This window comes from Chryseobacterium lathyri (assembly GCF_003290185.1).
Taxonomy (GTDB): domain Bacteria; phylum Bacteroidota; class Bacteroidia; order Flavobacteriales; family Weeksellaceae; genus Chryseobacterium; species Chryseobacterium lathyri.
Window position 1 is genome coordinate 346,029 of record NZ_QNFY01000001.1, and the last position, 57,122, is coordinate 403,150.

Consider the following 57,122-nt stretch of genomic DNA (forward strand, 5'->3'; position numbering starts at 1 on the left):
TTTCCATCTCTGTCAAACGACTTACAGCATTTCGGACGGCTCGCTCCAAAATAAAGATCACCGTATACATCGTCTTCTATCAGAGGAATCCCGTTTTCAGAAAGAATTCTCACAATCTCTTTTTTATTTTCATCCGGCATACAGCTTCCCAGCGGTGAATTGAAATTGGGAATTAATAAGCACAGATCTATCTGTGGAATCACTTTTCTCAGGGCTTCTATTTCAATACCTGTTGTCGGGTGGGTAGGAAGTTCTAGTACATTTAAACCCAATCCGTGTGCCAGCTGTAAAATACCCGGATAGCAAGGGCTTTCAATGGCTATTGTATCGCCAGGTTTGCCTAAGGCCATCAGGCAGAAAGATAGTGCATTCATCCCACCGTTTGTGGTAACCAAATCGTTTTCGCTGAGATTTCCGCCCCATTGAAGTGAACGCACTGCAATCATTCTCCGCAACTTTAAATTTCCCTGAAGTTCCTCATATTCCGTTCCGCCATCTTTTAATTCACGGGTTGCATTAATGATCTCCTTCTTTAATTTGGCCTGTGGCAGAAGGTCTCCCGAAGGAATTCCGATAGAAAAAAATGTCAGCCCTTTTTTACCCATATTTTCGTAAACCTTGCTGATCAGTTCGTCCGGTTCGTCATTATTGGCAATCAGAGAAGGCCGGCTTACTTCGGGAAGAGGAAGCTTCACAGACATTAGTCTGCTTACAAAATAACCTGATTGAGGCTTGGACTCAATTAAAGACTGTGACTCAAGCTCAAGGAAAACACGTTTTGCCGTATTCATGCTTACCTGATGTTCCTGGCACATCATTCTTACTGAAGGTAACCTGTCTCCGGCCTTCAGGACGCCATTTCTGATCTGGGAAGCAATTCCCTCAGCAATTTCTGTATAGATAAATTCTTTGCTCATTTTTCACAACTGTACTCATGCAAATATACAAAACTGAGACTGTGTTTATTCATTTCAGTGCTTTAATTTTGAATTATCAAAAAAATATAGAAAATGATGACAGATAAAATTTCTAAAGATGAAAATATAAGCGGGTTGATTAACGGCTTTATAGGTGTGTTGTTATTCAGTGGATCTATGCCTGCTACCAAATTGGCCGTAATGGAAATGAGCCCGATTTTTGTTACCATAGCCCGTGCAGCTATTGCAGGAATTCTGGCGCTTTCCGTTCTGATGATTTATAAAGAACAACGGCCTGAAAAGAATCAGATATTTCCCCTTTTGCTGGTTTCTATCGGTTGTGTAGTTGGCTTTCCACTTCTTTCCGCATTGGCACTTCAATACCTTACTTCGGCACATTCCATTGTATTCTTAGGAATGCTTCCTTTGGCAACTGCTGTATTCGGAGTTTTTCGTGGAGGGGAAAGACCACATCCTATATTTTGGTTTTTTTCTGTTATCGGAAGCCTTTTGGTAATAGGATATGCTGTTTCGCAGGGAATATCCGCCTCACCTGTTGGCGACATCCTTATGCTTCTTGCGGTTATCCTTTGCGGTATGGGATATGCCGAGGGGGCAAAACTTTCAAAAACATTAGGAGGATGGCAGGTAATTTCCTGGGCTCTGGTATTAGCTTTGCCGGTGATGATTCCTCTATTTTTCATTTATTTTCCAGATCATATCGAGACCGTAAGTTTCCAGGGATGGTTTGGGATGGCTTATATTTCCCTTTTCAGTATGTTCATTGGATTTATATTCTGGTACAAAGGTCTGGCGCAGGGTGGTATTGCTACGGTAGGACAGTTACAGCTTTTGCAGCCTTTTTTCGGATTGGCACTCGCAGCTTATTTTCTTCATGAGCAGGTAAGCATAGGTATGGTGGGAGTAACCATTGGGGTTATTTTATGTGTTGCAGGAACCAAAAAGTTTGCGAAATAATCAAAATAAAGCATTATGATCCAAGTCATAAAAGGACATTTAGTAATGAATTATCTTTGGAACACATTACAAAATATATCTATTATGAAATTTACCATCGCATTAATGCTATTAGGCTTGACTGTATTGAGCTGCAAAAAGGAAACAAAAGTAGACACTTCTACCACAACAACAGACAGTGTAATTATTGATAGGGCACCAGCAGACACTGCTGTTGTTACTACTCCTGTGCCTTCCGATACTTTGCATACTGCAAATCCTGCAGCTACCAAAAAAACAGATACAGCTAAGGTTATCAAAAAATAATTTTTATCATTCATAGATTTTAAAGCCCGTTTTATTTAAAGCGGGTTTTAATGTCTTTTACAGCAACTGTCGGGATTACAGCTTATATTGAAAACTTATATTTATTAATATGATGATTTAATCTCTAAGAATTCAATAATATATTTTGTTTTTGCTAATTTATTTAACTTATTTTAACAGTTTACAAATTAATAAGGTTCAATATTTGTATTTGGTTTGATTGAATCTGATTTCATAAATTTTTTACTAAAACCATTAGGATAGCAGATAGAGAGCAGAAAATAAATTTTCAAATATTTTAATCTGAAAAATTTATTTTAAACGTGGTTTCAATAATAAATTTCACTATTTTTTATTGAAAATAAAATAAAAAAACTATGAAGACAATAAGCTGCATGAATATAGCCGAAGAAGTGCTATACTCATATGGAGGAGAAACCAAACAATACAAAAAAGGTGAGATTATATACAGAGAGGGAGACCATTCTCTTTATTACTTACAGATTACAGAAGGAAAAGTGAAGCTGAACAATTATGATGAAGAAGGAAAAGAATTCATACACAACATTCTCGGAAAAAATCAGAGCTTTGGGGATTCAATGCTCTTTTTGGATAAGTTTTATCCTATGAATGCCATTTGTATCAGTCCTTTGGAAATTATAAGAGTTCCGAAAGACCAGTTTCTCCAATTAATAAAGACAGACCCAAAGCTTTCTTTGGAAATGAATGCATGTCTTTCCCATAGGCTTTATTTTAAAGCAATCATGATGCAGAATATGGCCTCTCTGAATCCTACTTCAAGGCTTACTGGGCTTCTTAATTATCTTAAAAGCTATCATGATGACAGCTGTGGAAGCTGCTTTCATGTACAGCTTACAAGACAGCAGATCGCCAATCTGGTAGGTTTACGCGTAGAAACAGTGATCAGAGCTTTAAAAAAAATGGAAAAAGAGGGAAGCATTACCATAGAAAACAGGAAAATTATTTATTAATGCAGGGCTTAATATGACTGAGGTCATAAAAAAGTGAATTATTCAGGCGTACATTTGAAATATAAGTTTCAATACAATTCTTAACCAGGTAAGGGCAGTTTAAAGCTTCAGGCTTTTCAGATGATTAAAAATTCCGGTCATTGCTCTACAGCATGAAGCAGCAGATTGCCATATGCCATTCATATTGATTTTATAAAACTCAGTAACAATACTGAAAATAGCAGCAGTTCAGAGAAATTGATGTTGAAACTTCTCCCGAAAGTATATAACCACAATTACTCAAATATGGATTGTCATAAAATAGTAAAAACATTAAAGCATAAGGATTTCATTAAAGTTTCTAACAGAGGAAATTGGTTTGAAGATGGTGCAGCTATCTATGCCAAAGAAATAAAGAATAATATTTTTTTATTATTTGTGATCCTGAAAGACATAGAAATTGAGAATATACAGGCTCTGATTGCACATTTCGACTGTTTCGGCAGTATAGGGCTGAAAGAACCGGAGCAGATCATGTTCTATCTTTCAATCAAAGACAAGGAGGACCTTCATTATTTTGAGAAATATTTAAAAATTTCCGATAACTAATAACCGCTACGAATATGATATTTGAAAACGACACTTTAATACATTCCGGATTATATGATAAAAACAATATGATAGAGAATGAATCTCTTTTCCCAAGTGCTATCAATTCTTACGGAGTTACCGCTTTTCTGATCAAATCATTAGAAAAGATAAAAAATAATGCAAAATGTGACATTCTGAAAAATGTAATTGACACTTATATTAAAGAATATATTCTAAATATCAGCGAGTATCATGGTAAAACTACGTTACCTCCGGAAAACTTGAATACAGAAATAAATATTGAAAATTCACACTTTACGCTCTATGCCAAAACAGCATACTATAAAGTATTAAAAGAAGAAGAATACCTCAATAAACTGCTAAGCACTTTGGAAAAAGACAGGGCAGAAAAAGAATGATCCATAAAAGATTTTTAGTTTGATTTTAACCTTCACACCACATTAAAAGATAAATTGATATGAAAAAGGATACCCAAAACAACAAGAAGTTAGACCAGTTGGAAGCACACAGCACTTCTAATGAAAACGAAAAACTAACAACCAACCAGGGGCTGAAAATCAACAATAATCAGGATTCGTTAAAATCCGGAGACAGAGGTCCTACCTTGCTGGAAGACTTCATTCTTAGAGAAAAAATAACCCATTTCGATCACGAAAGAATCCCGGAAAGAATTGTTCATGCAAGAGGCTCCGGAGCACATGGTGTTTTTAAACTCAAAAAAAGTCTTAGCGCCTATACTAAAGCGAAATTTTTATCAGAAGTAGGGAAAGAAACTCCTGTTTTTGTAAGATTTTCAACTGTAGCCGGAAGTAAGGGAAGTACTGATCTCGCGAGAGATGTAAGAGGTTTTGCCATTAAATTTTATACAGAAGAAGGAAATTATGACCTTGTCGCGAATAATATGCCAGTCTTTTTTATTCAGGATGCAATTAAATTTCCTGACCTGGTTCATGCTGTAAAACCAGAACCGGATAATGAGATTCCGCAGGCTGCTTCTGCACATGATACATTTTGGGACTTTATTTCGCTGATGCCGGAAAGCATGCACATGATTATGTGGCTCATGAGCGACAGAGCCATCCCGAGAAGTTTGAGAATGATGGAAGGCTTTGGAGTTCATTCCTTCAAGTTTATTAATGACGAAGGAAAAGCTCATTTCGTTAAATTCCATTTTAAACCTAAACTGGGAGTACACTCTGTAGCCTGGGACGAAGCTCAGAGAATCTCCGGAGTAGATCCTGATTTCCATAAAAGAGATTTATGGGAAGCCATTGAAAACGGAGCTTATCCGGAATGGGATTTTGGTGTTCAGCTGATCCCGGAAGAGAACGAACATCAATTTGATTTCGACCTTCTGGATCCTACAAAACTGGTTCCCGAAGAAGAAGTTCCCGTAGAGATCGTCGGAACTTTAACCCTCAATAAAAATCCTGACAATTTCTTTGCAGAAACAGAGCAGGTAGCATTCCATCCAGGACATTTAGTTCCCGGAATAGATTTCAGTAATGATCCTTTGCTTCAGGGAAGGTTATTTTCATACACCGATACCCAGTTATCGAGATTAGGATCACCTAATTTTCATGAAATACCGATCAACAGATCTATCAATACAGTTCATAACAACCAGCGTGACGGGCATATGAGACAGCAGATTGCCAAAGGAAAAGTAAGTTATGAACCCAATTCCATCGGAGGCGGATGTCCTTTCCAGGCCATGATGTCAGAAGGCGGATTTACTTCCCATCAGGAAAGAGTTTCGGGTGAAAAGGTCAGAAGAAGAAGTCAGAGCTTTGTAGACCATTACTCACAGGCAAAATTATTCTATAACAGCCAGTCGGCTCCTGAACAGACCCATCTTCAGAACGCCCTTGTTTTTGAACTCTCGAAGGTAACAATACCCGAGATCAGGGAAAGAATGGTTGGTCAGCTGGCCTTTATCGACAATACCCTCGCTAAAAAAGTTGCAGAAAAATTAGGAGTTGCAGTCAAAAAATTAAAGCAGCCTAACCAAAGCATTCCTGCAGATGCTGATCCTGCTGAACTTCAAAGTAAAGAAAGAGAACCTAAAACCAAAGTATCTGAAGCATTGAGCATGAAAAATACCGTTAAGGATACTATTAAAAGCAGAAAAATAGGCTTTATTGCAGCCAATGGTGCAAATGGCTCTGTTCTTAATACTTTAAAAACAAAACTCGAAAAAGAAGGAGCCAAAGTAGAGCTTATAGCACCAAGCTTAGCACCTATCAAAACTACAGATGGATCATTAGTTCCGAAACATTCCCTTACAAGTATTGCCAGCGTATGTTTTGATGCTTTGTATATCAGCGCTGGAGAAAAATCAGCACAGGAGCTCATGGGGCCGGAAAACAAGCACCTTTCCCTGCGTTTCATTAATGAAGCTTATAAACACTGCAAGGCCATTTATTTCGGGGCGGGTACAGAAATCCTTTATGACAACAGCAATATTGCCATGAAACAGCATGAAGATCCTGCTATAGTTATTGGGAAAGATGACGGTTCCGATAAGCAGTTTATTAAAGCCGTTGCTGCACACAGAGTTTGGGAACTAGAGCAGGAAAGAAACAGATAGATCATCACACACCTTCACACCACTAAATATTTAAAATTATGGAATTTCAAAAAAGTCTTTTAGAATATATAAGCCAGTCCCTCATGACTGCGGATGAAACAATTTCAATTGCAGAAAGCGTTACATCAGGATGTCTTCAGCTGGCTTTTTCACAGATGCCGAATGCCTCCCTGTTTTATAAAGGAGGCATGACAGCCTATACGCTCCCTCAGAAAGTAAAACTGCTGAATGTAGACAGGCAGGAAGCTGAAGAATGCGACTGTGTATCAGAAAATATTGCACGAACTATGGCTCTTAATGTAGCCAAAATATTTGAATCCGACTGGTCAATTGCAACCACAGGATACTGTACGCCCATCAGAAACTCATCCTATAAGATATTTGCTTACTTTGCTTTTTCTTATAAAGGGGAGATCATTCTTACCAAAAAGCTGGAGCTGCATCCTAAAACCCAGGCTCTGAATGCACAGTTATATTATACAGAATTTATTTTAGGATGCTTTAAAAGTGAAATTAACCAACTTCTAATTTTAAAGTAATTTCAGATGGGGGAATTAAAAGATAAATCCGTTCTTATTACAGGTGCAGATAGTGGAATAGGCAAGGCAACAGCGTTACTTTTTGCTAAGGAAGGGGCCAATATTGCCATCATTTATTATAAAGACGATAACGATGCCCAAAAAACAAAAGAACAGATTGAACAGCTGGGCAGAAAATGCATCATTTTTAGTGGGGATATCAATGATTACGATTTTTGTGAAGATACCACAAAGAAAGTAGTTTCCGCATTTGGAGGCATTGATATCCTCATCAATAATGCAGGCGTACAATTTCCGGCAGAAAACATAGAAGATCTTGAAGAAAAAAATATCAGGAAAACTTTTGATTCCAATATTATAGGAATGATCCTGCTGACAAAAGTTGTTTTTCCTTACCTGAAAGAGGGTAGCAGTGTCATTAATACGACTTCTGCAGCGGCTTATCAGGGGCATCCCGAGCTTCTGGACTATGCCGCAACCAAAGGTGCTATTGTATCTTTTACACGTTCTCTGGCACTTCAGGCCAAACCAAACGGAATCCGCATTAATGCAGTTGCACCAGGCCCGGTTGCAACACCACTTACTCAAAAAACCTTTGGAGAGGAAAAAGAAGACCCTAACAAACCTCCTTTCGAAAGAAATGCTACTCCGGAAGAAGTTGCAGCCAGCTTTTTATTCCTTGCAGGTAATGGTGCCGCCCAGATCACGGGACAGGTTATTCACCCGAACGGTGGTCTGATTGTTAACGGATAAAATTCTGCAGCAATATCCAGCTTTGGGATTATAATTTTGATCTTAAATCTTTAACCTGCTGATTATGTCTAAAAAAAGTTTCTTTTACCGTAACAGTTTAAGTATTGTTTTGCTTTCATTAATGCTTTTGAGCCTTGTAGGACAGTTTTTCATGGGCTGGAAAACACTGAATAAGGACCTTGCAGAAGAAGGCAGCTCAATGCTCAGCCTGGGAGCCTATGTCCGGAGCGGACATTTTATACAGGCTACCTTCGAAAACTGGGAAAGTGAATTTCTTCAGATGATGCTGTATGTTGTACTTACGGTCTCGCTAAGGCAGAAAGGTTCCAGTGAATCGAAATCCCTGGAAGAAAAAGAAGATGTAGACAGGGAACCAAAAGTCCATGCCAATGCTCCGTGGCCGGTAAAAAAAGGCGGACTATGGCTGAGTATTTATAAGCATTCCTTATCCTTAGCTTTTGCTATTTTATTTATTCTCAGCTTCGCAATGCATTTCTATGGAAGTATGAAGGAATTCAATGAAGAACAGGTCATAAAAAAAGAACCCACCGTTACTGCAGTACAGTATATATCAGGGTCCAGGTTCTGGTTTGAGTCTTTTCAGAACTGGCAGAGTGAATTTCTGGCTGTTGCCTCTTTAGTCATTCTTTCTATATGGCTCCGTGAAAAAGGATCACCGGAATCCAAACCGGTAGATATGGCTCATGATGAAACTCCTTAACTTAGTTTTTTTACTTTGGGTTTAGCTTTCATGATAGAATAATAAGAAGATGTAAAGGCAGACAGGCTTTGGTAACCCACTTTATAAGCAATCTGGCTTAAAGTATACTGCCCCGTATCAATCAGTTCTATGCTTTTTAATATTCTGACGAGCTGCAGGTATTTCTGAAGGGTAATTCCTGTTTCATTCTTAAAAATCCTCTGTAAACTCCTTACGGACATCTGTGCTTTTTCTGCCAGTTCATCAGTGTTCAGGCTGTATTTAAAATTTGAATTAATAGAGGTACAGACCGGAATAAGACGGACATCCGACGGAACCGGGATCTCAAGATAGCTGTTTTCTCTGCAGAAATTGGGAAGACTTTTTAGAATGGCTTTAAAAAACAAATCCTGTTCCTCATCTTCTTCAATCAGCTGATTCCATTTTGAGGCATATAAAAGCATTTCCTTCAAAACAGCAGGAACAGCAAAGACGCAAACATTTTGATAGAAATCATCATCAAAAACCGTTTTAAACAGAAAAACCATTAAATTGACCGTTTTTGCTTCTGAAGTTATTCTGTGTGCTTTTCCTGAAGGAATCCAGATCACATGATGCTGAGGCACAAGATAGATCTTCTGGTCTATGTGGAAATACTGATATCCTTCTTCCACAAACGTAAGCTGGGAGCGCTGGTGAGCATGCTCATGATCATCATGTTTCCAGCCTTTTTCACACCAGACATAAGCTTCTTTTTCAATGGTGTCTACAAATCGGCTGTCGGTCTGTTCTGTTAAACCGCATTTTACGATGTCGTTCTGCATAGAATTTTTGGCAAATTTAATAAAAACGACAATACTAATTTTGTATTGTAATTATTATTCCATCAAAAAATGAAAAAACTAAGTACGGTTTTTGTATTAATTCTATTATTAAAAATCACCACAGTCATGGCACAAGACAGTAAAGCTAAAGTATTGGTTCTTATTCACTCGGACAACGGTGGAACCTATGAACTGGCCAAAGAAATAGCATCCGGTATTGAAAGCAGTAAAAATGCATTTGCAGTTATCAAGCAGGTTAAAGAATCTTCCAATCCTAAACTGAAGAACATTCCTGTAGCGTCAGTAGATGAACTGCCTTCCTATGATGGAATTGCTTTCGGATCCCCGGTTTATTTTGGGAATATCAGTACCGGAATGAGTGAGTTTTTATCCAAAACTGTTCAATTATGGACCAGTCATGCACTGGAAGGGATGCCTGCAACGGTTTTTATGTCTGCCGGAAGCGGGGCAGGAAAAGAACTTGCGCTTCAGGCTTTCTGGAATAGTCTTGCTGTTCACGGAATGGTTCTGGTTTCCAACGGAATCAGAGGAACAGATAATATCAACAAAGCTATTCCACAGGGAAATACCGTGTTAGGTGTAACAAGCATAGCATCACTGAAAGATGTTGAAAGACCTACAAAAGATGAGCGTGGACTGGCAGAGCTGCAGGGAAGGAATTTTGCCAAAACAGCTTTAGCCCTTAAAGGAACATTCTCTAAAAAACTGGCAGCAGTAACAATTCCAGAAAAATCCCAGGATATCAATGATGTTTTGAAGCAGAAAAATATCATTCTTCCTCAGGTTCCGCAGCCTGCCGGTAATTACAAGCCGTTTGTACGCGCTGGCAATCTTGTATTCATCAATCAGGTTGCTTTGAAAGAAGGTAAAATCTTAAATCCCGGCAAATTGGGCGTTGACGTTACCGAACAGCAGGTAAAAGAAGCTGCAAAAGCTACCATGCTCAATGTTATAGCTGTTTTGAAAGAAGCAGTAGGCAGCGATCTCAATAAGGTGAAACAATGTGTACAGCTGACAGGAATTTTCAATACAAAAGATGATTATACAAAACATGCAGACCTGATGAATGTAGCTTCGGATCTTACCGTAGAAATTTTTGGAGAAAAAGGAAAACATGCCAGAGCCACTTTGGGAGCTTCCTCTATTCCCGTGAATTCTTCTGTGGAGATACAAGCTGTTTTTGAGGTAGAATAAATTGCTTTTATCATTAAAAAACTACTGGCAGCCGGAATTTTGGGCTGCCAGAGTTTTTAGCACTGGATATTAGTACAGTAAAATACTGAAACCAAGGCCGTTTTTGTTCTTTTAAATAACGGCATTGCCTTCTACACCGTCGGAATTATTTGTTTTAATTCCGGTAATAGCAGCGGTTACAAAACTGAACAGACTGACAAGTTTCCCGGCTTTTGTATCCCAATAATAAGTTTCTTTAGGCTCTACGCGGATAATGGTAACGTCCGGATCATCTTTTCCGTCAAACCAGGCTTTAGCCATAGGTGACCATTTTTCTTCAATCGTAGCTTTGTCTTTATAAACGGATGCTTCACCATACACAGAAAGGTATTGGGAATCGCTGTTGTTCATAAAGAACAGCTGCACCCTTCGGTCTTCCTTTATTTCAAAGTTTTTATTGCTTGAAGCACTGCTGATAAACCATAAATTTCCGCTATCATCTGTTTCCTGAAGGGTCATGGGACGGGAATTCACCGGTATGGTTTCAAGTTCGGTACAGAACATGCATGTTCTTGCGTTTTCCGACAGTTCTTTGATCTTTTTAATAGCTTCCAGGTGGGTTAAATTCTGTGTTGACATAATATTATAATTTTAGTGATTGGTATTGAACTAAATTGATTTCCTCAGGAGCTGGAATCAATAATATTTATTTCATTAAATATTCAAATACCTGACCAAACACCACTTTTTTGTGGTAGTAACAGTTAAAAAAATTCTTTAAAAACATAAATCAAAGATGTTTTATTCTATGTAGCTTTGCATCATGCAGATCCAGCCATCCAAGCATTTATCATCATATATCCGGCATTATATCTTTTTAGAAAATGCAGGAAATGAGTGTAAACGGCTAAGGTTATTTACAGATGGCAGTACCGGGCTGATTATATCCGGCAGCCGGAATTTTTATGCAGCTGGTTCAAATGATCAGGTTCCTTCTTCATTTTTTTACGGACAGCCTGCAGGATATAAAGATTTTACAGCAGCAGGTTCATTTTCCATGATTGCAGTCGTTTTTCAGCCATATTTTTTTAATGTTCTTCTTAATCTTTCTGCAAAAGAGGTGAAAAACCAAATCATTTCAGCTGAAGATGCTTTAAAAAATGAATTGTTGTCTTTTCAGGAAGACCTTCTGTCCGGAACAGATCCCAGGTTTATCATTATTAAGCTTAATCATTTTTTTAGCAGATTCATGTCCGGAAAAATGAATTCCGATGATGAGCTGATCAGGGTTGTACAACAGTTTATGCTTAAAAACAAAGGTTCGGTATCTTCAAAAGAGCTGGAGTTGTTCACAGGGTATTCTGAGCGGCATCTTGAAAGGAAATTCGAAAATTATATGGGCATTACCCCGAAGAAATACGGAAATATCATCCGGCTTCATCATTTCATCAATCTTTTGAAGGAAAATGCAGGAAGTGAAAGTACGGCCTGTCTTTCTTATGATTCAGGCTACAGCGACCAGTCCCATCTGATTAAAGATTTTAAAAGCAATACAGGACTTACTCCCAATCAATATTTAAAAACAGAAAAGCTGGCAGTCAATTTTATCCAGTTACGCTGAAATGTCGGTTTTTTACAATCTCCTGATTATCCTGAATGATAGCTTTGCAGAAAAAAGATGGACAATCTCAAAATTTCTACTGCACAATTTGAAAATAAAAGCGGTGACAAAGCATATAATCTTTCAGTAATAGAAAAGCTATCGGCTGAAGCAGCGGCTAAGGGCTCACAGGTCATTGCCTTTCACGAATGTTCGGTTACCGGATACACTTTTGCCAGAAACCTTTCCAAAGAACAGCTTCTGGATATTGCAGAATTTATACCTGCAGGCGAAAGCATAACAAAATTACAGCAGATCGCTGCAGAGCATAACATCACAATATTGGCAGGGCTCTTCGAAAAAGATGAAAATGATCATATCTTCAAAGCTTATGTTTGCGTTGATAGAACAGGACTGAAAGCCAAATACAGAAAGCTTCATCCTTTTATTAATCCCCATCTTACACCCGGAAATGAATATTGTGTTTTTGATATTCACGGTTGGAAATGCGGCATCCTTATCTGCTATGATAATAATATCATCGAAAATGTAAGAGCTACAAAACTTTTGGGGGCAGATCTTATTTTCATGCCGCATGTTACCATGTGTACACCTTCTACCAGGCCGGGAGCAGGCTTCGTAGATCCGGAATTATGGAAGAACAGGGAATCTGATCCTACCTCGCTCCGCCTTGAATTTGATGGAATGAAAGGAAGAGACTGGCTGATGAAATGGCTGCCTGCAAGAGCTTATGATAACGGAATTTATGTAGTCTTCTCAAATCCTATTGGCATGGATGATGATCAGCTTAAAAATGGCTGCTCGATGATCATTGATCCTTTTGGGGATATTATTGCGGAATGCCGTTCGTTCGATGACAGTTCTGAAACCGTTACCATTTTCCCGGAAAAGCTGCATCAGGCCGGCGGAAGCAGATATATCAAGGCAAGAAGACCTGAGCTGTACAGGGATATCATTGGGATGCCCCATCATCCGGAGCAGAAAGTGGTGTGGATGAAGGATAATGCTATTTAATCTGACTTAAGGGGCTGGAAGTTGGAAGATATTTTGTCAAAGCTTTAAATTTTAACAAAGGCACTCCTCGAAATTACCTCAGGATAGTCTATTCAATAAAAAATTTAATGAAATAGAATCATAGCTGTTTTTAATCTCAATAACTTCCATCTTCCAGCTCCCAACTCCTTACTTTATCAATCCTTGAAGATCACTCCAGGCACCACCGTTATGCACATGCCTAAAACCTCTTTCCTTTAAGATCTTTTCAGCCTTTATACTCCGTAAGCCATGGGAACAGACTGTGATATAAGTTTTATCCCGGTTAAGTTCAGTATACCTTTCCCTGATAGTTCCCAAAGAAATATTAACAGAACCTTCAATATGACCCGTATTAAATTCTTTCTCTGTCCTCACGTCCAGAATAATGGCTCCTTTTTGGATTAATATATCAAGGCCTTTATCTAACGTCTGGTATCTGTACACCCTGTAAACGATATAGACCGTAAGAATAATTCCGCAAAAAATCAGCCCATTTTTCATAATTTGCTTAGGATTTTATAGTCAATATAAAAGGTTCCGAAAGGAATAAAGCACGCCAGAATTACTTTCCAGGTAGTCTCCCGGAATTTCCACTGCTGTTCTACACCAACGCTTAACGTATTAAACAGAAAAAGCAGGAACAGGCTTCCGTGAACTGGTCCCATTAGTTTCACAAAAGAAGGGTTTCCGAGCCAGTATTTCACAGGTACAGCAATGAATACGAGGATCAGCAGGGATATTCCTTCCAGAATGGCCAGAACTCGCAGGCGTCCGGTTTTTGTTTTTAATAAATGTATCATAATTATCTGAAATAAGGTCTGTTGGCAATAGGGGATAACGGCCACGGAATGGCAATAAATATAACTACCAGTGCAATTGTGAACCAGATGAGCATGGTTTTAAATTTTTCTCTGTCCGTAGGTTTCCGTTTGGCTAAAGCGGAACCGACGGTAATCAGAACAATAGCCGTAATCATAAGCAGGATGTGAATCATCCCGAAGAAAAGCAGGTCTAAGGATGCTTTGGCCTCACTGAAATTTTTCCAAAAGTATTTTACAATTGGACTTTTCGTATAGAGGATGATCCCGAAAATCAATTGAACATGAGCAATTGTAGCTGTCCAGTGCCTGACCAGATCTTCTTTTTTTGTAAATGTTTTATGATAAAAATAGCCCTTAAAGGAAATCCATATGGCATAAATAAGACTTAATAAAACCACCCAACGGAAGAGGGAATGTAGAAATTTAAGAGTCTGGTACATTTTGAATTTTTTATAACATGCCAAAGGTATACAAAAACATACTAATTAGTATGTTTTTTGATAAAAAATTATTGAAAGGATTTGAAATAAGTCTTAAGTCCTTTTAAATAAATAAGATACACTGATTTTGAATTTTCCAGTTTTCCTAAATTTCTTATTCCCCAATAGCCGGACATTACAAAAACAGCAATTTCTTTTGCATCGGTATCTGCTTTTACGGACCCATTTTTCTTACCTGTTTCAATACATTCTATGATTGCATTTTCCCAATGAGCAGAAAGTGTGTTCAATGCTTTTGTAAATTCTATATTCCATGGGGCCATTTCCTGTGTGAAATTAGATGCCGGGCAGCCGTATTCAACCTTTAAGAAATCGTTTTCCATTAAAATTCCGTACATCAGTTTGTAAATGCTTTCCAAAGGATGGTCACTGTTTTTCAGGGGTTCAATGAAAGTGCTTTTGAAATTACTGATCAGAAGTTCGTTAATAATAGCCAGTCCCATTTCATCTTTTGTTTTAAAATGGTAATAGAACGCCCCTTTTGTTACCTGGGTCGTTGCAATGATCTCATCAACGCTTGTGGTCTGATACCCTTTTACATAGATCAGTTCAAAGGCTTTCTGAAGAATATTCAATCGGGTGGCTTCTGATTTTTTCATTGGGATAAGCTGTCTTTACTGCAAAGGAACGGAAATTTTAAAAACCAAATCTATTATTATTATGATAATAAACTAGAATTTAAATAATTTTTATAATACAATTATTCATCGGAAATTTGCATAGTCAATTCAACAAAATTACAACGCAATGAATAATCAGAAAGAAATACAGATGAATATCAATTCTGCTGTGAAGAGCAAAGGACTTCCGGCAGCATTATGGGCATTAACCATAAGTGCATTTGGAATAGGAACTACAGAATTTGTAATTGTAGGGCTTCTTCCTACAGTGGCCGGAGATCTGGGAATCAGCATTCCATCAGCCGGGCTTCTGGTAAGCCTGTATGCTATCGGGGTAGCTATAGGAGCTCCGATACTGACGGCACTGACAGGGAAAATACCGCGCAAATCACTTTTAATCTCAATCATGATCCTTTTTGTTATAGGAAACGGACTGGCATCTATCGCCCCGGGATTTATTACTCTGGTCATGGCCAGAATCTTAACCGGGTTTGCACATGGCGTTTACTTTTCCATTGGTTCCACTATTGCAGCATCGCTGGTTCCGGAAGAAAAAAGGGCAACGGCTATTTCAATTATGTTTGCGGGACTTACCCTGGCTATTGTAACGGGAGTTCCCCTAGGGACTTTTATAGGGCAGCATTTCGGCTGGAGGGCTACTTTTATTGGTGTTTCTCTCCTTGGAATCATAGGGTTGCTGGCAAGCATGCTTTTGGTTCCCAAAAACCTTAAAAGTGATCAGACGGCTTCTTTAAAAAGCCTTCCCAAAGTATTCGGAAACAAACGTATGATCTTTGCATTTTTAATGACAGCAATGGGGTATGGAGGAACATTTGTTGTTTTCACGTATTTATCACCCATTCTACAGCAGATCACAGGATTCCAGGAGTCTACGGTTACTTTTATCCTGCTTATTTATGGAATTGCCATTGCTCTGGGAAATCTTTTAGGCGGAAAAACAGCGAATAAAAATCCTTTACAAGCACTTCTGTGGATGTTTGCAGCTCAGGGACTGGTATTATTTGCCTTTTATTTCACAGCTGGCGATCAGGTTTTAAGCATTATTACCTTATTTCTTCTGGGAGGCTTGTCTTTTGCCAGTGTGCCGGGACTTCAGCTTTTAGTAGTACAGATTGCAGAAAAAGAACTTCCGGGAACTGAAGATGTAGCATCAGGGATCAATATTGCCGCGTTCAATATAGGAATAGCAATAGGGTCGTATACCGGAGGAATTGTTGTAACATCTTCATTAGGCCTGGCAAGTACACCATGGATCGGAGCTTTATTCCTGTTGGCGACAGTAATTATTACGGTCTACAGTATCCGTTTAAGCAGAAATCAGAAATAATTCAGCTGTTTTATATATTTTCAGAGACTGTCCGGCATTGGGCAGTCTTTTTTTGATTAGTTTTTAAAAGTGTGTTATTTTTTGTCTGCGATTTTCATTCAAAACTGTACATTTGAGGTATTATTATCATTTTGAAAGATTTAAAGAAATATATTGATAGTATAAATCCAATTTCAGAGATTGGCTGGGATGCACTGTATTCTATATTTTCGGAAAAAGTACTTTTAAAAGGAGATTATTTTATAGAAGAAGGGCATATAGCCAACCAAATTGGTTTTTTGCAGGAAGGAATTATCAGAGCCTTCTATAGAACCGGTGAGGGAATTGATTACAATAAACATTTCTTTGTTTCCCCTTGCTTTATTGGTGGATATGCTTCCTTGATTACCGGAACAGTTAATCAAATTAATCAACAGGCTTTATCAAACTGTAAAATTTTAACTGCCAGTTTTTCAGACTTTACAGCTCTTTACAAGAAGCATCCTGACATAGAGCGAACGGCAAGAAAATTAGCTGAAATCTTTTTTGTACAGAAAGAACAAAGAGAAATTGAGATCGTATTACTGGATGCTGATAAACGTTATTTACTTTTTCAAAAGCAGTTTCCTCAATTGGAACAACAGATTCCACAGTATCATATAGCTTCATATTTGGGAATTACTCCCACACAATTGAGCAGAATCAGGAGAAAACTTACAGGTAGATAATTTCTTTACCTATGTAAATGGATTTCATCCGGGTAATATTGAAATTTGTAATTCAATATTAAATAATCCTTTAAAATGAAAACATTATTCTTTACATTACTAACCATCCTTATCGTTGGTACTTCCAATGCACAAACAAAGAATTCCATGAACAATACAAAACCTTACACTATTTTAGTATTGATGAATGCAACATCAAAATGGCTTTCGTTATCAAGAGATGAAAGAAGTATATTCTTTGAAAGTAACATAACTCCAATATTTAAAAAAGTTGGAAAAACTACAAAAGTTAAGCTGTATGACTCAGAATACTTCCATTCAAAAACTTCCGATTTTATGATGATTACCACCACCAATTTGGAAGACTATAAGTTATTAATGGAACTTTTAAGAGACAGTAAAATTTATGGCGAACCTTATTTTGATATTATCGACATCATTGTAGGACAGGAAAATCTATTTGAAGACTTCAACGAAAAATTTAAAAAAGAAAATTAATAGGAACCCAGCAATCCGCAAGAAATTTTGATTAAAATCTGCTTAGCAATAAAGCAGATTTTTTTTGTATTGATAGACTGAAATTATATTTCATGAATCTCAGAATCTGTAAAAACATAGAATTTTCCGCCTTTAGGAATATTTTTGGTATCCAGACCTGTAAATTCACTGAACGCAGGAAGCAACAGCTGATCTTTTGTCTGCACAAAACACGGCAACCTGATATTTTTTACCGCTGAATTCAGGACAACACCGGGATGAATATGCCCTGTGATCTGGAATTCAGAAAGGGTTTTATCAAAATCATGCACGAAAGTAAAGCCATCAATGGTAAGAGATTCGGATTTAAAATTCAAACACAATTTTTTTTCCAATTCCAATGACAAGCGATCATGATTCCCTTTAATAAGACAGAACTGAAGATCCGGATACTGGTTTCTCCAGCTGCAGAACTCATCTACATCAGAATTATCCCCTGCATGAAGCAGATCCCCAACTACGATAAATTTTTCCGGCTGAAAATATTCAATAAGAACAGAGAGCCTTTCCAAATCACTTTTCATGATATGATTGGCCAGAGCAATTCCGTTTTTCCGGAAATGAGCGGTTTTCCCAATATGAAGATCGGATAAAATTAAGGCTTTCTCTTTTTTCCAAAAGGCTGCACGCTGGTTGGTTAAGGTGAAAACTTCGCTGTTGAGGGTGATATTTTTAGTGGCAATATTCAATTTTTGTAGTATAGCTTTTTTATTTTATCTGTTTTAACTACCCCGTCTTTTTGCTTTGCAAAAATCCACCCCTTTAGGGAAGGGGAATGGGATCTAGGCAGGTCGGGCGGAACATTACTTCCAGTCTGAAAGCGGGAACTGAAATTCTCAACCTCTTTTCCTTGCCTGTTCCACCATCCTTTTGATCCTCGAATCCAGGCTTTCACTTGAAAGGGTCTGTCTGAGACTGTCTACTTTAATAGGGAAGCTCAGGGGTGTAAAGGTATGGGAATATTTTAAAATGATTTTTGATTTTTCTATTCTTTTAAATGCTTCCACCAGACGCGGTTCCTGAAGCTGCATATTGAAAACTTCGGTATAGGCCTGTCTGACAAGGAAATGATTGGGATCATAATCTTCAAGCACTTTAAAAATCAGGCCTGCAGAACTTTGAAGGGATTTGTTGGAGCGCTGCTTTCCTGCATAGTTCTGGATAACCATTCCTGAAATTACTGCAATATCCCGGAATTTTCTTTTTGCCATTTCTGCAGAATTGATACTGGCTATCACATCATTCATCAGATTTTCCCGGGTCAGTATTTTATCCAGATTGTCTTCGTTTAAGGGAATTTCCTTGTCACTGAACAGTTCAAAACCATAATCGTTCATGGCCATGGAAAAGGAAATAGGAGCCAGCTTTGAGACACGATAGGCAATCAGCGCAGCCATTACTTCATGTACGAGACGTCCTTCAAACGGATACATGAAAAGATGATAGCCTTCACGGTTTTTGATCAGCTCTACAAGAAATTCATCATCTTTAGGAATATGAGAGTTTTTTTCCTGGCTGGCTAATAACGGATGTAAAAATTTAAGCTCTTTTTCTGAAGCTTTCGGGTTTAAAGCATGGGAAAGTTTTTCTCTTAAAAAATGCCCTAAATTTGAACTTAACGGAAGCCTTCCGCCCAGATAGCTTGGAGCCATTGCTTTTCCTTTTGCGGCCCGCACATATACGGTCATATCCTTGATCATGGCTACTTCAAGCGTTCGTCCGGCCAGAATGAATTTTTCTTCTTTTTTTAATTTTGAGATAAAATATTCTTCCACCATTCCGATATAGCCTCCGGAGATAAATTTTACCTTCAGCATGGCATCACTCACGATAACACCCATGTTCATACGGTGAAGCATGGCAATTTTCCTGGAGGTTACTTTATAAAGACCGTCTTCCATGATGACGATCTTATGGAACTCTTCATAGCTTTTTAAAACACTTCCGCCAATGGTAAGGAAATCAAGAATACTTTTCCATTCTTCATCGGTCATTTCCTGAAAAGCGAATACTTTTTTAATCCTTTCGAATGTTTCTTCAGGGTAAAATCCGTCTCCCACAGCTAAGGTCATCAGAAACTGTACAAGCACATCAAAGCATAAAACCTGGGGTTCCCGGGGCTCTATCACTTTCTGTTTTACTGCTTCCTTGAGTGCTGCCACCTCGATCAGCTCAAGAGAATGAGTGGGGACGCAGTAGATTTTAGAGGTTTCAAAAGGGGAGTGCCCGCTTCGTCCTGCGCGCTGAAGAAATCTGGCAACTCCTTTTGCCGAACCGATCTGAATAACGGTGTCTACAGGCTTAAAATCGATTCCGAGATCCAACGAGGAAGTCGATACTACGGCTTTAAGTTTTCCGGCACTTAAATTTTCTTCGATCCAGATCCGGAGATGAGCATCGATAGAACTGTGATGAATGGCAATCTGGCCTGCAAAATCAGGATAAGCATCCAGCAAAAGCTGATACCACATTTCACTCTGGCTCCGTGTATTGGTAAAAACAATGGTAGATTTTGAATCCAGAATAATGGGAACAATTTTATCGGCTAATTTAGCACCCAAATGTCCTGCCCATGGAAGAATGTCAAGCTCATCAGGAATAACCGGAAGAATATCTATTTTTTTATGTTCTCTGGCCGTTATTTTTGTTTTTTTAATATCGTAAGGAATTAAGACATCCATTGCTTCATCCAAGTTTCCAATGGTTGCGGTGATGCCCCAAATTTTCATTTTCGGGACGTATTTTCTCAATTGTGAAATAGCCAGTTCAACCATAACCCCACGTTTCGAGCCCAGCAATTCATGCCATTCATCAACTGCGACGCATTTCAGATTCTGAAAGAAACGGTTATGATTTTTCTGTCCTAAAAGCAAGTGCAGACTTTCGGGAGTAACGACCAGAATTTCAGGCATATTACGGACCTGCTGCTGTCTGACTTTAGGGTCTGTGTCCCCGTTTCGTACGCCAACTGTCCAGTCGAGGCCAATTTCATCCATGGCTTCCTGCATCGCTTTGGCAATATCTTTGGACAGGGAGCGTAGGGGAGTGATCCAGATCATTTTCAGTCCTTTCTTATAGTTTTCAGGATGATGCATGAAATCTGAAATCAAAGCCAGGAAAACAGAAAATGTTTTTCCAAATCCGGTTGGTGCAACGACCATTCCACTGTATCCGTTCCCGAATTTCTGCCATGTATCTACCTGGAATTTAAAAGGGGAAATACCTTTATCAGCCATCCATTGCTGAATGACCCTGAACCCGTCTGTATTTTCAAATGCTTTCAATTATTGGATCAGTTTTTTTATTTCTTCCAGTTCATCTATTTCCTCCACGGTTTTATCTTTCCGCCACCTTACAATTCTTGGAAACCTTAAGGCAACACCGCTTTTATGCCTGCTGCTGAATCCTATACCTTCAAAGGCGATTTCAAAGACCAGCTCAGCTTTTACTGTACGGACAGGCCCGAACTTTTCTATGGCGTTCTTATTAACAAACTTACTGACTTCCATGATTTCTTTATCGGTAAGTCCGGAATAGGCTTTTGCAATGGTGACAAGAGCATCGCCGTTTTTTACTGCAAATGTATAGTCTGTGTAATAGGCACTCCGTCTTCCGCTGCCTTTTTGGGCGTAAATTAAAACAGCATCAATCGTCAGCGGACTTACTTTCCACTTCCACCAGTCACCTTTCTTCCTGCCGGCATGGTAAGGGGAGTTTCTTTGTTTCAGCATTAAACCTTCGCTGTTGATGTCTCTTGATGCTTCCCTTATTGTATTGAGATCGTCCCATTTTTCAAAGCCAATGACCTGGGAAAGCTTAATATTTTGAGGGGTTTCGTTCAGCAGTAATTCTTCGAGCATTGCCCGTCTGGCTGCCATTGATTTTTCACGGAGATCGGTTCCCTCAAGCTCCAGTAAGTCATAAACAAAAACTTCAATAGGAATATCTGCCAGCATTTTTTTGGTTAAAGTTTTCCTGTTTAATCTTTTTTGTAATTCATTAAAATTTAAAACATTAGAATCCTTTACCGCAAGTATTTCTCCATCTAAAACAAAATTACCTTTCATGGCCTGTACGGTATCTTTTATTTCCGGAAACTGGTCTGTGACAAGTTCTTCACCCCTTGACCATATAAAGACTTCATCATTTCTCCTGATAATCTGTCCACGGATTCCGTCCCATTTGTATTCTGTCTGCCAGTCTTCAGGATCTCCCAATTCTTCAAGCTCTTTTTCCAGCGGATAAGCCAGGCAGAAAGGATAGGGTTTTGAATTATCAGGATTAACATTTTCTGCCGAAATCAGTTCCTGAAATGTAACTTCACCGGGTACCCATTTACCCATCAGGCTGTGCATAAGAGTGCTGGATTCCTGGGAAGAAAATCTGGTCAACGCATTGATGAGTGTTTTATCCGAAACACCGATTCTAAAGCTTCCGCCCAGTAACTTATTAAAGATTAAGCGTTCTGTATAATCCAGTCCGTTCCATGATTTTAATACAAATTCTTTTTTTTCAGCGTCTGATTTATCTTTTAAATGAACAATATCCAGCATCCATTGGGATAAGGTACGGTCGATTTTTTCGGCTGGTGGGGGAAGGATGAGAGAAAGTGTTTCTCCCAGGTCTCCCACTGAAGAATAGCTTTCCTGAAACAGCCAGAACGGCAGCTGTGTGATCTCCAGGGCCCATTCTTTCATATAATTGGTATTGACATTTCTCTTAGGCCTTTTTCCTGTAAAGAGAGCAATAAACCATACTTTATCCTCATCCGGAGCCCGTTCCAGATAATCGATGATGGCGTTTATTTTCGCATTGGTCTTATTGGTAGTTTCCAAGGCATTGATCAAATCTGCAAAATGTTTCATGGCCCGGGGTTTTCAATGATTTCTTTTTCAGATTCTTCTTCATCTTCTCCAAACTGGGTTTGTACAACATCTGACTTGATATTAATTTCCTTTAAATATTTCGAAAAAACTTCGGTCTGTCCATGGGTGACGTGTACAATTTCAGCTTCCGTAGCTTTCACGGCCTGCAAAAGCCCTTTCCAGTCGGCATGATCACTCATGGCAAATCCTGCATCGGCACTTCGCCATCTTCTGGCACCACGGACCTGCATCCAGCCGGAACAGATTGCTGTGGCTGCATCCGGTATTTTTTTAATAATATTGCTGTCAAGCAATGCTGGGGGAACAATAACAATTTCATGCTGAACTTCTTTAGCATTCTCTCTGAAATCAGCGACTGTATAATCCGGAAGATTAATTCCGACAGATTCAAAGGCTTCATTGAGTTTTCCGATGGAATAGTGAACATAAATTTTTCCCAAACCCTCCACCGCTTTCATAATACGCTGTGCTTTTCCTAAAGAATACCCTATAAATACGGATGTTTTTGCATTTTCCTGGTTTTTGAGGACCCAGGTCTGAAGTTTTTTATTGAGATCAGGGACCTCCAGCCAGTTGTAAATGGGCAATCCAAAAGTACTTTCAGTTACAAATTCATTGCATTTCACCAGCTCAAACGGGGTACTCAAACCGTCTTCCTGTACTTTATAATCTCCGGAAATAACGGTAACATATCCTTTGTATTCCAATCTGATCTGGGCTGAGCCAATGATATGTCCGGCAGGATGCAGCGAAACTTTTACTCCATTCAGGGTTATGGTTTCACCGTATTCAACACCCTGGCATTCGATATCAAGGCCGATTCTCTGGTAAAGAATTGGTTTTGTATAATGATGGCAAAGGTATTTCTTCATTCCCCAACGGGCATGGTCGGCATGTCCGTGTGTGATGACCGCCAGGTCTACAGGTCTCCAGGGATCAATATAAAATTTACCCTGAGGGCAGTAAATGCCTTTTTTTGTAAATGTTATTAGCTTCAATGGAAAATATTTTGATTTTCTATAAAACGTTCTGTATTTATAGAAGTTTGGTTATGTTTTAGCCTTCAAAAATCTAACCAATCCTGCATTTTGTATGAAAATATTAAAGAGTTTGAAATTAAAACTTTAAAATCAATTTTATTTTGTATTTTTATCTACCTACTAATAGATAGATAATGAATACGAAAGATAAGATTATTGAAATAGGAAATAAACTGCTCACTGAAAGAGGCTATAATGCCTTTAGCTATGCTGATATAGCAAAAAGTATTAATATAAAAACATCTTCTATACACTACCATTTCCCATCCAAAGCAGAGCTTTGCCTGGCCATTATTGAGTTGCACCGGCAACGGATCCTGAGTCTTAAAAATTCCCAGAACACATTCTCAGCAACGGAAAAACTGCAAAAACTTTTTAATTATTACCTTTTTCTAATTGATAAGCAGCAAATCTGCCTGACCGGTACTTTAGCCTCTGATTATAATTCACTGGATGAAAAAATCACAGAGAAACTAAAAGACTTCAACGAGACCATTCTTTCCCATACAACAGCAATTCTGGAATCAGGAATTGAAAAAAAAGAATTCCGTATGATTAAGAACTGCCGGTTAAAGGCTTTGGAACTTTTATCTCTGTTAGTTGGGCTGGCACAGGTAGGAAGATTATATGCGAAAGAAGATATTCAACTTTTAATGGATGAAATTATTAATAATCTAAAACTTTAAAAATGAGTTTTTACCAAAATGTAAGCAAATACGGAGCAAAGATTATCGGACTGCCGAAGCTCTTTAAATGGGCCTTCAATGTATCTCCTATGTACCGCAGAAGCACTGCCAGAATACAGTCTGTATCCGAAGATTTATCAAAGATCTGCATAAAACTTCCTATCAGTTATAAGAACAAAAATTATATGGGAACCATTTTTGGAGGCAGCATGTTTTCTTCAGTAGATCCCATCCCAATGGTACAGCTGATATATCTTACCAACCACCAATACGTTATTTGGGATAAATCTGCAGAAATCTATTTCAAGCGCCCTGCCAATAATGACCTTTATGCGGAGTTTATTTACACAAAAGAGGAATTGGATGAAATAAAAGAACGGATAAAAACCGAAAATGAAATTGTCATTGTAAAAACAACACAACTTACAGATAAAAATAAAGAAACCCTTTACTGTGAGATAAAGAAAACAATCTACATTGCTGATAAAAATTTTTATAAACAGAAACGGGAATTAAAAAAGCAGAAACCTGAATAACACACCCGCCTTCAAATACCATTCATAAATTACACAAACATTAAGGCAAAAGTGCTCTGTATTCCTTACGGTCATTGACAAAAGTTAATGATCATCTCCCCACAAGTTTAAACTCTCTTGTTGCTCTTGCATTTTTAAGTGATTTAAATACTGTTCAGTTTGAAATGATCAGTATAAATCTGTTTTTTATATAGAGCTTTCCAGCAATAAAACATTGAACTTTTCAGCAATAAATATCTTACTGAAATCTATGAACTTTGTCCTGTAACAATAAAGAAAACAAAATGAGCAAAACAATTTTAATTACAGGCGCAGCAAGCGGTTTCGGAAAAATAGCCGCATTTGATCTGGCTAAAAAAGGCCACAAGGTTATTGCAACAGCACAAGTGTATCCACAGATGAGTGATTTAATCAGGGAAGCAGCCGAACAGGGAATCGAACTTACGGTTGATAAACTGGATGTAACGAATTCACAGGACATCAATTATATCCTTAAAAAATATGATATTGATATTCTGATCAGCAATGCCGGTATTATGGAAGGAGGCCCTATTGCCGAGCAGCCACTGGAGCTTATCCGTTCTATGTTCGATGTGAATGTTTTTGGCGGATTGCAACTGGCACAAGGCTTTGTTAAAAAATTCATTGAACAAAAGAAGCCAGGCAAGATTGTATTCACAACTTCAATGGGAGGACTATGGACGGTTCCATATGTAGCAGCTTATTGTGCTTCAAAGCATGCTATGGAAGCTATTGCTGAGGGATTAAAAACCGAACTGGCTCCGTTCAATATCAAGATCGCAACCTGTAACCCGGGCGTTTTTGGAACAGGGTTTAATGACAGGGGAGTAGACTCTATTTTCCGATGGTATAATCCTGAAGTGAATTTTACTCCAGAATCTGCTTTTGACGGGGCGGCCGATTCGCTTGCCCATCAGCTGGATCCGCAGTCTATGGCAGAGGTGATTGTGAATGTAGCGCTGGATGACCATTCTAATTTCAGGAATGTACACCCTAAAGAAACGGAAGATTTTGTAAAACAATTACAGGCCGATGCATGGACTGCAAAAAGTTAAACAATGAGTATAACGTATAACCAGGCTGCAAAAGCGCTTCAGGCAGCCACAGAAAAAGCAAAATCCATCAATATTTCTGTAAGTATTGCCGTTGTGGATGCAGGAGGACATCTTGTAACCATGGCAAGACTGGACAGTGTTTACGGTGTTATCGATTTTGCAGTTAAGAAAGCGAAAACTGCAGTAATGTTCGGTGTCGACAGTGATGTAATGGGAACAATCATTGCGGGAGCAGACATTCATGGATACGGCATGCTGAATTCCAATGACGGGCTTCTTACCATTGCTGGCGGAGTAGTGATCAAAGATGCTGAGGGAAAAATCATAGGTGCAATAGCGTCTTCCGGGGGAACTCCTGAACAGGATAAAGAGATTGCAGAGGCAGGTGCTGCTGTTATGGCTTAAATTTCAGATATTTGTAGTATGGAGAAAACTTCGGAAATCATATTCGATAAACTGGTATATTCCTGTGCTTTTGAAATGTACAGGGGGCACGAGGAATTTATTCCCGATCATTTTCTGGGCTATCAGCTGTCCGGTGAAACCCATGCTTTTCATGACAAAGGCAAAACTGTTATAAAGGAGAATACAGTAGTGCTTGTCAGAAAAAATCAACTGATCCGAACGGTAAAACATCCTTCAAAGAATAAAAAGTATCAGTTTCTGTCCATAACTCTCGACCAGGAAACGCTCCGGCAGTATGCAGCAGAATATAAAATGATCCCATCCGAAAGATTTCCAGATAATGAAAGGCTTTTTTTTGAGTCTGATGAATTTTTCAGCGGATATTTTACTTCACTGCTTCCGTATATTGACAAAACAAAAACAGCCACTTCCAGACTGGCGGTTTTAAAGGTTAAAGAGGCAATTGAGCTGATTCTGCAGGCTAATCCTGATTTTAAAAACCTGCTTTTTGATTTTTCAGAACCGCATAAGATCGATCTTAAGGAGTTTATGAATAAGAATTTCAAATTCAATGTGCCGGTGGAAACGTTTGCAAGGCTTACAGGCCGCAGCCTTTCGGGGTTTAAGCGTGATTTCAATAAAGCTTTCAACATGACGCCTAAACAATGGCTTAAAGAAAAAAGACTGGAAGAAGCATATTACCAGATCCGGCATAGGAATAAAAAGCCATCTGATATTTATCTCGAACTGGGATTTGAAAATCTGTCCCATTTCTATTATTCTTTTAAACAAAAGTTTGGTTTAACGACCAGCAAGGTTTAATAAAAACACATATCTATAAAAAAGGAGCAGCTTACCGTTGCTCCTTTTATTTGTTAATATGCTTAAAATTATAACCTATAATTGCAAGTGTCCGGAAAAGCAAAGTTTTAATATATTTGGGGTGGCTATCTTAGATGATAAATCCGGATTATAACTTAAAGAATAAAATTCGTTTAACTCTGAAATTCATTTTATAGGTTGTTTACGAATATTAAATTTAGAAATGAAAAATTCAAACCTGGCAATTTCAGCAACACTTTTAGCGATTATCTGTGTACAGGGAGGTGCTTCCATTGCTAAACAGCTCTTTCCTCTGATAGGCCCTATTGGGACTGTTAGTTTGAGGATCGGACTTTCTGCTGTGTTGCTCATTTTGATTAACCGTCCGAAATTTTTGCAGTTCACCGCACAAAAATGGAAGTACTGTGCAATGTATGGGATTGGTCTGGCAGCGATGAATCTCGTTTTCTACATGGCTATTCAAAGGATCCCGTTGGGGCTGGCGGTTACGGTAGAATTTGCAGGGCCTTTATTTTTGGCCATTGCTTTATCCCGGAAATTGCTGGACGTAGTATGGGCATTGCTGGCCTGTATTGGGATATTACTCATTGTTCCGTGGCAAAGCGATCATGTTGATCTGGTTGGAATTGGATTGGCTTTTCTTGCAGGAATGTTTTGGGCGGTATACATCGTCATGGGTGGAAAAGTGGCTAAAATTATGGATGGAAAAGATGCGGTTACCACCGGAATGGTATTTGCAAGTCTGGTTATCATCCCTTTTACCATATGGGACGGAGCTGTATTCAATCTTACGCCTTCTATTTTTGTAAAAGGTTTAGGAGTGGCTATTTTGTCTAGTGCGTTGCCATTTTCACTGGAAATAATGGCATTGAAAAGACTTCCCGCAAAGACCTTCAGTATTCTGATGAGCCTGGAACCTGCATTTGCAGCTCTTTCGGGTTGGGTATTTCTGGTAGAAGAACTGAGTTTTTTACAATGGATTTCAATCAGTTGCGTCATTGTGGCCAGTATAGGAACAACTGTTTTCAGTAAAGCGACGGCTCAGAATGAAATTGTTCAAAGCAAAGAATAAGCTTCTGCATAAAAAAGGTGTATCATTGTATCATTTTTCAGGCTGATTCTTCAAATAATTAATAATTCCGATCACATCATCCTTACCGAAACCATCATCATGGGCAGACTGGTAGGTTTTGCTCAGAACCTCAGATAGAGGAAAATCAGCACCGGCATTCTGAGCTAATAAAATATCTTTCAGCATGAGATCGAGAGCAAAAGCAGGCTCATATTGGTTTTTGATCAGCATAGGTGTTTTTACTTTGGTAGCGCCACTTCCGCTGGCACTTTCATTGATGATTTCCAGCATGGCTGTTCGGTCAATTCCCAATTGATCTGCAAACAGAACGGTTTCCGCCAATCCCTGGTAAATAGCAGACAGGAAATAATTGATGGAAAGTTTCCCTGCAATTCCTTTTCCGTTTTCCCCTAAATGCTTAACTGCTTTTCCAAGTTTTTCAAAATAAGGCATAGCCCGTAAAAGGTCTTTTTCTTCACCACCCGCCATAATGATCAGTGTTCCTTCTGCAGCAGGAACAGTACTTCCGGCTACCGGCGCATCGATGAAAGCTGCTTCTTTTATTTTAACAGCTCCGCTGAGCTCTGCAGTGGCCTGTGGAGAGATCGTGCTCATGTCTATAAAAAGTTTTCCGGTAATATCCGATTTCAGGATATCTTCGTAAACTGCTTTGGCGGCATGGTCATCGGTAAGCATTGTAAATACGATGGTGCTGTTCTCCACCAGATCTGAAATCTGAGTATAAACGGTTGATTTTTCTTTAAAATCTTTAGTTTTTTCAGATGATCTGTTGTAAACTGAAAGCGGGAATCCTGCTTTTTCAATATTTTTTGCCATAGGATGGCCCATATTTCCTAGCCCTATGAATCCTATTTTCTCTTTCTCCATGCTTGATTTTTTTTACGACGATTAAACAATGACATTTAAGCCAAAATATAAAATTATTTACACTGGAAAAATGAATTTCATCATGTAAACCTGCTCTATTTGCATCAAAAAACCGACCAAAGCAAGGCTGTATTTTTACAATATTTTTTGTTGATTAACTTTTAAAACCCGGAAAACTTACGGAAATTTGCAGCAAATAAAAATCAATGAAGATTATAGACGTCGAAAAATGGAACAGGAAAGAGCATTTTGAATTTTTCTCAAAAATGGACAGCCCGTACTTTGGATTTACCACAGAAGTAGACTGTACAAAAGCTTATGCCTATGCAAAGGAAAACGGCCATTCTTTTTTCGCGACCTATCTTCACAGGTCGATGGTAGCCGTAAATGCCGTAGATGAGCTGAAACTACGGATTGTAGACAATCAGGTGGTTTTATATGATGCCATTCATGCAGGAACTACAATAGGAAGGGCAGACGGGACTTTTGGTTTTGCATTTATCCCTTTTTCAAACGACTTTAATACGTTCAATGGTATTATGCGGGAAGAAATAGAGGATGTACAGCGTACATCAGGGATCAGGATGAATAATGGTGAACTTGGTAAGGATCTCATCAGGCATTCAACCATTCCATGGAATTCTTTCAGCGCCCTGCTTCATCCTACCAGTTATAACAATTCTGAATCTGTTCCGAAAATTACATTCGGTAAATTCAGCATCCGTGACGGTAAAAAGTTTCTTCCGGTTTCTGTGGAGGCTCATCACGGGCTGGCGGATGGAATTCATATCGCGAGATATCTGGAAGAGTTTCAGAAGCAGCTTGATGAGTTTTAAATCCTGTAAAATTCTATTTTATTAAAGTAAGAATCAGTACATAATTTTTCTATTCTCTATTTTCAAAATCTTATCTTTTTCCATACTTTTTATGGCTCTTATTACTGTTTCTACGCGCAGACCGGTAAGGGAAGCAAGTTGTTGTCTCGTCAGAGGAATTTGGAAAGAATAGGGTGTTTTGTCCTCATCATAGCTTTTGAAATAATCCATTAGCTGTTTCAGCTTCAGCATAGGATTCTGGAAAGAAAGATTATAAAGCATCATATATTTGTAATACATTCTTTCTGCCATACATTGATAGACATTCAGGGAAACTTCCTGGTTTTCCTTTATTAAATTCAAAAAATTCGATTTTGGAAGTTTGAAAATTTGGGAATCCTTTATAGCGATTGCATTCATTGGATAAGGACGGTCTATAAACAGAAGAGACTCTCCAAAACTGTATCCGTCGTAAAATATATTCTGAATAAATTCTTTTCCGTTCTCCGTATAATTATTGAGCTTAACCTGCCCTTGCTTAATCTGGTAATAAAACATAGGAAATTCTCCTTCGCGGAAAATGATATCACTCGATTTATATGCTTTAGTTTCTGCTCCAAATGAAATTAATAAATCTTCTACAATCATGGTATAATAAGCTAATTAAAATTTTAAACAAATGTTTAACCATTCATGTCTTTCATTATGCAATAAACAGAAAAGCTGAAAATTTCAATAATGTAAAGAACGGCAATTTTAATGAGTTTCTTCAATATGTCCTACCACATACATACCACAATATTTTGATGGCCTCATATTAAAATCTTTTAATATTCACTGATAATAGAGAATATAATCCTTAAGAACATTGATTAAGATCATAAAAAACAAAATTTACATCTGCTACATTTGTTGAAATATAAAAGTATAGTTTAACCTAAATTTTGAGCTGGAAATATAATAAATACACTAAGTATAAGCGGGGCGTGGTATGTATGTGGTATTTTAATTCTGTAGAATTTTAATCATTTTCTCTTTCTTTGTTGCTTTTAAAATAGTTAAAGAATGAGCGTCAGATAGAGGTTTGCAAGAAAAAATACCGATCCGGAAAGTGTATTTAGAATTATAAATTATAGACTGTAATCTTAAACTTCCATAACACCATAAACAACTGTTACAATAACAGGAAAAGAAGAATAGGTACTGGTGCTGTACATACTAAAGCACCGGAAATAAGTAGAGATGAGAAAATATTATGAAAAACGAAAAACCGCAATCTAATTTAGAAGATTTGAATCAAAAGATTTTTATGCAGGACGAAATTATCACTTTAGCCAAAGAAAATTCACCACGTCTGTTGAATAAATTCAGGTTAGTTTACCCTGATTTTTTTGACAAAATAGCTAAAATACACCCCAATCTCAAAAACTCTGAATTGATTTTTTGCATTTATCTAAAACTTAACTTCACTACTAAGGAAATTGCAACTTATACTTTTGTGACTCCAAAAGCCATTCAGAACAGAAAAAACCGGATCCGGAAAAAACTTAATATTCCTTCCGAAATGGATATTTACAAGTGGTTTAATGATCTTTAAAAACAATTTTTTGCATTAAATTATATTTGGATTACTGCTTTGGCCAGATCGTGGTAAAGCAGTATTTTCCATTGCTCATCAGCAGCTTCTTTCTGCCATTTCAGTCTTAATTCCATTGCTTTTCTACCATCAGAATCACTTTTATAAGCAAGATGGTATTTAAGGTAAGACTCCTGGGGAAGATCATCCGCTCCGTAAAAAACAGTTTCACCGTTCTCTCTGATCCAGAATACCTGCATAAAAGGGGTATGGCCACCCACCACTTCAAAAGAAATCCCGCTAGCGATCTCTCCCTGATCTTCACTCATCCATACAATATTGGGAAGGCTGATCAGTTTTTCCAATGTATCAAAATCAAAAGAAGGATTCCCTTTATTTTCCATTGCAAAAGCCAGTTCTCTTTTTTGAATATAAATTTCTGCATTGGGAAATGCCGGCTGAAAATCATTGCCGTTCCGTATGATACTCCCATCAATATGGTCTTTATGAAGGTGTGAAAGAAGAAGTTTTGTGATCTGTTCCGGTTTTATATCCTCTTTTTCCAATAGCTCGGAAATGACAGTTTTTCCTTCAGCGTTTTTCCAACCTATGCCGGCATCAAGAAGGATATAATCATTGGCTGTAATAATAAGAAACGGCTGCACAGACATTTTAATTCCTTTCACTGTATCAAAATTTTCATCTGTCAATAGTGTAAAGTCCTTTGTTTTGCTGGCCGAGAAGTTGCCTTCTTTGAGCGGAATAATTTTCATTCTGCAAATTTCCCAAATATTTCTAAAACCTGAAAACCTTTTTTTCAATAGAGCTCATCGGAAAAAACAATCATCTTACCAGCTGTTCAACCCGTTGTTCAGAGCTCTGATATAATTTTCTTCATCAAAAGAGTAGAGGTCAGGAGCTTTATGGGCGCCACCGCGTCTCTGTTCTTCAAGCTTTTTCAGGATTCCCAAAGACTTCATTTTCGTATAGAAATTCCCACGGTTAAGTTCTTTTCCCAACACAGCTTCATATAATTTCTGAAGTTCAGGAAGCGTAAATTTTTCCGGAAGAAGGTTTCGCCCGATAGGTATTGCTGCAATTTTCTGCCTCAATATGAGAAGAGCTTTTTCAATGATCTCACGGTGATCCATCGCAAGTTCAATTTCCTGCAGTTTGCTGAGGAAGATCCATTCGCAGGTCTCACTGTATTGATCGGGAATGATGTTAAGCATTGACGGGTTATAAAGTGCATAATATCCTACGGAAATAAACCGTTGTTTTTGAAAAAGAGTTTCATCAAAATCCTCAAAATAAGATTCACTTCTGTTTTTTCTTCCGAACACTCCGAATTCTTCAAGATAAACATCTGCAACACCGGTTCTTTCTTTGAGGATTCTTTTAACAGCTTCATCCAGATCTTCATCTTTTTTAACATAGCCGCCCGGCAGCAGCCATTTTTGCCTGTAATTGGTCTTTAGAAGCAGAACTTTAAGTTCATTATGCTCAAATCCGAAAATAACGGGATCGGCTGAAATATGTGGCAGGAAAATTTCTTTTGCCTCGGCAGATTGCTGTAAAAGCTGTTGTTTAAAATCCATGGAACTAATCTGAGATTGTGTCTTATTACAAATTTGCTGAAAAAAAACGAAAAATCCTTTACATAGAGACTTTAAAAAAATCACTTTAATAATCTTAAAAAAAGGAAAGCAACTACAAAATATTTATAGATACTTTACGTTAGAGATAAGACACAAAATACATGGCTGACTTTCTGTAAAGCTATTAACTGACGAAAAACAATTCCCGCTTTTACTGCTGACAAATTATTTTAAGATTAAATGCCATAGTTGATTGAAAGAGGCCGTTCCAAATAAACGGCCTCTTTTTTATAAATTCATTATCTTTGCTGATCTTAAGCTGAACTTTTTATTTGACTGTTTCAACCCTTAAACGTAAGCAGTTCTATAATTCTAATCATATCATGCAGGCAAACTTATCCTCTGGCATCTCCCGTACTGTAATCTGGCTTATGGCTGTTATTTCAGGTCTTGTGGTAGCCAATAACTATTATAACCAGCCATTGTTGGCACTGATTTCGGACGATCTTCATGTTTCTGAAAGTGCGGCAGGAAGAATTTCTGTGCTTACCCAGGTAGGCTATGCGCTGGGGCTTTTACTTCTGGTGCCTTTGGGAGATAAATTTTTCCGTAAGAAATTAATCTTATTTGATCTGGTTCTTGTATTCGGATCGTTGCTTTGGATGACCTTTGCCACCGAATTATGGATGCTGTACGCAGCAAGCCTGCTGATAGGAGCGACTTCCGTCATTCCACAGCTGTTTGTACCTATTGCAGCAGAATTATCTTCGGATAAAGAAAAATCTTCCAATATTGGACTTGTAATGTCCGGGTTGCTTCTTGGAATCCTTTTGTCACGCTTTATTGGCGGTATCGTAGGCGAAGTCTGGGGTTGGAGAGCTATGTTCGGAATTGCAGCGGGATTAATGATCGTAGTGTGGATCGCCGTATACAAAATGCTTCCGGAAATGCAGCCAAATTTCAAAGGAACGTACAAGGAACTAATGCAGTCCGTGGTTCATCTGGCAAAAACACAGCCTATCTTACGTCTCGCTTCATTCCGGGGAGCGATGGCTTTCGGGTCTATGTGTGCTTTATTTACAACGTTGGTCTTTCATATGGAAAAGCCGCCTTTCAATGCGGGCTCTTCCGTAGTAGGGAGCTTCGGGCTGGCCGGAGCTGTAGGAGCACTGGCAGCCGCAAAAGTGGGTAAACTTCAGAAATACCTGGATATCAACAGAATCATATTGTACTCACTTTTTATAGTAGTGGGAAGCTGGGCATTTACCTATTTTGCCGGGGAAACTTATTGGGGCCTGATCGTTGGCGTTATCCTGGTAGACCTGGGCGTACAGTCCAGCCATATTATGAACCAGACCAATTACTTTTTAATCAAATCCAATGCGGTTAACAGATTGAATACTGTTTATATGGTTTCTTATTTCATCGGCGGATCCCTCGGAACGTGGCTGGCTTCTATAGCCTGGCAATATGCACAGTGGGAGGGAGTATGCTTTGTAGGAGCATCTTTTGGACTGCTGGCCATTTTAGCTCATCTTGTATTCAGTAATAAAGTAAACGCACCCCAGCCTTAATTTTCAGCCTCTGACTTACTCATATTTTCCTGAACCAAGTCCCTGTGTTTGGTTCCCCATTTTTCCAAATCTTCCCAGATCGGGATCAGTTCTCTGGCAATATCCGTGAGCTCATAATCTACTCTTGGCGGAACTTCAGCATGTACTGTTCTTTTTACCAGCCCTTCTTTTTCCAGTTCCCGGAGTTGAAGTGTAAGCATTCTTTCGGTAATTCCACAGATCCGGTCGCGCACTTCACTAAAACGCAGTTTTCCGTCTTTTAACCTGTTTAAAATCAAAAGTTTCCACCTGCCTCCGATCTTGCAGACAGCATAAGACAAATCACACTCCTGTATGTACTTTTTATTGATGTTATTCGTTGAATTTTCCTTTATTTTTCCCATAGCTTACAAATTTGTTAGTACCGTACAATTAGCTGTATACAGTGCAAATGTAAGGTTTGAAAATTAATTTTGCATTCAGAAACTGAAAATAAACAGCAGTTCCGGAACAAGAGCGCTCAACGTTCCAAAAAATAGTATTCACATAAAAAAATAAGAATAATGCAGTTAACAGAACCTATCAATCAGATTTTAAATCACTTAGAAAAAATACATTCATTCAATGCCAAAAATCCATTAGAGGATACCCGAAAATACCTTGAAACCATGTCCCTTCAGCTTAGCAGAAAAAAAGAACCTGTTGCCATGATAGAAGAGCTGAATATTCCTCTGGCAAACCATCAGATTCCGGTCCGGATCTACCGTCCAAAAGGGAAAGATATCCAAAATTCATCAGCAATCATTTATATTCATGGAGGATGGTTTATTGCCGGCAGTTTTGAAACCCACGATGCTGTAGTTCGGAAACTGGCCAATAAAACCGGATCAGTGGTGATCTTTGTGGATTACCGCCTAGCTCCCGAACATGCTTTTCCTGCAGGCTTAAACGATTGCATCGATTCTGTAAAATGGGTCGCAGACCATGCGGAATCTTTGGGAATTGATGCCAACCAGATCGGTATTATCGGGGACAGTGCCGGAGGTGCACTTGCAACAGGTGTTTCTACTCAGATAGGAGAGCTGTTGAAATTTCAGGTACTGATTTATCCTGCTGCAGATCATCAGCTCAATACAAAATCATGGGAGACGTATGAAACAGGCCCTGTTCTTAATAAAGAAGGAGGTATCCAAGCCTGGAAATGGTACCATCCTGAAGGAGCAGACCATCCAAATCCTTTGGCAATACCAATTTTGATCAAAGATTTTAAAAATACGCCACCTACATTAGTTCTTATTGCAGAACATGATGCTTTGAGAGATGAAGGAGAAGAGTTGTCACAGCATATGAAAGACGCAGGAATTCCTGTTCGTATCAGCTTTTATAAAGATATGGTTCATGGTTTCATGCATATGGGAGAGATCCTGAATGAGGTCCAAAAGGCTACTGATGAAATAGCAGAGTTTGCGCATCAACATCTTAAAACTGCAGGAAAATAAGCATGAAAAAATATGCATATATCGGCTGCCTTGGATTCATTGCAGTTATTACCACTGAATTTGGGGTCATTGGAATTCTTCCGCAAATCGCGGAACATTATCAAATAGGTGTAGATAAAGCAGGCTGGCTGCTCAGTGCTTTTGCTTTGATCATTGCTTTAACGGGGCCTTTCATGACTTTACTCATGTCCGGGTTTGATCGCAGCAAAGTGATGCTTGCCGCAATTTCTATCTTTTTGTTTACTGCTTTAGTTTCCTCACTGTCGCCACCGTTCTGGCTTCTGATGCTGGTGAGAGTGCTTCCGGCTTTTCTGCAACCTGTCTATATTGCCACAGCATTGTCTGTCGCTGTGTCCGGTGCTGATGAAAAGCAGGCTAACAAACTGATGGGGATTGTTTTTATAGGGGTTGCCCTGGCTATGGTGACAACAGTTCCTTTTGCAACATGGCTGGCCAGTGTATGGATATGGGAATCTTCTTTCATTATCCAGAGTGCGGTCAGTATGATAGCTTTGGCTGTTATCTATTTTTTACTTCCTCCAATGCCTGTCAAAAAGAAAAAATCTTACAAAAGTCAGCTTAAAATTTTGACACAGCCAACATTTCTCATCAGTACTGCTATGAATTTTTTCATGATAACAGCCTGGTTTTCTACCTACAGCTATTTTGCAGATTATCTGAATAAAGTTAAAGGAATGGATGGACCGATGATCAGTTATATGCTTTTTCTGTTTGGAATCATTGGTGTTTTTTCCAATTGGATAGCAGGGAAAATGTTAAGCTGGAATGTATCAAAAACAACAGCTCTGTTTCTTTCCGGTACGGTCATCATGCCATTTTTACTGTATTTTTCCGGAGACAGTCTGCTCGCCAATATTATCAGTATAGCAATCTGGGGGTTCCTGTATTCTCCAAGTTTTCAAAATGCTTCAACCTATATGATTTCTTCTGTACCGGGTTCTCTTGAATTTGCCAACAGCTTAGCTACTTCTTTTGGAAATCTGGGGGTAACACTGGGAACTACCTTGGGAGGCTGGATGATCGTGACTAAAGGGGCCGCTTACAATCCATGGATCGGTTTTGTATTTGGTATGCTGGCTTTTTTAATGATTATAGGGAGAAGTATTCTGGAAAAAAGAACTGAAAAGAAAAAAACAATTATTCCCTGTCAATAATGTAACAAATTTTGATGGGGCAATAATTAAAAAAGGAAAAATGAAAATAGAAGTATGGTCAGATGTATGTGTCCGTTCTGCTATATCGGAAAACATAATTTTGAACAGGTTCTTGAAAAGCTGCCGTTTAAAAACGAAATAGAAGTAGAGTGGAAGAGCTTTCAGCTAGATCTAACCTTAGATGCTGCCTCCACACTATATAATATTGATAACTGTTAAAAGCCTATTTGCTATACTAAAAACATTTTCTTCCATTTGGTAACAGAATTACGGCTTAACTTGAAATGGTTTGCCAGTTGGATATTATTAAGGTTGTACTTCTTCTGGTACTCCAATATTTTCAGAATATCAGACTTGCGGTAAGAACGGTGTTTTTGATTGAAATTTTCAGTTTGATTATCTGATGTCCCAAAGATGATCGTATTCAATTGAATAATATGCAAAAACGACAGACTTTCCATACTAAGCAATACTTCACATTCTTTTCGCTTGTGAGGAAATTTCTTGGTCAGTATATCGGAATAAATGTTTTTATAATTAGGCTGATTATTTTTCATATGTATAGATTTGATAAAGAGAGGAATAGCTTATTCTACCTTTTCTTTGTGTTTTATTAACCATTTGTAAAGTGTTGTTTTGGGAATCCCGTATTCTTTTATTACCCCCATCCTGGTCATTTCTCCTGTGCTGATCTGTTCCAGTATAAAATCAATGATTTCTCTGGTGTAGATGCTTTTACGGAACTGAGGAAGCGTTGTTTTTCCGGTTTTCTGTTTGGCACTTGGCGGAGCATAAATAATAAGGTGTTGTGAATAAATACGAAAAAAATCATACTCTAACAGTTTGCTCCACTTCAGTAAAGTCTCCGTATCAAGGCTTTCCTGCTGATACATTTGTTTAATCTCTTTTTCGGTACATTTAAAAAAATTACATATTCGCTGCAATTCTATCTTGCTTTCTGCAACGCCTTGTTCAATGATTTGTCCGATATGAATACTTTTGAAATTCATTTTTATGTTTTTTTTAACTGATAGATTTGACTATCCTTTCTCATAATAAAGCCGGCAGCAAAAGAAATACTGCAAAAGATTACTACATAAAAACTTATATTAAAAAGCTGGCCGGCTAAGTTTGATTTTATTTTTGGTTTTTTCCTATGATAAAAAGAAGCTCCCATTAATTCTTCCCATCATTTGTGTCTTTATGTTCAGAAAAACGGGAGCTTCAGTTTAATTAATCATTTAAGCCGACATTCTTTGTGCTGTCATAAAGACACGTCGGATGTTATTGTTAGGATCGGTATCATTCAGGTTATCTACAGAAACATAAACTGTTATTCTGTACCAAATTCCATCTACAAGTAAATCCACTGTTTCTATCTCCTGAGAATTATCACTAGAGTTGGTAGCTATTACAGGAATTGAGCTGCTGTTCATATTGTCTCCCCAGTTAAGATAAATTCCGTTATCGGTTTCCAGATAACCTCCCGGAGCGACTAGGACATTAGCACGACGATAATTAGTTTCATTTGATAATGCTGCATACCACATTTTAACGTTAGAAGTAGAGATATTTACCAAACGGGGATTGTAGGTAACTGCCCCGGAACCTTGATTAGAACTTGCATTAAAATTAATATCCAATCTTACCTTTTGTCCCAGAATAGCATCATAAGTACCCCCAATATATGTACTCAATAGTCCAATATATGTCGCTGGTAATGTAAAGGTGAAGAACTGATATTCGCCAGGAGCAAGTACTTTTCCAAGGCCAACTGTTGCACTACAGCTCTGTCCTCCGATTGAAAGTGGAAATGTTGTTGTATTCGGGCTGGATACCGTTGGTGTCCCGGAAATAGTATAGTTTAAAGTACCGGATCCCTGTGCAAAATTACCCTGCGGAAGTGTTGCTGTAAGCCCGTTTACAGGTCCTATAGTTTGTGCAGCATATATTCCTGCATTTCCTCCTGTATAGGGAACCGACATTGTACCACTATAAGGGATACCTGCAGTATAGGAGATCGGAAACAGAGAAGCACTTGCACAGTTCAGACCACCTATTGTACCCGGTTGTAATGAGCGTCCGTCCAAAGGTCTCCATTGGGTTCCGTCCCAATATACATATCCTTGAAAGGCAAGGGCAGCTGTTCCTAAGTTGTACACCAATAAGCCAACTGCAGGACTGGGAATTGTAGCCGCGTCGTTATGGGCTGTTAAAGCTACTCTCGGACCTAAAAATCCTTTTTGACTTCCCGATGCAAGCTGGCTTACATTAAGCTCCAGAATAGCAGATGCGTCGGGAGCTGCTCCAATACCTGTAGATCCTGATGCAGTTACAATAAAGTCATCTTTTAATTGTGCCGCAGTTGGAGTTCCTGTGGCCGCATTATTTTTGGCACCATCTATATTGAAAATACCTTGTGGGTTTTGTGTGTTGATCCCGACCTGAGACCAGGCTAAGGAAGATGTTGTCAAGGCTATTGCTAAGTATATATTTTTTTTCATTGTTGTTTAATTTAGAATCGGTTGAATAACAGGGTCTATATTCTGTTATTATTTATTTTATGTTTTTGTAACAGATTTCGATGGTTAATGACATCTGGTTACAGTTGAGGGATATTCTTACTTGTTTGCTTATAGCTTTAAAAAGGGGGAGGCCGGATACTGAAGACTTTTATATGGGAATGGGATACCGTATTATTATTACGCTCCCATGATACATCTTTTGGGAAAACAAAAGAGGTAAGGCTGAAACAGTTCTCGTTAATCAGCTGTTTATGATAATCGTTGTATGTGGAAGGGATAAAACATCTGCTATCCGTAGCTAAAATGAAATATTTTCTTTTGCTATCTGTTGTAAAATAAATGTTTATAGGTTTAGCAACCTTGCTTTTCTTTACTTCAGTTGGTTCCTTATATGTTTTTTTAGCTAGGGATTTTGCAGATGGAATATTCCTTTTCTTTTCCCCGTCAATAAAAATATTGTGTCCATTATATAGTATGGTTCCTTCTGAAATAAAAAGAATCTTGTCTGTTTTTATTTCTTTGGCTTTATTGGGAAAAGAGGATGGAGCCTTTGTAATGCTATGCATTTGATCTTCATTGAAGACATAAGCTCCTTCAGATACAAAAATTACAGTGGATTTATTTTTTTTATTACTTTTGCCAGATTCGATTTTTTTTTGATCAAATAAAGGACGCATAGCATAAGCATACAAAGTTCCCAATGTGAGAACATATATTAATAAAAAGCTTTTTGCTATGGTCACAATATTTTTCATCATTTGTATTTCGCAGCAAAATTATATGCATAAGTGGAGATTGAAAAACAAAAGAGGTCAAAGCATCAATGAAAAATCACTTTTTAATTAAAGATGAATAAGTTTCGTTATCAGTAATAGTAAACAAATTAAAATATTGATAAACAACATGTTGCATAAAGTAAAGATCACTTTTCATTGGTTATTTCAGTAAATAATACAAAAAAAATGGATAATACAAGACTAAGAGAACAGGAGATCTTAAGACTAAAAGAAGAACTTTCAATAAGATATAATTATCTGATGGGAGCTATTTTATTATTATTTACATTAATATATCTTTTCATCGTAAAAGAAAAGTTGTTCGGATATTATTGTTTGGTTGGGGCTATTGCTTTGCTAAGCCATGTATATTTATTAAATACTTTTTTTCCAACACTTTCTTTAGAAAAAAGAGTGCGGGGCTATCTTATTATTGCGCCCATTTATACTTACTTTATCATACTTTATTTCTGGAAATGTTCCATTTTTCAATTTTGCTGGCTGGTTCCTGTGCCACTTGGGGCCTATGTTTTCCTTGGTAAAAAAGAAGGTTCATCTTTTTCAGTTTATACCTTGTTTATTGCAGTTGTAGCTATCTTTACTGGTGATATTGCTCCGCTTCACACTAGAATAAATTCTTATGAAAATGTTTTTCGGTATAATGACCTACTTTCATTCGGGTTTAATATTGTAATTGTTTATTTGCTCATTTATTATAAGGATAAAATAAGGGAGCAGGAACTTCTTTCCATTATAGAAAAAAAGAAACGAATTACGCTTCCTATTACACTGGATGAAAAAGAAATATCCGGTGCAAAGTCATTATTTGAAAAAATAGAAAATGAAATCATCACAAACAAGCATTTCACCAATCCGGAGTTTAATATTTCGATGTTATCTACCATTCTGAAAATCAGCAATAACTATATTTCAAAATCAATAAGGATACAGGGATATTCTAATTTTAATACCTATGTCAACTCTCACAGGATTGGTTATGTAAAAGAATTAATTGCAAAAAGCGACCTGGAAAAAGTAACCCTGATGTATATCTATACCGAAGCAGGATTTATTAACCAATCTACCTTTAATAAAACGTTCAAACAATTTGTAGGAATGACTCCAAGCGAGTATATTCAAAAGGAAAGTAGTAAAACTTAGTACCAAATAGGATTTGGCACTAAGTTAAAGTTATACCATATAAAGAAAGAGGCTGTTTCAAAAGGTAATAATGCTCTGAGAATCTCCTAAATGGCAAAGTTGTCATAGGGAGGGCTGAGAGAGTTACTTTTGAGACAGTCTCTTCTTACATCTTTAATTGTTTTTAGAATCGCATCTTATGGAGCTGTAATCTGATCTATTTTTATAAATACTTTCATTGTTAACGGGTTAGTGCTCGTCTGTCCTCCAATTGCTCCTGCCATCATAGTTGCTGTATAGGCTACTTTTGTTGTAGTAGATGTATCTATCCAGGTATAATATCTATATTCAGGTCCATTATTAGACCCTTGATAAATACCTGGGTCCCCCCAATATACTCTTGAAGCGGTTGTGCTGGTGCTCCAAGTATTTCCTGTATTAAGATCCCCTCCAAATAAATTGGGAACAGCTGTTAAAGTATTCCCCGCCTGGCCGATGTATCCTCCGTATTCAGTTGAGTTGTTCCACATCAAAACTTTATTGGCACCAGAATTATTCCTTATCTGCACATCTGACAATTGTACCTGTGTTGTGTTATTGGTAGCAGTAGCTGATGCCGTTTGATTAGAATGCCATAAAAATACCCTAAAAGTATATAAGCCATCAGGCGTTGTCGCTTCAACAGAAAAGCCTTTAGTTCCATTTGAATCGGTCACAAATTTCAGATAATCCATTACTGCAAGGCTTTTAATATCGGCAGTTACTTGTTTGCCAACATTTATACTGCTGCAACCGGTAAATCCCGGATTCAACGTGATAAATGGCGTTAAATCAAATGTAATCCCCGTAGGAGAGTTTTGAGATGCAATAGGGGTCCCTGAAACACTAAATGATAAGGAACCTGAACCGGATTCAGTTTTACCATCTGAAATAGTTGCAGTTACAGCAGCATTACCTACGGATGTAAGTGTTGTCCCGACAAATTTACCGCCATTAGCAATAGTATATGGAATCTTAATAATTGTTCCTGCAATGAGAGGCGTACCACCTGTTATAATCTGCTGAGGGTCTAATATGGCTCCATTACAATTTAATGTGGCTATGGCATTAACTGCAGAAGAATTGTCCACAGCTCGCCATTCTGTACCATTCCAAAAATAAAAGCCCTTAGGTAGGGCCGTTCCGGTATTATAGACAAATAAGCTAACTGCATTGGCAGCAGTGCCTAGCTGAACCGTTGTTGTTGTTAAATTTACTCTAGGAACAAGTATTCCTTTGGTAGTGGATATAACATCCAACACCGAAGAAGGATCTGGCACCGTCGTATTAATACCTACTTGAGCACTTACTGTCAAACAGGTAAAAACAAAAAATAATGTTTGTAAATGTTTTTTCATGTTTTGTCTGGTTAAAGTTAATATTATATAAATTTCAATACGATTAATTTTGTATTGTCAAAAATTTAATTTAATAAAGTAAATATAATATATTTTTTCTTAATAAATATAAATTTTTGAATAATTTAAAAGAATAACATATTGTATGCAATAGATTATGTTATAAGCAAAAAGACTTTTGGGAGAGTCATACTTGATACAGCGAGGAGTCAAATAAAGTTAATATATTCTATAAAATTGTATTTTCGGTATTCTGGGACTACCATTTCTCAGAAGCATTATTGAGAAAAAAATAGAAAAACAGAAGAGCACAATATACTGTAATAAATTTTGTTACAATTAAGAAATATATTAATTTTGTAGTCTGATAATTCTATCAGAATTAAAATAAATAAAGAATGAAAATAGAAATATGGTCAGATATTATGTGTCCGTTCTGCTATATCGGAAAACATAATTTTGAACAGGCTCTTGAAAAGCTGCCATTCAAAGACGAAGTAGAAGTAGAGTGGAAGAGCTTTCAGCTAGATCCAACCCTAGATACTGCTCATCCTCAGAATACAATTGAATATTTTAAAGAGAAAAAAGGTTTTCCGGCAGACCAGGCATCTCAAATGATTGGTCAGGTCGCCCAGATGGGAAAGGGATCAGGAATCGATTTTAATTTTGAAAAAGCACTGATCATCAATACTTTTACTGCTCATAAATTACTTCATCTTGCCAAAAAGTATGGTAAATCAAATGAGATGGAAGAAGCTCTTTTTAAAGCTCACTTTATTGACGGAAAAAATGTAGGAGATATTGAAGAACTTATTTTTCTTGCTAAGAATTTAAATATTGATGAAGGTGAGGCAAGACAGGCTTTAACATCAGATCAGTTTGATTATGAAATCAGTCAGGATATCCAGGAGGCCAAAAACAATGGTATTTCCAGTGTTCCTTTCTTTGTTCTGAATGGAAAGTATGCCGTATCCGGGGCACAGCCTGCAGAAGTTTTTGCTGATGCCCTTCAGCAGACGTACAAAGAAACAGTAAGTCCGTTTAAAGACCTTTCCAAAGAAGGAGGTGCATCGTGTGATGCTGATGGATGCAGTGTGTAATACTGTAAGGAAGCCTGAAGCTGGAAGAGAGAAGTTATTGAGTTCCAACTACAGAATGACAATGTACTTTATTAAATTTTTAAGATTAATTTCTTAATTTTTATTGGCTAAAGTTACTTTTTCAACCTCCCTCTTTCAGCTTCATGACTATGTTAATTTCCTAACCACAAATAACACTAATAGATTCACGAATGTTACTATTGAATGTCAGCAACATTCGTGGAATTTGTGAAAAGATTATAATGAATAATAATTTAGCATATTCAATATAAAACACCTCAAACCGGGGTGTTTTTTTATTCCATACAGATTAATAAAAAAAGAAGAAAGAATTCCTGTTTTAGGTGTTCAATCCTTATTTTTGTTTAAATATTTATGTTCAATGATAAAAATCAATACCGAAGCTCATTATCCTGTTTCAGAGACCCTGTTTGTCTTTGCTTTGGATTCGGAGGCCGGACAGGCTTTTGAAGGAAAAAATAAACTGGTAACAGGAATAGGAAAAGTAAACGCTGCTATTGAGCTTACCCGGGAAATTCATTTCCGAAAACCTAAACTGATCATTAATTTGGGTTCCGCAGGAAGTAAAAGTTTTGGAAAGGGTGAAGTAGTATGCTGTACCAAATTTATTCAAAGAGATATGGATGTAAGAGGTCTCGGTTTCAGTCTTTATGAAACGCCTTTATCCGGAATTCCTCCAGTTTTGGAATATGGTCTTCAAATGAACGGCCTGGAAGAAGGAATTTGCGGCAGCGGCGACAGTTTTGAGATGAATCATTCCGAAACAGACTATAATATTGTAGATATGGAAGCGTATCCGCTTGCCCTGATCGCAAAAAAAGAAAATATTCCTTTTCTGTGTCTGAAATATATTTCTGATGATGCAGGAAGTGATGCCGCAGACGACTGGGCAGTTCAGGTACACATGGCTTCTGAAGCGTTTAAAAAAATATTATTTTCATAGCATAAGTCCTGAGGAAACTTTCGAACATTATTTTGTGTCTGTTATTAAAATCCAGTCTGCGATTATATGAAAGTTACTTTTTATCAACCGGTAAATCCTATACTTAAAAAATATATTGAAGGATATTATTTTGTAGAAAAAGATGAGAGCGATAAACCGGTCAGGTATCTTACTTTTCCGGACAACTATTTCATTGTATCAGCCTGTCAGAATGTGACTATTGCCCAGGATAAAGGATGGGTGGAAATCCGAAGGTCTTTATCCGAAAATTTAGTGATTGACTTTGTTGCCAGATGTTCTGTTCCTACTGAAATTTTTTATCAGCAGTCTATTAATGAAATTACGGTTTATTTTAAGCCGTTGGGAATGTATCATTTTTTTGAGGCAGATAACAGTGATATTATGCAGGAACATATTCATTTTTCAGATTTTAAAGAAATCTCGAATACAGTTTTTAATGAGCCCCACAGAAAAAAACAAATTGAAATGCTGGAAAAATATTGGCTTTCAAAATTTCAATATAAAGATTTAACGTTAGCTTACTCCATATTGACTGATTTTGAAACTGAACTCAGCATTGAGGAGATTGCAGTAAAAAATGGTATAACCAGACAATATCTGAATAAAATTTCTAAGCGGTATCTGGGTAAGCCGGCGACTGAATTCAGAAAAATACAAAGATTTCGTAAAGTTCTGATATCCAATAAAAAAGTAAGGAACCTCACAGAGCTTTCCTATGAAAATCTTTTTTACGACCAGTCCCATCTTATTAAAGATTTTAAAGAATTTACTAAAATTAGTCCCAAAAAGTTCTTTGAAAATGTAGATATTGAACAAAATAATATCTGGCTGTTTATCTAAGTTTCCATTTTTACAATTTAAAGTATGATCATTGAAATACTTTTACTGAAATATTAAATCATATTTCAATGAAAAAAATACTGTCCGGAATTTTCCTTTCCCTTTCTCTGGTTTCTTATGCACAGAAAGATGACACCAGTGTAGTGCTCTCTGATATTACAGAAAAAGTGAAGAGTCACTATATTGATAAGAAAGCCTACCAAAAAGTAGATTCTTTATTTCAAAATGAATCTGAAAAAGGAACTTTTAAGAATTTGAGTAAAAAAGACTTTGCTGCCTTTCTGACTCAAAAGTTGAGAACAACTATAAAAGACAAACATTTTTTTGTTAAATACCTCGAAAACTACAGTCCACAAAAAGCTGTTGATGAGAAAGAAAGAGAAAAAGAAAACAATTTTCATAACAGCCTTGAAAATTTTGGATTTGAAAACGTTCAACGCCTGGAAGGTAATATCGGTTATATCAACTTCAAAGGCTTTGCATCGCGGGAATCCAGTGAAAAAACATTGGCTGCGGCCATGAATTTTATTGCCAATACCAATTCCCTGATCATTGACCTGCGAGAGAATGGCGGCGGAGACAATGACATGCTTCTGTTATTCTGCAGTTATTTTTTTGATAAAAAAACGGATCTTTATACTACATACTTCAGAAATAAAGAGGAAACAGTGATAAACAGTACCCAATCTAAAGTTTCCGGACAGAAATATCTTCATAAAAAAGTCTACATTCTAACCAGTAAAAAAAGTTTTTCAGCAGCAGAAGGCCTTGCCTACTTTTTACAGGAACATAAGCTGGCCGAAGTAATCGGGGAAAAAACAGGGGGTGCTGCCAATCCGGTAGATCATTTCATCATCCAAAATCAATATTTACTATTGGTCCCGGCTGGGCAAATAAAATCAGTCATAAGCCATAAAAACTGGGAACCTGTCGGCGTGATTCCTGATCAGGAAGTAAAAGCTGAAGACGCTTTAAAGGCTGCTCATCTTAAAATTTTAAAAAATATTTTAAATACAGAAACAAAAACAGAATTAAGCATACCTGAAATAAAAAATCTTATTAATAAATTAGAGCAATAAATGTATAATATGCCATCAATAATCATTCATAAAGCAGGAATACAAGACCTTGAAACCATTCAAAATATAGGCAGACAGACTTTTTCAGAAACCTTTGCAGAAAGTAATACTGAGGAAGCAATGAAAACATATCTCGAAGAAAGTTTCAGTACGGAAAAAGTAAAGTCGGAATTAAATAATCCTGATTCCTATTTCTTTATAGCCTGGGAAGAGGATAATCCTGTTGGGTACCTTAAATTAAACTCTGGTGCTGCGCAAACTGAGCTACAAGACGATACTTCTTTGGAAATAGAGCGTATTTATGTCAAAAAAAGCCATCATGGACAGAAAGTAGGCCAATTGCTTTATGACCAGGCTCTGGAAACTGCTCAAAACCTGAACAAAAGTTATCTATGGTTAGGAGTTTGGGAGAAAAACCTGAGAGCCCTTCAATTTTACAGGAAAAATGGTTTTGAGGAATTCGGAAGCCACACATTCAGACTGGGTGATGAAGACCAGACTGATTTAATGATGAAGAAAATTTTAGATTAAATTATTATCAGCTTTGAAAGACCTTTTAGAACAGATTAATAGTTATTATCCGCTGTCAGAAGAAACGGTGAAAGCCCTGATGAATATCTGTAAGGAGGAAACATATCACAAAAATGACCTTCTCCAGGAAGCTGGCTCTGCCGCCAGATACTATTATTTTATAAAATCAGGATTGGTAGGATATTATACTGTAGACGAGCAGGGAGATTCTGTGTATAAGATTTTCTTTGAAGAAAAAAGTTTTGTAGCTTCTACGGCAGCTATTATCAAAGATAAGCCCAGCGACTTTAATATCATTGCTTTAGAAGATTGTTCAGTGATAAAATATCCGGCAAAAGCTTTCAGAGAACTCATCAATCAATACCACGACCTGGCATTATTTCACATCCATTATCTGGAAAAAAACTGGGTAGTAAAAAAAGAATCGCTGGAGATCTCTTTAAAGCATGAAACAGCCAAACAGCGTTATTTACAGCTTCTGGAGAACAAATCGCTTCATGATAGACTGAAACAGCATCATATTGCTTCTTATCTGGGGATTACACCCACTCAGCTGAGTCGCATAAAAAAAGAAATAAACTGACAAAAGCTTCAACATATGTTGAGGCTTTTTTATTTTCTGAGCCCCATCTTTGTCCTATAAATAAGAACAATTGTACGTCTAAATAAGAACAAAAGAAAGGGAAAGAGAAAAGATGATAAGTCCGCTTCATAGAATCAATGCTAATTGATTCTCTCTTAGCTCACTTAAATAATCATCATAGTAGTAAATCTTTGCGTCAAAAAAAGTCAAAGCAATAAAATTTCATTTTAAAATAAGACCCTTCAATTGATTTCAGACGTACCAGTTCATCAATTAAATTCTATCCTATGAAAAATTTAGTAAGCATCGTCTGTGTATTGACGGTATCTGCACAGCTTTCTGCACAGAAAGTCACTCATCAAGAGGTTTTCAGTGCCAAAATGAATAAGAACGTTAAAACGATTATCATCACACCGGATGTGCAGCAGGGAGCAACCTATCCATCGGTTTATATTCTTCACGGTTACAGTGGAAATCCTGAACGGACAATCAAACAAGACATTCCGGATCTGGTTCAGAAAGCACAAGAGTATAAAATGATTTATGTACTGCCGGATGGAAATTATAATTCGTGGTATGTAGACAGTCCGTTGGTTAAAGATTCCCAGTACCAGACTTTTATTGGTCAGGAGCTTGTAGACTATATTAATAAAAACTATCCGGTGAAAAATGATAAAAAATCCCGTGGTATCCTGGGTTGGAGCATGGGAGGTTATGGTGCTGTGAATATTGGGACTGCATACAATCATACATTTGGCATTGTGGGAAGTTCTTGTGGTGCTTTGGACTTCAATTCATTCGGGGAAGGGTATACTCATTATCAGGTAGATAAAGTATTAGGATCTGCAATATCATTAAATCCTAAATTTCTTACAGACAATAAAGTGAAGACTATGGCTACAGCAGAACAGCAGTACATTTTCGATTGTGGTACGGAAGACACACAAATGATTGAAATCAACAGAAAATTTCATAAAAAACTCACAGACCTTAAAATTCCGCATCTTTATATAGAATCCCTGGGTGCTCATGATCCGCAGTACTGGAGCAAATCCTTATCTGAACAATTGACTTTATTCAATCAATTCTTCAATCATTAAACCGCTTTATATAAATTACATATAATGCTTTAAAACAATGATTTACATTTAAATACGTAAAGTTAAAACCATTAAAAGCATTGAAGTAGTTAAGGAAAATTAAGCTTAAAATCAGATGATTTTAGTTAAGCAGAATATTTACTTAAAACAGAGTCCGCCTTAATAATCTTAATCACTTCATTAATGGTAAAAAAACATTTTGCTTTAAAAATAAAAAATCCTTTTAAGCCTTGTGCTTAAAAGGATTCATCATAATGATAATCAATTAATAATGAAATACTTTAAATTTTTTCAAAGTTTTTACCCAAATGTTCTTCAATTACAAAGAACGGATCTTCTGTAAGCGTATGCGCTCTCATTTCCATAAGACTCACTTTACTCATCATCCGAAGCATAATTCTTCTCTGACATTCGTGCTCTACACCATCAACATTTCTTACCCCGGCTCTGAAGGCAGATCTCCCGTGGGCACATAAATGGTTATTCACCAATATCACATCTCCGGCCTGTGGCGTAAACCCTGAATAGATCAGATCTCTTGCCTCTTCCCAGAATTCTGTCAGATGATGATGGGCCTCATCACTTTGTTTAATGCTTGGATTAAACAGCTGTTCTGCTGCATCGAACCGCATGAAAGGTAGCTCGTGATTACCATACAGAACAGCTTCTAATGCTTCTTCTTCCTCTGCAGCTGTTTCCAGATTGGCATCTTTTGGAATTTTATACATCCGTTCAAAAAGAGGCCTGAATTTTTCTCCCATAGATTCATGCGAACGGATAGAATATAGGGTAGAAGGCACCTGCTCTTCATTACGGATATACATAAAGCTTAAAAAGTCTGCCTGATGTTTCAGGAAAGCATCTTCGGTATGTACATAAAGATCTGTTGCAGATCCCGATCCGGTCTGTGTTTCTCTCATTTTTTCATCCGGAATGATCGCATGCATTAATCCGCCACCTTTACGCTGCGAATAATATTGTACGGGCTTCGACGGAAGTGCTCCGTGGATCAAAGCACAGGCAAAACCATAGATATTAAATTTAGAATAATCCGCAGACTGCCAGTTCGGGGGAGTATTTCCTATACTTTCCTGATCAATATCCATTAATCCTCTAAACACAAGCGCTCCGTACTGATCTTTTGAAAAGTCGCTGGCGAAATCAGCCGCTATATGCAGAATTCTTTCCGGTAAAAAATAAGAGGCCAGCTGATGAACATGGGTAATGAAATCTCTGTTTTCATAGCTGTCATATTTTCTCTGAAGATGCACCGCTGTATCTTGTATCATTCTTCTTTCCTGAGAGGTGATCTCAATGACTCTCGGAAGCAGTTTTACCGCAGTAATACTGTCGTTATCTAAAATTTCTAGCGAATTCATTAAAAAAATATTTGGTGTGTGAATATAATTTCTATATTTGTTTTTAATTATTCTAAATAACAATAACCGGTTCAAATTTATGAATAATTTATCAACCACCAAATAAAAAGTAAAAAAAATGTAAAAAATAAAAACTTGACTATCAGGTATATACATCTATATACTATACACTTTTACACAACTTATTGATTTTAAAAATCACCTTACAAATACGTATATGAATAACAATCAAATGCCCGTCGGAGAGATCCTGGGCGCCTACTTACCTCACATTTCGGGGAATTTTGGAAATATTTTTCATTCTAACAATTACGATCATTATCGTTCCGCTGTCGAAGAAACTTTAGACCTTGTAGGAACTTTTCTTCACAGAACCGACAAACCCTTCAGCGGAATAGAAGCCAAAGAAATGAAAGGCATGGTACAGCAGATAGACCTTAATCAAAAACTGTCTTCGTATCAGGAGCTACTTGAAGAAGTAGATACTATATATGTAAAGCACGCGACTGCTTTTCATCTCCCACAATATGTGGCACACCTTAATTGTCCCGTCGTAATTCCCGCTTTGGCAGGAGAAATCCTTGTCAGTGCCATCAATTCTTCACAGGATACTTACGACCAGAGTGCCGGAGGAACCTTCATGGAAAGAAAGCTGATCGACTGGACCGCAGAGCAGTTAGGATACAATGCAGAAACCAGCGACGGCGTTTTCACAGCAGGCGGATCACAGAGCAACCTGATGGGACTTGTGATGATGCGTGACTGCTTTTCCCAGAAGAGATACAACCATAATATTAAGCTGGATGGTCTTCCACAGGAGGCCGGACATTTCAGAATCTTTGTGTCCGACAAATCTCATTTCAGCAACTTAAAGAACGCCTCTATCATGGGATTAGGCGAAAAATGTATCGTTAAAGTGCCTACAGATGAAAGATTCTGTATGGACATCGGTTTACTGAAGAAATACATTAAGAGAGAAGAGCAGATGGGAAATATTCCTATCGGAATTGTAGCAACGGCCGGAACCACAGACTTCGGAAACGTAGATCCTCTGGATGATATCGCCAATATTGCTGAACAGTACAATATCTGGATGCACGTAGACGCGGCTTACGGATGTGCTTTATTATTAAGCGAAAAGTACCGTCATCTTCTGAACGGCATCGAAAGAGCAGATTCTGTGACGATAGATTACCATAAATCTTTCTTCCAGCCGATCAGCAGCAGCGCTTTCATCGTTAAAAACAAAAGGGAATTAAGAATCCTGAAACACCATGCAGACTATCTGAATCCTGTGGAAATGGATGAAGAGGAAATTCCTGCACAGATCAACAAATCCATTATCCAGAGTACCCGTAGATTCGATGCGCTGAAACTGTGGTTTACTTTAAGAATGATGGGCAAAGAACAGCTCGCAGAATATACAGACACGGTGATAGATCTTACCAAAGATGTAGCATCAATGATCACTGAAAATCCTCATTTCGAACTGCTTTCCGATACGGATTTAAGCGTTTTGGTTTTCCGTTATATCAGACCTGATATTGAAGACCTGAATGCTTTGAACCAGCATATCAAAATGAAGCTTTTCTACAGCGGGGAAATTCTGGTGGCAAGTACCAAAGTAGATGGGAATTTCTACCTGAAGTTTACGTTCCTGAACCCGATCACTACGACAGAAGATGTTCACCAAATTTTAAATACAATCAAATCGCATGGAGAAGACTTTGATACAGCAAACTAAGCTTACGGAAAAAGCACAGGAAATCACGATCAGAATCCTGCTAAACGGAATGCTTCGTGAGCTTGGAAACGGAAAGTTCTATCAGGGAGTTCCGAAATACGATATCCTTACGGCTCAGGCACTGGAAAACAGTACCTATCCGCTTCATATAAGATTTGAATTAAAGAAAAGCGACATCTTTTTATTTGCTCCGGTTTCTTACCGTTCTGAAAGCACTTTCCACAACTATGGATTGCCTTTATGGGTGGTTGATCATAAAAATCAGAAGGTTTTTGAACCGGATGTTGATCAGCTTACCGAACTGGTATACCGCGAACTTTCTGAGCAATTCAGTGAAAAAGGTCTTGAATTATTTACGAAAAGAATTCACAGCAGCTTAAGAAATCTGGAAATGATCATGGAGGAAGGTTTACAGGATCAAGATGCTCTAACGTATTCTTTCCTGGAATCTGAACAGCAGCTTCCTGTAGGACATAATCTTCACCCTTTCACAAAAGCGAGAATGGGATTCTCCAGAGAAGAGCAGCTTCTGTATGGTCCGGAATTCAATAAAGGCATTCAGCTGGAGTATTTCCTGGTGCACAAAAGCTGTGTTCAGGAGCAGTCGGTTTTGGAGCAGCCTTACAACGAATTTCTGAAAAGCATCGTTTCATTACCGGAAGATCTTGAAGCGAAATACCTTAACGAGGGTGAAAAACTTTCTGATTTTTATACGGTTCCGTGTCATCCTTGGGAAGCTACTTACCTTTTGTCTATCGAAGAAGGAGCGAAAATGATCAAAGACCGTACTCTGATCCATATCGGAGCTTTTGGGGAAGAATTTTATTCAACCTCTTCCATCAGAAGTATGTACAGTCCTCATATTCCGTGGATGCCTAAGTTTTCTTTACAGGTTCTTCTAACAGGATCGATAAGGATCAATACGGAGAAAGATCTGAAAAGAGGCTATGCATCGGCTTTATGGAGAAAACATGCAGGAGCAGCATTTGAAAAGAATTTTAATCAGTTCAAACTGCTTTTGGAACCTGTAACATTAGGGGTTTATCATCAGGATAAAAATATTGAAAGCCTAAATCTTCTGATCCGCGAAAATCCGTTCCAGCCTGAAGATAAAATCCTTCTTTTAGCAAGATTATGTCAGGACGAACCTGCAGACGGACAGAATTTTATTCAAAAGTTCTTTACAGATGTTTCTGAGAAACTGGGAACCAGTCCGGAAGAATCGGTGACCATTTGGTTTGCAAAATATATTCACTTACTGATTGCTCCTTTAAACCATTTATACGGCCAATACGGCATGGCTCCTGAAGCACATCAACAGAATCTTTTAATCCAACTGGATGATCAGTTGCTTCCGACGACTCTTTTTGTAAGAGATGCACAGGGCTATTTATTAAGAGAAAGTGCAAGAGATCAGTACACTGAACTTTCAAAACAATATCCTGAAATTGAAGACCTTTTCATCAGGAATGAGCGTCTTTTAGATATTATCTCTTACCATGTTTTAGTGAGTAATCTTTCAGCACTTATCGCTTCATTAGGAAAGACAGGATGGGTGAAAGAGAGAACTCTGATCAATATCCTGCATAGCGAATTTGAACAGGTTCATCAGGAAATACCTTCAGACTTTACCCGCTATGCACTTGAAAACCGTCATTGGGGAACAAAAACCAATTTTAAGGCGGTTGCCAATGAAATCGATGGAATCACCAGTGCAGCAGCCATTTCTTACGCCAAAGTTCCGAATCTTCTTCATTATCATTATTTCTCAGATCAGCTGATCCATCCGAAAGGAAAAGAAGCTTTTTTCAAGCGTTATTTCCAGAAAGATGATGTCACGGTTACGATGAGACCTGTTGACCTTGATATTGACCTTGAAATGCTTCATGAGTGGTTTAACCGTGAACATGCGATCAAAATCTGGCAGATGAACTGGCCGATTAACGAGCTGGAAACCTATTACCGTCTGATGCTTCCGGGTGATGAAGCGCACAGCTACATCGTGATGAGTAACGGCGAACCTACATGCAATATTGAGGTTTACTGGCCGTGCAGAGATATTGTCGGTGATTACTATGATGTACTGCCTACCGATTACGGAACCCATCAATTTATCGCACCTACAGATCCGAAGAAGAAATACGTTTCTCCTTCCACACAGTCTATGGTAGATTATGTATTTGCCCAGCCTGAAGTTGGAAAAATGGTAGGAGAAGGCTCGGTAGATTCTCTGGCGTCTATGATGAACAAGGCTCATGTCGGGTTCAAAGTAGATAAAGTCATTGAAATGCCTCATAAAAAAGCCAACCTTAATTTCTGCTACAGAGAATGGTACTGGGAAAAATTCCCGCAAAACAAAGATGTAGAATTCACCGTAAAAATCACTGAACATGAATAGCAACACGATATATAACGTGATCGGAATAGGTATTGGTCCTTTTAATTTAGGGCTTGCCGCTTTATCCAATTCGATTTCTGAATTAAAAACACTTTTCCTTGACCAGAGAGACGGTTTCGACTGGCATCCGGGATTGATGATCGACCACGTAACACTACAGACGCCTTTTCTATGCGACTGTGTATCCATGGCAGATCCTACGAATCCTTTAAGCCTTCTGAACTATCTGAAAGAAACGAACAGGCTGTACAAATTCTTTATCAGGGAAGATTTTTTCATTCCGCGTAAAGAATATAACCGTTACTGCCAATGGGTAGTGAGCCAGCTTCCACAGTGCCGTTTTTCAACACAGGTGGTTGATATTGTGTATGAAGACGGGATGTATTTAATCACAACCATTCATACCAAAACTAAGGAAACAGAGGTTTTCAGAACAGAAAGACTGATCCTGGGAACAGGCACACAGCCTCACATTCCTTCGTTTATTCCTAAAGAGGATTCCCGTATTCTTCATACAAGCTCTTATCTGTACCGTAAGGAAGAACTTTTAGCCCAGGGTAAAAAAATTGCCGTGATCGGTTCAGGACAGAGTGCTGCAGAGGTTTTCTATGATTTGTTACAAAGCCGTAATGAAAATACCCAATTGGGCTGGTATTCACGACCGGATCGTTTCTTTCCGATGGAGTATTCAAAGCTGACGCTGGAGTTGACTTCTCCTGATTATGTGGATTATTTCTACAGCAGGGACGAAGCGGCAAGAAAATCAATATTAAGCAAGCAGCAGGCCCAGTTCAAAGGAATCAATTACGACCTCATCAACCAGATCTATGATTTCATCTACGACCTGAATATTGATAATGCTGATCCAAAGCTGACCATCATTCCAAATAGCCAGTTGGATAGAGTAGATAACAGCAATCCGGATCATTTAACCCTTGAATTCACCCAACTGGAGCAGGAAGTTCCTTACGAACAGGAAGCTGATTATCTGGTGGTAGGAACAGGGTACCGTTACCATGAGCCTGCCTTCCTGAAGAATATCCAGGACAGAATTAAAAGAGATTCAGGCGGATTGTTTGCCGTAAACAGGAATTATTCTATAGACCATAACGGAGGTGAAATTTATGTGCTTCACGCAGAAGTACACACCCACAGCTACATTTCTACCGATCTTGGAATGGCGGCCTACCGTAATTCCTATATCATCAATGACATTTTGGGAAGAGAACATTATAAAATCGAAAAGAAAATTGCTTTCCAGGATTTTGATGTAGAGAAACACGCTGCTGTATCAACTGTCAAAATATAACAGAACAATGAACACCAACTTGAAAAATAATACAATCAGCCAGGAAATCTGGCTCCAGGCCAACAGAGGCCTTATGGCCAAGACGATTGCAGAATTAATGCATGAAGAACGGTTAAAACCTGTTGCCCTTTCACAGGACGAAGCTGGATTTACAGTCTTCAAACTGGAAACCGGGATTGAAACTATAGAATACATTTTCCGCGGGCAGGAAAGAATGATGGATTACTGGCACATTGATACGCAAAGTATCGTGAAAATAGAGAATGGCGTACCCACCTCAGCGCTGAATATTCCCCAGTTCTTCCTTGAAATGCAGACCGTATTCGATCTGGATGCCAATACGCTGGCGAGATATACCGAAGAATTGCTGCATACGTTATACTGTGACGCATTAATTTTATCGAGAGGCATTATGTCTTCAAAAGAGCTCGCTTCCAGTAATTACCAGACCGTAGAGCATCAGATGACAGGCCATCCTTGGGTGATCGTTAACAAAAGCAGGTTAGGATTTTCTCCTACCGATCTTGAAACGTTTGCTCCGGAAGCGGGAGAGAATTTAAAAGTGTTGTGGCTGGCTGCTCATAAGGACAGATCAGCGTTCCAGTCGCTGGAACACATAGATCAGGAAGGATTTTACCGTTCTGAAATTGGAGACGAATTGTATCAGGTATTTCAACAAAGGTTGATTGATTCCGGAAAATCTCCCGAGGATTATAATTTAATTCCCGTGCATCCATGGCAGTGGGAATATAAGCTGAAAATTCACTTTGCAGGTGATATCGCATCTGATATTCTGATACTCTTAGGAGAAGGAAATGATATCTACAGCCCGCAGCAGAGCATCAGAACTTTATTCAATACAGATCATCCTGAAAAAAGATACTTGAAAACTGCTGTTTCTATTTTAAGTACAGGAAATATCAGGGGACTGTCGCCTAAGCAGATGAAAATTGCCCCTTCCATTACAGATTGGGTGAAAGGATTGATCAAAGGCGATACTTATCTTGAAACAAAA

General features: G+C 38.0%; 60 protein-coding genes and 1 pseudogene (2 of these 61 cut by a window edge). 39 read left to right on the top strand and 22 right to left on the bottom strand.

What is annotated here, in order from left to right:
- Positions 1–917, bottom strand: partial view of an aminotransferase-like domain-containing protein gene (locus tag DRF61_RS01555; protein ID WP_111953344.1) — the 5' portion only. Its footprint begins 496 nt before the window's first position; only the first 917 of its 1,413 coding nucleotides appear in the window; the start codon lies at positions 915–917; its stop codon lies beyond the left edge, outside the window.
- A gap of 93 nt (positions 918–1,010) precedes the next feature.
- Here DRF61_RS01555 and DRF61_RS01560 point away from each other — a divergent pair, with 93 nt between their 5' ends.
- From DRF61_RS01560 to DRF61_RS01600, 9 genes are all read left to right on the top strand, one after another.
- Positions 1,011–1,895, top strand: a complete 885-nt coding sequence (locus DRF61_RS01560) for a DMT family transporter (RefSeq protein ID WP_111953346.1) — start codon at positions 1,011–1,013, stop codon at positions 1,893–1,895.
- Between the two features lie 84 nt (positions 1,896–1,979).
- Positions 1,980–2,201: a hypothetical protein gene (locus DRF61_RS01565; protein WP_111953348.1), complete on the top strand. Its 222-nt coding sequence runs from the start codon at positions 1,980–1,982 to the stop codon at positions 2,199–2,201.
- A 377-nt stretch (positions 2,202–2,578) separates the two neighbouring features.
- Complete coding sequence (locus DRF61_RS01570) at positions 2,579–3,193, top strand: Crp/Fnr family transcriptional regulator (protein ID WP_223559511.1); 615 nt, start codon at positions 2,579–2,581, stop codon at positions 3,191–3,193.
- Positions 3,194–3,478: 285 nt separating this feature from the next.
- Complete coding sequence (locus tag DRF61_RS01575; protein WP_146896905.1) at positions 3,479–3,781, top strand: hypothetical protein; 303 nt, start codon at positions 3,479–3,481, stop codon at positions 3,779–3,781.
- Positions 3,782–3,795: 14 nt separating this feature from the next.
- On the top strand, positions 3,796–4,182 hold the full coding sequence (locus DRF61_RS01580; protein WP_111953352.1) for a hypothetical protein: 387 nt from the start codon (positions 3,796–3,798) through the stop codon (positions 4,180–4,182).
- A 59-nt stretch (positions 4,183–4,241) separates the two neighbouring features.
- Positions 4,242–6,374 (top strand): catalase, encoded by a 2,133-nt coding sequence (locus tag DRF61_RS01585; RefSeq protein ID WP_111953354.1) that lies wholly within the window; start codon positions 4,242–4,244, stop codon positions 6,372–6,374.
- Positions 6,375–6,412: 38 nt separating this feature from the next.
- Positions 6,413–6,913: a CinA family protein gene (locus DRF61_RS01590; RefSeq protein ID WP_111953356.1), complete on the top strand. Its 501-nt coding sequence runs from the start codon at positions 6,413–6,415 to the stop codon at positions 6,911–6,913.
- A gap of 6 nt (positions 6,914–6,919) precedes the next feature.
- On the top strand, positions 6,920–7,666 hold the full coding sequence (locus DRF61_RS01595; RefSeq protein WP_111953358.1) for an SDR family oxidoreductase: 747 nt from the start codon (positions 6,920–6,922) through the stop codon (positions 7,664–7,666).
- Positions 7,667–7,730: 64 nt separating this feature from the next.
- Complete coding sequence (locus tag DRF61_RS01600) at positions 7,731–8,387, top strand: DUF6766 family protein (RefSeq protein ID WP_111953360.1); 657 nt, start codon at positions 7,731–7,733, stop codon at positions 8,385–8,387.
- On the opposite strand, the gene DRF61_RS01605 is transcribed toward DRF61_RS01600, so the two are convergent.
- Entirely contained in the window at positions 8,384–9,190 is an 807-nt protein-coding gene (locus DRF61_RS01605) for an AraC family transcriptional regulator (protein WP_111953362.1), read from the bottom strand. The two genes, DRF61_RS01600 and DRF61_RS01605, sit on opposite strands and share 4 nt — an antisense overlap.
- 69 nt (positions 9,191–9,259) lie before the next feature.
- On the opposite strand from DRF61_RS01605, the gene DRF61_RS01610 reads away from it, so the two are divergent.
- The gene (locus tag DRF61_RS01610) at positions 9,260–10,405 is read left to right on the top strand and encodes an Atu1372/SO_1960 family protein (RefSeq protein ID WP_111953364.1); all 1,146 of its coding nucleotides are present in this window, start codon (positions 9,260–9,262) and stop codon (positions 10,403–10,405) included.
- A 111-nt stretch (positions 10,406–10,516) separates the two neighbouring features.
- Here the strand turns inward: DRF61_RS01610 and DRF61_RS01615 are convergent, their stop codons facing one another.
- Positions 10,517–11,023 (bottom strand): pyridoxamine 5'-phosphate oxidase family protein, encoded by a 507-nt coding sequence (locus DRF61_RS01615; protein ID WP_111953366.1) that lies wholly within the window; start codon positions 11,021–11,023, stop codon positions 10,517–10,519.
- A gap of 184 nt (positions 11,024–11,207) precedes the next feature.
- Between DRF61_RS01615 and DRF61_RS01620 the strand changes: the two genes are divergently transcribed.
- Together DRF61_RS01620 and DRF61_RS01625 are read left to right on the top strand one after the other, a co-directional pair.
- On the top strand, positions 11,208–12,005 hold the full coding sequence (locus DRF61_RS01620; RefSeq protein ID WP_111953368.1) for an AraC family transcriptional regulator: 798 nt from the start codon (positions 11,208–11,210) through the stop codon (positions 12,003–12,005).
- Between the two features lie 57 nt (positions 12,006–12,062).
- Positions 12,063–13,019 (top strand): nitrilase family protein, encoded by a 957-nt coding sequence (locus DRF61_RS01625; protein ID WP_111953370.1) that lies wholly within the window; start codon positions 12,063–12,065, stop codon positions 13,017–13,019.
- A gap of 168 nt (positions 13,020–13,187) precedes the next feature.
- Here DRF61_RS01625 and DRF61_RS01630 read toward each other — a convergent pair whose 3' ends face one another.
- The 4 genes from DRF61_RS01630 to DRF61_RS01645 form a co-directional block, all read right to left on the bottom strand.
- The gene (locus DRF61_RS01630; protein WP_111953372.1) at positions 13,188–13,541 is read right to left on the bottom strand and encodes a rhodanese-like domain-containing protein; all 354 of its coding nucleotides are present in this window, start codon (positions 13,539–13,541) and stop codon (positions 13,188–13,190) included.
- The gene (locus DRF61_RS01635; protein ID WP_111953374.1) at positions 13,538–13,840 is read right to left on the bottom strand and encodes a DUF3817 domain-containing protein; all 303 of its coding nucleotides are present in this window, start codon (positions 13,838–13,840) and stop codon (positions 13,538–13,540) included. The genes DRF61_RS01630 and DRF61_RS01635 overlap by 4 nt, the downstream gene beginning before the upstream one ends.
- 2 nt (positions 13,841–13,842) lie before the next feature.
- Entirely contained in the window at positions 13,843–14,301 is a 459-nt protein-coding gene (locus DRF61_RS01640) for a hypothetical protein (protein WP_111953376.1), read from the bottom strand.
- Positions 14,302–14,369: 68 nt separating this feature from the next.
- Positions 14,370–14,960, bottom strand: a complete 591-nt coding sequence (locus DRF61_RS01645; RefSeq protein WP_111953378.1) for a TetR/AcrR family transcriptional regulator — start codon at positions 14,958–14,960, stop codon at positions 14,370–14,372.
- 148 nt (positions 14,961–15,108) lie between these two features.
- Here DRF61_RS01645 and DRF61_RS01650 point away from each other — a divergent pair, with 148 nt between their 5' ends.
- The 3 genes from DRF61_RS01650 to DRF61_RS01660 all read left to right on the top strand — a co-directional run bounded on the left by DRF61_RS01650 (position 15,109) and on the right by DRF61_RS01660 (position 17,534).
- Positions 15,109–16,329 carry an MFS transporter gene (locus DRF61_RS01650; protein WP_111953380.1) on the top strand — a complete coding sequence of 407 codons (1,221 nt, stop codon included), beginning with the start codon at positions 15,109–15,111 and terminating at the stop codon, positions 16,327–16,329.
- A gap of 131 nt (positions 16,330–16,460) precedes the next feature.
- Positions 16,461–17,036 carry a Crp/Fnr family transcriptional regulator gene (locus DRF61_RS01655; RefSeq protein ID WP_111953382.1) on the top strand — a complete coding sequence of 192 codons (576 nt, stop codon included), beginning with the start codon at positions 16,461–16,463 and terminating at the stop codon, positions 17,034–17,036.
- Between the two features lie 75 nt (positions 17,037–17,111).
- Positions 17,112–17,534 carry a darcynin family protein gene (locus DRF61_RS01660; RefSeq protein WP_111953384.1) on the top strand — a complete coding sequence of 141 codons (423 nt, stop codon included), beginning with the start codon at positions 17,112–17,114 and terminating at the stop codon, positions 17,532–17,534.
- 83 nt (positions 17,535–17,617) lie between these two features.
- Here the strand turns inward: DRF61_RS01660 and pdeM are convergent, their stop codons facing one another.
- The 4 genes from pdeM to DRF61_RS01680 form a co-directional block, all read right to left on the bottom strand.
- The gene (gene pdeM, locus DRF61_RS01665; RefSeq protein ID WP_111953386.1) at positions 17,618–18,262 is read right to left on the bottom strand and encodes a ligase-associated DNA damage response endonuclease PdeM; all 645 of its coding nucleotides are present in this window, start codon (positions 18,260–18,262) and stop codon (positions 17,618–17,620) included.
- Between the two features lie 147 nt (positions 18,263–18,409).
- Positions 18,410–20,857: a ligase-associated DNA damage response DEXH box helicase gene (locus tag DRF61_RS01670; protein WP_111953388.1), complete on the bottom strand. Its 2,448-nt coding sequence runs from the start codon at positions 20,855–20,857 to the stop codon at positions 18,410–18,412.
- On the bottom strand, positions 20,858–22,438 hold the full coding sequence (locus DRF61_RS01675) for an ATP-dependent DNA ligase (RefSeq protein WP_111953390.1): 1,581 nt from the start codon (positions 22,436–22,438) through the stop codon (positions 20,858–20,860).
- Entirely contained in the window at positions 22,435–23,457 is a 1,023-nt protein-coding gene (locus DRF61_RS01680) for a ligase-associated DNA damage response exonuclease (RefSeq protein WP_111953392.1), read from the bottom strand. Before DRF61_RS01680 ends, DRF61_RS01675 begins: the two co-directional genes overlap by 4 nt.
- A gap of 176 nt (positions 23,458–23,633) precedes the next feature.
- On the opposite strand from DRF61_RS01680, the gene DRF61_RS01685 reads away from it, so the two are divergent.
- The 6 genes from DRF61_RS01685 (at position 23,634) to DRF61_RS01710 (ending at position 28,117) form a co-directional block, all read left to right on the top strand.
- Positions 23,634–24,185: a TetR/AcrR family transcriptional regulator gene (locus tag DRF61_RS01685; protein ID WP_111953394.1), complete on the top strand. Its 552-nt coding sequence runs from the start codon at positions 23,634–23,636 to the stop codon at positions 24,183–24,185.
- Between the two features lie 2 nt (positions 24,186–24,187).
- Positions 24,188–24,721 (top strand): DUF4442 domain-containing protein, encoded by a 534-nt coding sequence (locus DRF61_RS01690; protein ID WP_111953396.1) that lies wholly within the window; start codon positions 24,188–24,190, stop codon positions 24,719–24,721.
- A gap of 284 nt (positions 24,722–25,005) precedes the next feature.
- On the top strand, positions 25,006–25,797 hold the full coding sequence (locus DRF61_RS01695) for an SDR family oxidoreductase (protein WP_111953398.1): 792 nt from the start codon (positions 25,006–25,008) through the stop codon (positions 25,795–25,797).
- A 3-nt stretch (positions 25,798–25,800) separates the two neighbouring features.
- Positions 25,801–26,202, top strand: coding sequence for a GlcG/HbpS family heme-binding protein (locus tag DRF61_RS01700; protein ID WP_111953400.1), 402 nt, complete (start codon positions 25,801–25,803; stop codon positions 26,200–26,202).
- 18 nt (positions 26,203–26,220) lie between these two features.
- Positions 26,221–27,024 carry a helix-turn-helix domain-containing protein gene (locus tag DRF61_RS01705; protein ID WP_111953402.1) on the top strand — a complete coding sequence of 268 codons (804 nt, stop codon included), beginning with the start codon at positions 26,221–26,223 and terminating at the stop codon, positions 27,022–27,024.
- Between the two features lie 223 nt (positions 27,025–27,247).
- Positions 27,248–28,117, top strand: coding sequence for an EamA family transporter (locus DRF61_RS01710; protein ID WP_111953404.1), 870 nt, complete (start codon positions 27,248–27,250; stop codon positions 28,115–28,117).
- Between the two features lie 30 nt (positions 28,118–28,147).
- On the opposite strand, the gene DRF61_RS01715 is transcribed toward DRF61_RS01710, so the two are convergent.
- Positions 28,148–29,005: an NAD(P)-dependent oxidoreductase gene (locus DRF61_RS01715; RefSeq protein ID WP_111953406.1), complete on the bottom strand. Its 858-nt coding sequence runs from the start codon at positions 29,003–29,005 to the stop codon at positions 28,148–28,150.
- 206 nt (positions 29,006–29,211) lie between these two features.
- On the opposite strand from DRF61_RS01715, the gene DRF61_RS01720 reads away from it, so the two are divergent.
- Positions 29,212–29,841, top strand: a complete 630-nt coding sequence (locus DRF61_RS01720) for a chloramphenicol acetyltransferase (protein WP_111953408.1) — start codon at positions 29,212–29,214, stop codon at positions 29,839–29,841.
- A 33-nt stretch (positions 29,842–29,874) separates the two neighbouring features.
- Here DRF61_RS01720 and DRF61_RS01725 read toward each other — a convergent pair whose 3' ends face one another.
- Positions 29,875–30,468 (bottom strand): Crp/Fnr family transcriptional regulator, encoded by a 594-nt coding sequence (locus DRF61_RS01725; protein ID WP_111953410.1) that lies wholly within the window; start codon positions 30,466–30,468, stop codon positions 29,875–29,877.
- 607 nt (positions 30,469–31,075) lie between these two features.
- Between DRF61_RS01725 and DRF61_RS01735 the strand changes: the two genes are divergently transcribed.
- Entirely contained in the window at positions 31,076–31,417 is a 342-nt protein-coding gene (locus tag DRF61_RS01735; protein ID WP_111953414.1) for a helix-turn-helix transcriptional regulator, read from the top strand.
- A 20-nt stretch (positions 31,418–31,437) separates the two neighbouring features.
- Here DRF61_RS01735 and DRF61_RS01740 read toward each other — a convergent pair whose 3' ends face one another.
- Positions 31,438–32,169: an MBL fold metallo-hydrolase gene (locus DRF61_RS01740; RefSeq protein WP_111953416.1), complete on the bottom strand. Its 732-nt coding sequence runs from the start codon at positions 32,167–32,169 to the stop codon at positions 31,438–31,440.
- A gap of 75 nt (positions 32,170–32,244) precedes the next feature.
- Positions 32,245–32,994 carry an NUDIX hydrolase gene (locus tag DRF61_RS01745; RefSeq protein WP_111953418.1) on the bottom strand — a complete coding sequence of 250 codons (750 nt, stop codon included), beginning with the start codon at positions 32,992–32,994 and terminating at the stop codon, positions 32,245–32,247.
- A 383-nt stretch (positions 32,995–33,377) separates the two neighbouring features.
- Between DRF61_RS01745 and DRF61_RS01750 the strand changes: the two genes are divergently transcribed.
- Positions 33,378–34,568 carry an MFS transporter gene (locus DRF61_RS01750; RefSeq protein ID WP_111953615.1) on the top strand — a complete coding sequence of 397 codons (1,191 nt, stop codon included), beginning with the start codon at positions 33,378–33,380 and terminating at the stop codon, positions 34,566–34,568.
- On the opposite strand, the gene DRF61_RS01755 is transcribed toward DRF61_RS01750, so the two are convergent.
- The gene (locus DRF61_RS01755) at positions 34,565–34,951 is read right to left on the bottom strand and encodes a winged helix-turn-helix transcriptional regulator (RefSeq protein WP_111953420.1); all 387 of its coding nucleotides are present in this window, start codon (positions 34,949–34,951) and stop codon (positions 34,565–34,567) included. The genes DRF61_RS01750 and DRF61_RS01755 overlap by 4 nt on opposite strands.
- Before the next feature lie 159 nt (positions 34,952–35,110).
- On the opposite strand from DRF61_RS01755, the gene DRF61_RS01760 reads away from it, so the two are divergent.
- From DRF61_RS01760 to DRF61_RS01770, 3 genes and pseudogenes are all read left to right on the top strand, one after another.
- On the top strand, positions 35,111–36,046 hold the full coding sequence (locus DRF61_RS01760) for an alpha/beta hydrolase (protein WP_111953422.1): 936 nt from the start codon (positions 35,111–35,113) through the stop codon (positions 36,044–36,046).
- A gap of 2 nt (positions 36,047–36,048) precedes the next feature.
- Positions 36,049–37,221 carry an MFS transporter gene (locus DRF61_RS01765; protein ID WP_111953424.1) on the top strand — a complete coding sequence of 391 codons (1,173 nt, stop codon included), beginning with the start codon at positions 36,049–36,051 and terminating at the stop codon, positions 37,219–37,221.
- 40 nt (positions 37,222–37,261) lie between these two features.
- A pseudogene (locus DRF61_RS01770) lies at positions 37,262–37,392 on the top strand (DsbA family protein); the annotation flags it as partial.
- A 59-nt stretch (positions 37,393–37,451) separates the two neighbouring features.
- Here DRF61_RS01770 and DRF61_RS01775 read toward each other — a convergent pair.
- From DRF61_RS01775 to DRF61_RS01790, 4 genes are all read right to left on the bottom strand, one after another.
- Positions 37,452–37,778, bottom strand: a complete 327-nt coding sequence (locus tag DRF61_RS01775; protein ID WP_111953426.1) for a helix-turn-helix domain-containing protein — start codon at positions 37,776–37,778, stop codon at positions 37,452–37,454.
- Positions 37,779–37,808: 30 nt separating this feature from the next.
- Positions 37,809–38,231 carry a transposase gene (locus tag DRF61_RS01780; protein WP_111953428.1) on the bottom strand — a complete coding sequence of 141 codons (423 nt, stop codon included), beginning with the start codon at positions 38,229–38,231 and terminating at the stop codon, positions 37,809–37,811.
- A gap of 231 nt (positions 38,232–38,462) precedes the next feature.
- A complete protein-coding gene (locus tag DRF61_RS01785; protein WP_111953430.1) occupies positions 38,463–39,725 on the bottom strand; it encodes a hypothetical protein in 1,263 nt (420 codons plus the stop codon).
- 137 nt (positions 39,726–39,862) lie between these two features.
- Positions 39,863–40,504 carry a hypothetical protein gene (locus DRF61_RS01790; RefSeq protein WP_146896902.1) on the bottom strand — a complete coding sequence of 214 codons (642 nt, stop codon included), beginning with the start codon at positions 40,502–40,504 and terminating at the stop codon, positions 39,863–39,865.
- 204 nt (positions 40,505–40,708) lie between these two features.
- On the opposite strand from DRF61_RS01790, the gene DRF61_RS01795 reads away from it, so the two are divergent.
- Positions 40,709–41,683: a helix-turn-helix domain-containing protein gene (locus DRF61_RS01795; RefSeq protein WP_111953434.1), complete on the top strand. Its 975-nt coding sequence runs from the start codon at positions 40,709–40,711 to the stop codon at positions 41,681–41,683.
- Between the two features lie 176 nt (positions 41,684–41,859).
- On the opposite strand, the gene DRF61_RS01800 is transcribed toward DRF61_RS01795, so the two are convergent.
- The gene (locus tag DRF61_RS01800; protein ID WP_146896899.1) at positions 41,860–43,017 is read right to left on the bottom strand and encodes a hypothetical protein; all 1,158 of its coding nucleotides are present in this window, start codon (positions 43,015–43,017) and stop codon (positions 41,860–41,862) included.
- A 440-nt stretch (positions 43,018–43,457) separates the two neighbouring features.
- Between DRF61_RS01800 and DRF61_RS01805 the strand changes: the two genes are divergently transcribed.
- The 7 genes from DRF61_RS01805 to DRF61_RS01835 all read left to right on the top strand — a co-directional run bounded on the left by DRF61_RS01805 (position 43,458) and on the right by DRF61_RS01835 (position 49,277).
- Positions 43,458–44,159, top strand: a complete 702-nt coding sequence (locus DRF61_RS01805) for a DsbA family oxidoreductase (RefSeq protein WP_111953438.1) — start codon at positions 43,458–43,460, stop codon at positions 44,157–44,159.
- 382 nt (positions 44,160–44,541) lie between these two features.
- Positions 44,542–45,123 (top strand): 5'-methylthioadenosine/S-adenosylhomocysteine nucleosidase family protein, encoded by a 582-nt coding sequence (locus DRF61_RS01810; protein WP_111953440.1) that lies wholly within the window; start codon positions 44,542–44,544, stop codon positions 45,121–45,123.
- 66 nt (positions 45,124–45,189) lie between these two features.
- A complete protein-coding gene (locus tag DRF61_RS01815) occupies positions 45,190–45,984 on the top strand; it encodes a helix-turn-helix domain-containing protein (protein ID WP_111953442.1) in 795 nt (264 codons plus the stop codon).
- Between the two features lie 68 nt (positions 45,985–46,052).
- A complete protein-coding gene (locus tag DRF61_RS01820) occupies positions 46,053–47,063 on the top strand; it encodes a S41 family peptidase (RefSeq protein ID WP_111953444.1) in 1,011 nt (336 codons plus the stop codon).
- A gap of 9 nt (positions 47,064–47,072) precedes the next feature.
- Positions 47,073–47,594, top strand: coding sequence for a GNAT family N-acetyltransferase (locus tag DRF61_RS01825; RefSeq protein ID WP_111953617.1), 522 nt, complete (start codon positions 47,073–47,075; stop codon positions 47,592–47,594).
- 13 nt (positions 47,595–47,607) lie between these two features.
- On the top strand, positions 47,608–48,177 hold the full coding sequence (locus DRF61_RS01830) for a Crp/Fnr family transcriptional regulator (protein ID WP_111953446.1): 570 nt from the start codon (positions 47,608–47,610) through the stop codon (positions 48,175–48,177).
- A 287-nt stretch (positions 48,178–48,464) separates the two neighbouring features.
- The gene (locus DRF61_RS01835; protein ID WP_111953448.1) at positions 48,465–49,277 is read left to right on the top strand and encodes an alpha/beta hydrolase; all 813 of its coding nucleotides are present in this window, start codon (positions 48,465–48,467) and stop codon (positions 49,275–49,277) included.
- A 281-nt stretch (positions 49,278–49,558) separates the two neighbouring features.
- On the opposite strand, the gene DRF61_RS01840 is transcribed toward DRF61_RS01835, so the two are convergent.
- On the bottom strand, positions 49,559–50,656 hold the full coding sequence (locus tag DRF61_RS01840) for a TauD/TfdA family dioxygenase (RefSeq protein WP_111953450.1): 1,098 nt from the start codon (positions 50,654–50,656) through the stop codon (positions 49,559–49,561).
- Between the two features lie 217 nt (positions 50,657–50,873).
- Here DRF61_RS01840 and DRF61_RS01845 point away from each other — a divergent pair, with 217 nt between their 5' ends.
- The 4 genes in view from DRF61_RS01845 to DRF61_RS01860 are tightly spaced (at most 7 nt apart) and all read left to right on the top strand, a layout consistent with a single transcriptional unit that may run on beyond the window.
- A complete protein-coding gene (locus DRF61_RS01845) occupies positions 50,874–52,400 on the top strand; it encodes a pyridoxal phosphate-dependent decarboxylase family protein (RefSeq protein ID WP_111953452.1) in 1,527 nt (508 codons plus the stop codon).
- Positions 52,372–54,798 (top strand): GNAT family N-acetyltransferase, encoded by a 2,427-nt coding sequence (locus DRF61_RS01850; protein ID WP_111953454.1) that lies wholly within the window; start codon positions 52,372–52,374, stop codon positions 54,796–54,798. Before DRF61_RS01845 ends, DRF61_RS01850 begins: the two co-directional genes overlap by 29 nt.
- Complete coding sequence (locus DRF61_RS01855) at positions 54,791–56,107, top strand: lysine N(6)-hydroxylase/L-ornithine N(5)-oxygenase family protein (RefSeq protein ID WP_111953456.1); 1,317 nt, start codon at positions 54,791–54,793, stop codon at positions 56,105–56,107. Before DRF61_RS01850 ends, DRF61_RS01855 begins: the two co-directional genes overlap by 8 nt.
- A 7-nt stretch (positions 56,108–56,114) precedes the next feature.
- Positions 56,115–57,122, top strand: the 5' portion of a protein-coding gene (locus tag DRF61_RS01860) for an IucA/IucC family protein (RefSeq protein ID WP_111953458.1). It continues 807 nt past the right edge of the window; 1,008 of the gene's 1,815 nt are visible here — the first part of the coding sequence; it begins with the start codon at positions 56,115–56,117; the stop codon falls past the right edge of the window.

What these genes read in the sequence shown, in the direction of transcription:
- DRF61_RS01635 (WP_111953374.1), bottom strand. Translation starts at nt 13,840, where the DNA reads ATGATACATTTATTAAAAACAAAAACCGGACGCCTGCGAGTTCTGGCC.
- DRF61_RS01735 (WP_111953414.1), top strand. Translation starts at nt 31,076, where the DNA reads ATGAAAAACGAAAAACCGCAATCTAATTTAGAAGATTTGAATCAAAAG.
- DRF61_RS01765 (WP_111953424.1), top strand. Translation starts at nt 36,049, where the DNA reads ATGAAAAAATATGCATATATCGGCTGCCTTGGATTCATTGCAGTTATT.
- DRF61_RS01775 (WP_111953426.1), bottom strand. Translation starts at nt 37,778, where the DNA reads ATGAAAAATAATCAGCCTAATTATAAAAACATTTATTCCGATATACTG.
- DRF61_RS01760 (WP_111953422.1), top strand. Translation starts at nt 35,111, where the DNA reads ATGCAGTTAACAGAACCTATCAATCAGATTTTAAATCACTTAGAAAAA.
- DRF61_RS01675 (WP_111953390.1), bottom strand. Translation starts at nt 22,438, where the DNA reads ATGAAACATTTTGCAGATTTGATCAATGCCTTGGAAACTACCAATAAG.
- DRF61_RS01815 (WP_111953442.1), top strand. Translation starts at nt 45,190, where the DNA reads ATGAAAGTTACTTTTTATCAACCGGTAAATCCTATACTTAAAAAATAT.
- DRF61_RS01780 (WP_111953428.1), bottom strand. Translation starts at nt 38,231, where the DNA reads ATGAATTTCAAAAGTATTCATATCGGACAAATCATTGAACAAGGCGTT.
- DRF61_RS01825 (WP_111953617.1), top strand. Translation starts at nt 47,073, where the DNA reads ATGCCATCAATAATCATTCATAAAGCAGGAATACAAGACCTTGAAACC.
- DRF61_RS01585 (WP_111953354.1), top strand. Translation starts at nt 4,242, where the DNA reads ATGAAAAAGGATACCCAAAACAACAAGAAGTTAGACCAGTTGGAAGCA.
- DRF61_RS01605 (WP_111953362.1), bottom strand. Translation starts at nt 9,190, where the DNA reads ATGCAGAACGACATCGTAAAATGCGGTTTAACAGAACAGACCGACAGC.
- DRF61_RS01755 (WP_111953420.1), bottom strand. Translation starts at nt 34,951, where the DNA reads ATGGGAAAAATAAAGGAAAATTCAACGAATAACATCAATAAAAAGTAC.
- DRF61_RS01580 (WP_111953352.1), top strand. Translation starts at nt 3,796, where the DNA reads ATGATATTTGAAAACGACACTTTAATACATTCCGGATTATATGATAAA.
- DRF61_RS01595 (WP_111953358.1), top strand. Translation starts at nt 6,920, where the DNA reads ATGGGGGAATTAAAAGATAAATCCGTTCTTATTACAGGTGCAGATAGT.
- DRF61_RS01795 (WP_111953434.1), top strand. Translation starts at nt 40,709, where the DNA reads ATGGATAATACAAGACTAAGAGAACAGGAGATCTTAAGACTAAAAGAA.
- DRF61_RS01720 (WP_111953408.1), top strand. Translation starts at nt 29,212, where the DNA reads ATGAAGATTATAGACGTCGAAAAATGGAACAGGAAAGAGCATTTTGAA.
- DRF61_RS01615 (WP_111953366.1), bottom strand. Translation starts at nt 11,023, where the DNA reads ATGTCAACACAGAATTTAACCCACCTGGAAGCTATTAAAAAGATCAAA.
- DRF61_RS01835 (WP_111953448.1), top strand. Translation starts at nt 48,465, where the DNA reads ATGAAAAATTTAGTAAGCATCGTCTGTGTATTGACGGTATCTGCACAG.
- DRF61_RS01715 (WP_111953406.1), bottom strand. Translation starts at nt 29,005, where the DNA reads ATGGAGAAAGAGAAAATAGGATTCATAGGGCTAGGAAATATGGGCCAT.
- DRF61_RS01695 (WP_111953398.1), top strand. Translation starts at nt 25,006, where the DNA reads ATGAGCAAAACAATTTTAATTACAGGCGCAGCAAGCGGTTTCGGAAAA.
- DRF61_RS01805 (WP_111953438.1), top strand. Translation starts at nt 43,458, where the DNA reads ATGAAAATAGAAATATGGTCAGATATTATGTGTCCGTTCTGCTATATC.
- DRF61_RS01575 (WP_146896905.1), top strand. Translation starts at nt 3,479, where the DNA reads ATGGATTGTCATAAAATAGTAAAAACATTAAAGCATAAGGATTTCATT.
- DRF61_RS01685 (WP_111953394.1), top strand. Translation starts at nt 23,634, where the DNA reads ATGAATACGAAAGATAAGATTATTGAAATAGGAAATAAACTGCTCACT.
- DRF61_RS01600 (WP_111953360.1), top strand. Translation starts at nt 7,731, where the DNA reads ATGTCTAAAAAAAGTTTCTTTTACCGTAACAGTTTAAGTATTGTTTTG.
- DRF61_RS01630 (WP_111953372.1), bottom strand. Translation starts at nt 13,541, where the DNA reads ATGAAAAATGGGCTGATTTTTTGCGGAATTATTCTTACGGTCTATATC.
- DRF61_RS01710 (WP_111953404.1), top strand. Translation starts at nt 27,248, where the DNA reads ATGAAAAATTCAAACCTGGCAATTTCAGCAACACTTTTAGCGATTATC.
- DRF61_RS01850 (WP_111953454.1), top strand. Translation starts at nt 52,372, where the DNA reads ATGGAGAAGACTTTGATACAGCAAACTAAGCTTACGGAAAAAGCACAG.
- DRF61_RS01750 (WP_111953615.1), top strand. Translation starts at nt 33,378, where the DNA reads ATGCAGGCAAACTTATCCTCTGGCATCTCCCGTACTGTAATCTGGCTT.
- DRF61_RS01700 (WP_111953400.1), top strand. Translation starts at nt 25,801, where the DNA reads ATGAGTATAACGTATAACCAGGCTGCAAAAGCGCTTCAGGCAGCCACA.
- DRF61_RS01840 (WP_111953450.1), bottom strand. Translation starts at nt 50,656, where the DNA reads ATGAATTCGCTAGAAATTTTAGATAACGACAGTATTACTGCGGTAAAA.
- DRF61_RS01620 (WP_111953368.1), top strand. Translation starts at nt 11,208, where the DNA reads ATGCAGATCCAGCCATCCAAGCATTTATCATCATATATCCGGCATTAT.
- DRF61_RS01705 (WP_111953402.1), top strand. Translation starts at nt 26,221, where the DNA reads ATGGAGAAAACTTCGGAAATCATATTCGATAAACTGGTATATTCCTGT.
- DRF61_RS01790 (WP_146896902.1), bottom strand. Translation starts at nt 40,504, where the DNA reads ATGATGAAAAATATTGTGACCATAGCAAAAAGCTTTTTATTAATATAT.
- DRF61_RS01820 (WP_111953444.1), top strand. Translation starts at nt 46,053, where the DNA reads ATGAAAAAAATACTGTCCGGAATTTTCCTTTCCCTTTCTCTGGTTTCT.
- DRF61_RS01645 (WP_111953378.1), bottom strand. Translation starts at nt 14,960, where the DNA reads ATGAAAAAATCAGAAGCCACCCGATTGAATATTCTTCAGAAAGCCTTT.
- DRF61_RS01855 (WP_111953456.1), top strand. Translation starts at nt 54,791, where the DNA reads ATGAATAGCAACACGATATATAACGTGATCGGAATAGGTATTGGTCCT.
- DRF61_RS01660 (WP_111953384.1), top strand. Translation starts at nt 17,112, where the DNA reads ATGAAAACATTATTCTTTACATTACTAACCATCCTTATCGTTGGTACT.
- DRF61_RS01745 (WP_111953418.1), bottom strand. Translation starts at nt 32,994, where the DNA reads ATGGATTTTAAACAACAGCTTTTACAGCAATCTGCCGAGGCAAAAGAA.
- DRF61_RS01570 (WP_223559511.1), top strand. Translation starts at nt 2,579, where the DNA reads ATGAAGACAATAAGCTGCATGAATATAGCCGAAGAAGTGCTATACTCA.
- DRF61_RS01560 (WP_111953346.1), top strand. Translation starts at nt 1,011, where the DNA reads ATGATGACAGATAAAATTTCTAAAGATGAAAATATAAGCGGGTTGATT.
- DRF61_RS01590 (WP_111953356.1), top strand. Translation starts at nt 6,413, where the DNA reads ATGGAATTTCAAAAAAGTCTTTTAGAATATATAAGCCAGTCCCTCATG.
- DRF61_RS01650 (WP_111953380.1), top strand. Translation starts at nt 15,109, where the DNA reads ATGAATAATCAGAAAGAAATACAGATGAATATCAATTCTGCTGTGAAG.
- DRF61_RS01565 (WP_111953348.1), top strand. Translation starts at nt 1,980, where the DNA reads ATGAAATTTACCATCGCATTAATGCTATTAGGCTTGACTGTATTGAGC.
- DRF61_RS01625 (WP_111953370.1), top strand. Translation starts at nt 12,063, where the DNA reads ATGGACAATCTCAAAATTTCTACTGCACAATTTGAAAATAAAAGCGGT.
- DRF61_RS01610 (WP_111953364.1), top strand. Translation starts at nt 9,260, where the DNA reads ATGAAAAAACTAAGTACGGTTTTTGTATTAATTCTATTATTAAAAATC.
- DRF61_RS01640 (WP_111953376.1), bottom strand. Translation starts at nt 14,301, where the DNA reads ATGTACCAGACTCTTAAATTTCTACATTCCCTCTTCCGTTGGGTGGTT.
- DRF61_RS01725 (WP_111953410.1), bottom strand. Translation starts at nt 30,468, where the DNA reads ATGATTGTAGAAGATTTATTAATTTCATTTGGAGCAGAAACTAAAGCA.
- DRF61_RS01810 (WP_111953440.1), top strand. Translation starts at nt 44,542, where the DNA reads ATGATAAAAATCAATACCGAAGCTCATTATCCTGTTTCAGAGACCCTG.
- DRF61_RS01785 (WP_111953430.1), bottom strand. Translation starts at nt 39,725, where the DNA reads ATGAAAAAAAATATATACTTAGCAATAGCCTTGACAACATCTTCCTTA.
- DRF61_RS01740 (WP_111953416.1), bottom strand. Translation starts at nt 32,169, where the DNA reads ATGAAAATTATTCCGCTCAAAGAAGGCAACTTCTCGGCCAGCAAAACA.
- DRF61_RS01845 (WP_111953452.1), top strand. Translation starts at nt 50,874, where the DNA reads ATGAATAACAATCAAATGCCCGTCGGAGAGATCCTGGGCGCCTACTTA.
- DRF61_RS01690 (WP_111953396.1), top strand. Translation starts at nt 24,188, where the DNA reads ATGAGTTTTTACCAAAATGTAAGCAAATACGGAGCAAAGATTATCGGA.